Annotated in this window: 48 protein-coding genes, 1 tRNA gene and 2 pseudogenes (2 of these 51 running past the window's edge); 25 read left to right on the top strand and 26 right to left on the bottom strand. The window is 46.2% G+C overall.

What is annotated here, in order from left to right; genetic code table 11:
- The 6 genes from accC to mfd form a co-directional block, all read right to left on the bottom strand.
- A protein-coding gene (accC, locus tag C510_RS0106610) for an acetyl-CoA carboxylase biotin carboxylase subunit (protein ID WP_018710553.1) crosses the window boundary here: on the bottom strand, positions 1 to 271 show its 5' portion. It extends 1,241 nt beyond the left edge of the window; 271 of the gene's 1,512 nt are visible here — the first part of the coding sequence; it begins with the start codon at positions 269 to 271; its stop codon lies beyond the left edge, outside the window.
- A gap of 352 nt (positions 272 to 623) precedes the next feature.
- A complete protein-coding gene (locus C510_RS0106620) occupies positions 624 to 1,565 on the bottom strand; it encodes a metallophosphoesterase (RefSeq protein ID WP_051086625.1) in 942 nt (313 codons plus the stop codon).
- A gap of 353 nt (positions 1,566 to 1,918) precedes the next feature.
- Entirely contained in the window at positions 1,919 to 3,301 is a 1,383-nt protein-coding gene (locus C510_RS0106625; RefSeq protein WP_018710556.1) for a hypothetical protein, read from the bottom strand.
- 173 nt (positions 3,302 to 3,474) lie between these two features.
- Positions 3,475 to 6,126, bottom strand: coding sequence for a TonB-dependent receptor (locus C510_RS0106630; protein WP_025892428.1), 2,652 nt, complete (start codon positions 6,124 to 6,126; stop codon positions 3,475 to 3,477).
- A gap of 157 nt (positions 6,127 to 6,283) precedes the next feature.
- Positions 6,284 to 7,576, bottom strand: a complete 1,293-nt coding sequence (locus C510_RS0106635) for a histidine phosphatase family protein (RefSeq protein ID WP_025892427.1) — start codon at positions 7,574 to 7,576, stop codon at positions 6,284 to 6,286.
- A gap of 161 nt (positions 7,577 to 7,737) precedes the next feature.
- Positions 7,738 to 11,097, bottom strand: coding sequence for a transcription-repair coupling factor (gene mfd, locus C510_RS0106640; protein ID WP_018710559.1), 3,360 nt, complete (start codon positions 11,095 to 11,097; stop codon positions 7,738 to 7,740).
- A gap of 76 nt (positions 11,098 to 11,173) precedes the next feature.
- On the opposite strand from mfd, the gene C510_RS0106645 reads away from it, so the two are divergent.
- Positions 11,174 to 13,360, top strand: coding sequence for a tetratricopeptide repeat protein (locus C510_RS0106645; protein WP_018710560.1), 2,187 nt, complete (start codon positions 11,174 to 11,176; stop codon positions 13,358 to 13,360).
- A 104-nt stretch (positions 13,361 to 13,464) separates the two neighbouring features.
- On the opposite strand, the gene C510_RS16880 is transcribed toward C510_RS0106645, so the two are convergent.
- Positions 13,465 to 14,379 carry a helix-turn-helix domain-containing protein gene (locus tag C510_RS16880; protein WP_162160984.1) on the bottom strand — a complete coding sequence of 305 codons (915 nt, stop codon included), beginning with the start codon at positions 14,377 to 14,379 and terminating at the stop codon, positions 13,465 to 13,467.
- 241 nt (positions 14,380 to 14,620) lie between these two features.
- Here C510_RS16880 and C510_RS0106655 point away from each other — a divergent pair, with 241 nt between their 5' ends.
- The 5 genes from C510_RS0106655 to C510_RS0106670 all read left to right on the top strand — a co-directional run bounded on the left by C510_RS0106655 (position 14,621) and on the right by C510_RS0106670 (position 22,732).
- Positions 14,621 to 18,043, top strand: a complete 3,423-nt coding sequence (locus tag C510_RS0106655) for a SusC/RagA family TonB-linked outer membrane protein (RefSeq protein ID WP_018710562.1) — start codon at positions 14,621 to 14,623, stop codon at positions 18,041 to 18,043.
- A gap of 43 nt (positions 18,044 to 18,086) precedes the next feature.
- A complete protein-coding gene (locus C510_RS17725; protein ID WP_244870456.1) occupies positions 18,087 to 19,220 on the top strand; it encodes a SusD/RagB family nutrient-binding outer membrane lipoprotein in 1,134 nt (377 codons plus the stop codon).
- A 21-nt stretch (positions 19,221 to 19,241) separates the two neighbouring features.
- Complete coding sequence (locus C510_RS17730; protein WP_018710564.1) at positions 19,242 to 19,979, top strand: SusD/RagB family nutrient-binding outer membrane lipoprotein; 738 nt, start codon at positions 19,242 to 19,244, stop codon at positions 19,977 to 19,979.
- Between the two features lie 519 nt (positions 19,980 to 20,498).
- Positions 20,499 to 20,990 carry a GNAT family N-acetyltransferase gene (locus C510_RS0106665; protein ID WP_018710565.1) on the top strand — a complete coding sequence of 164 codons (492 nt, stop codon included), beginning with the start codon at positions 20,499 to 20,501 and terminating at the stop codon, positions 20,988 to 20,990.
- A 119-nt stretch (positions 20,991 to 21,109) separates the two neighbouring features.
- Entirely contained in the window at positions 21,110 to 22,732 is a 1,623-nt protein-coding gene (locus C510_RS0106670; RefSeq protein WP_018710566.1) for an ABC-F family ATP-binding cassette domain-containing protein, read from the top strand.
- A 10-nt stretch (positions 22,733 to 22,742) separates the two neighbouring features.
- On the opposite strand, the gene cdd is transcribed toward C510_RS0106670, so the two are convergent.
- Entirely contained in the window at positions 22,743 to 23,219 is a 477-nt protein-coding gene (gene cdd / locus C510_RS0106675) for a cytidine deaminase (protein WP_018710567.1), read from the bottom strand.
- A gap of 178 nt (positions 23,220 to 23,397) precedes the next feature.
- Between cdd and C510_RS0106680 the strand changes: the two genes are divergently transcribed.
- A complete protein-coding gene (locus C510_RS0106680; RefSeq protein WP_018710568.1) occupies positions 23,398 to 24,288 on the top strand; it encodes a glucosaminidase domain-containing protein in 891 nt (296 codons plus the stop codon).
- A 27-nt stretch (positions 24,289 to 24,315) separates the two neighbouring features.
- Here C510_RS0106680 and rlmH read toward each other — a convergent pair whose 3' ends face one another.
- On the bottom strand, positions 24,316 to 24,789 hold the full coding sequence (gene rlmH / locus C510_RS0106685) for a 23S rRNA (pseudouridine(1915)-N(3))-methyltransferase RlmH (protein ID WP_018710569.1): 474 nt from the start codon (positions 24,787 to 24,789) through the stop codon (positions 24,316 to 24,318).
- A gap of 109 nt (positions 24,790 to 24,898) precedes the next feature.
- Here rlmH and nadC point away from each other — a divergent pair, with 109 nt between their 5' ends.
- Both nadC and C510_RS0106695 read left to right on the top strand, forming a co-directional pair.
- On the top strand, positions 24,899 to 25,753 hold the full coding sequence (gene nadC, locus C510_RS0106690) for a carboxylating nicotinate-nucleotide diphosphorylase (protein ID WP_018710570.1): 855 nt from the start codon (positions 24,899 to 24,901) through the stop codon (positions 25,751 to 25,753).
- 109 nt (positions 25,754 to 25,862) lie between these two features.
- Complete coding sequence (locus C510_RS0106695; RefSeq protein WP_018710571.1) at positions 25,863 to 26,471, top strand: DUF4923 family protein; 609 nt, start codon at positions 25,863 to 25,865, stop codon at positions 26,469 to 26,471.
- Positions 26,472 to 26,581: 110 nt separating this feature from the next.
- On the opposite strand, the gene clpB is transcribed toward C510_RS0106695, so the two are convergent.
- On the bottom strand, positions 26,582 to 29,170 hold the full coding sequence (gene clpB / locus C510_RS0106700) for an ATP-dependent chaperone ClpB (RefSeq protein WP_018710572.1): 2,589 nt from the start codon (positions 29,168 to 29,170) through the stop codon (positions 26,582 to 26,584).
- A gap of 557 nt (positions 29,171 to 29,727) precedes the next feature.
- Between clpB and C510_RS0106710 the strand changes: the two genes are divergently transcribed.
- The 3 genes from C510_RS0106710 (at position 29,728) to C510_RS0106720 (ending at position 31,545) form a co-directional block, all read left to right on the top strand.
- Positions 29,728 to 30,309: a DUF6621 family protein gene (locus tag C510_RS0106710; RefSeq protein ID WP_018710574.1), complete on the top strand. Its 582-nt coding sequence runs from the start codon at positions 29,728 to 29,730 to the stop codon at positions 30,307 to 30,309.
- A 31-nt stretch (positions 30,310 to 30,340) separates the two neighbouring features.
- Entirely contained in the window at positions 30,341 to 31,228 is an 888-nt protein-coding gene (locus tag C510_RS0106715; RefSeq protein ID WP_018710575.1) for a LysR substrate-binding domain-containing protein, read from the top strand.
- A 243-nt stretch (positions 31,229 to 31,471) separates the two neighbouring features.
- Positions 31,472 to 31,545: transfer RNA gene (locus C510_RS0106720), tRNA-Ala, on the top strand.
- A gap of 89 nt (positions 31,546 to 31,634) precedes the next feature.
- Here C510_RS0106720 and C510_RS0106725 read toward each other — a convergent pair.
- The 3 genes from C510_RS0106725 to C510_RS0106740 form a co-directional block, all read right to left on the bottom strand.
- The gene (locus tag C510_RS0106725) at positions 31,635 to 32,201 is read right to left on the bottom strand and encodes an NUDIX hydrolase (RefSeq protein ID WP_018710576.1); all 567 of its coding nucleotides are present in this window, start codon (positions 32,199 to 32,201) and stop codon (positions 31,635 to 31,637) included.
- Between the two features lie 12 nt (positions 32,202 to 32,213).
- Entirely contained in the window at positions 32,214 to 33,368 is a 1,155-nt protein-coding gene (locus C510_RS0106730) for a serine hydrolase domain-containing protein (RefSeq protein ID WP_018710577.1), read from the bottom strand.
- 261 nt (positions 33,369 to 33,629) lie between these two features.
- Complete coding sequence (locus tag C510_RS0106740; RefSeq protein WP_022339940.1) at positions 33,630 to 34,262, bottom strand: DUF1847 domain-containing protein; 633 nt, start codon at positions 34,260 to 34,262, stop codon at positions 33,630 to 33,632.
- 163 nt (positions 34,263 to 34,425) lie between these two features.
- Here C510_RS0106740 and C510_RS0106745 point away from each other — a divergent pair, with 163 nt between their 5' ends.
- The 8 genes from C510_RS0106745 (at position 34,426) to C510_RS0106780 (ending at position 43,927) form a co-directional block, all read left to right on the top strand.
- Entirely contained in the window at positions 34,426 to 34,845 is a 420-nt protein-coding gene (locus C510_RS0106745; RefSeq protein WP_022339941.1) for a PaaI family thioesterase, read from the top strand.
- The gene (locus tag C510_RS0106750; RefSeq protein WP_018710581.1) at positions 34,842 to 35,960 is read left to right on the top strand and encodes an isochorismate synthase; all 1,119 of its coding nucleotides are present in this window, start codon (positions 34,842 to 34,844) and stop codon (positions 35,958 to 35,960) included. The genes C510_RS0106745 and C510_RS0106750 overlap by 4 nt, the downstream gene beginning before the upstream one ends.
- A 12-nt stretch (positions 35,961 to 35,972) precedes the next feature.
- On the top strand, positions 35,973 to 37,637 hold the full coding sequence (gene menD, locus C510_RS0106755; protein ID WP_026320133.1) for a 2-succinyl-5-enolpyruvyl-6-hydroxy-3-cyclohexene-1-carboxylic-acid synthase: 1,665 nt from the start codon (positions 35,973 to 35,975) through the stop codon (positions 37,635 to 37,637).
- A gap of 5 nt (positions 37,638 to 37,642) precedes the next feature.
- Positions 37,643 to 38,464, top strand: a complete 822-nt coding sequence (gene menB, locus C510_RS0106760) for a 1,4-dihydroxy-2-naphthoyl-CoA synthase (protein WP_018710583.1) — start codon at positions 37,643 to 37,645, stop codon at positions 38,462 to 38,464.
- A 95-nt stretch (positions 38,465 to 38,559) separates the two neighbouring features.
- On the top strand, positions 38,560 to 39,081 hold the full coding sequence (locus C510_RS16220; protein ID WP_040366103.1) for a very short patch repair endonuclease: 522 nt from the start codon (positions 38,560 to 38,562) through the stop codon (positions 39,079 to 39,081).
- A 341-nt stretch (positions 39,082 to 39,422) separates the two neighbouring features.
- Positions 39,423 to 40,481, top strand: coding sequence for an o-succinylbenzoate synthase (gene menC, locus C510_RS0106770; protein WP_018710585.1), 1,059 nt, complete (start codon positions 39,423 to 39,425; stop codon positions 40,479 to 40,481).
- A gap of 10 nt (positions 40,482 to 40,491) precedes the next feature.
- Entirely contained in the window at positions 40,492 to 41,625 is a 1,134-nt protein-coding gene (locus C510_RS16225) for an AMP-binding protein (protein WP_018710586.1), read from the top strand.
- A gap of 163 nt (positions 41,626 to 41,788) precedes the next feature.
- Entirely contained in the window at positions 41,789 to 43,927 is a 2,139-nt protein-coding gene (locus C510_RS0106780) for a cation:proton antiporter (RefSeq protein WP_018710587.1), read from the top strand.
- Here C510_RS0106780 and C510_RS0106785 read toward each other — a convergent pair.
- Positions 43,922 to 44,224, bottom strand: a complete 303-nt coding sequence (locus tag C510_RS0106785) for a GNAT family N-acetyltransferase (RefSeq protein WP_018710588.1) — start codon at positions 44,222 to 44,224, stop codon at positions 43,922 to 43,924. The genes C510_RS0106780 and C510_RS0106785 overlap by 6 nt on opposite strands.
- A gap of 304 nt (positions 44,225 to 44,528) precedes the next feature.
- Here C510_RS0106785 and C510_RS0106790 point away from each other — a divergent pair, with 304 nt between their 5' ends.
- Both C510_RS0106790 and C510_RS0106795 read left to right on the top strand, forming a co-directional pair.
- Positions 44,529 to 45,131, top strand: a complete 603-nt coding sequence (locus tag C510_RS0106790; protein ID WP_162160989.1) for a YiiX/YebB-like N1pC/P60 family cysteine hydrolase — start codon at positions 44,529 to 44,531, stop codon at positions 45,129 to 45,131.
- A gap of 33 nt (positions 45,132 to 45,164) precedes the next feature.
- Positions 45,165 to 45,572, top strand: coding sequence for a DUF4878 domain-containing protein (locus tag C510_RS0106795; protein WP_022339944.1), 408 nt, complete (start codon positions 45,165 to 45,167; stop codon positions 45,570 to 45,572).
- 106 nt (positions 45,573 to 45,678) lie between these two features.
- On the opposite strand, the gene C510_RS0106800 is transcribed toward C510_RS0106795, so the two are convergent.
- The 7 genes from C510_RS0106800 to C510_RS0106830 form a co-directional block, all read right to left on the bottom strand.
- Complete coding sequence (locus C510_RS0106800; RefSeq protein ID WP_025892708.1) at positions 45,679 to 46,674, bottom strand: fimbrillin family protein; 996 nt, start codon at positions 46,672 to 46,674, stop codon at positions 45,679 to 45,681.
- A gap of 32 nt (positions 46,675 to 46,706) precedes the next feature.
- The gene (locus C510_RS17320) at positions 46,707 to 46,865 is read right to left on the bottom strand and encodes a hypothetical protein (RefSeq protein WP_018710592.1); all 159 of its coding nucleotides are present in this window, start codon (positions 46,863 to 46,865) and stop codon (positions 46,707 to 46,709) included.
- A gap of 184 nt (positions 46,866 to 47,049) precedes the next feature.
- Positions 47,050 to 47,259 carry a helix-turn-helix domain-containing protein gene (locus C510_RS0106810; RefSeq protein WP_018710593.1) on the bottom strand — a complete coding sequence of 70 codons (210 nt, stop codon included), beginning with the start codon at positions 47,257 to 47,259 and terminating at the stop codon, positions 47,050 to 47,052.
- Between the two features lie 17 nt (positions 47,260 to 47,276).
- A complete protein-coding gene (locus C510_RS0106815; RefSeq protein WP_018710594.1) occupies positions 47,277 to 47,528 on the bottom strand; it encodes a hypothetical protein in 252 nt (83 codons plus the stop codon).
- A gap of 14 nt (positions 47,529 to 47,542) precedes the next feature.
- A complete protein-coding gene (locus tag C510_RS0106820; RefSeq protein WP_018710595.1) occupies positions 47,543 to 48,196 on the bottom strand; it encodes a DUF2975 domain-containing protein in 654 nt (217 codons plus the stop codon).
- 12 nt (positions 48,197 to 48,208) lie between these two features.
- Positions 48,209 to 49,042, bottom strand: a complete 834-nt coding sequence (locus C510_RS16230; protein ID WP_018710596.1) for a CPBP family intramembrane glutamic endopeptidase — start codon at positions 49,040 to 49,042, stop codon at positions 48,209 to 48,211.
- Positions 49,043 to 49,063: 21 nt separating this feature from the next.
- The gene (locus tag C510_RS0106830; RefSeq protein WP_018710597.1) at positions 49,064 to 49,510 is read right to left on the bottom strand and encodes a DUF3836 domain-containing protein; all 447 of its coding nucleotides are present in this window, start codon (positions 49,508 to 49,510) and stop codon (positions 49,064 to 49,066) included.
- A 311-nt stretch (positions 49,511 to 49,821) separates the two neighbouring features.
- Here C510_RS0106830 and C510_RS0106835 point away from each other — a divergent pair, with 311 nt between their 5' ends.
- Together C510_RS0106835 and dnaK are read left to right on the top strand one after the other, a co-directional pair.
- Positions 49,822 to 50,766: a DUF4476 domain-containing protein gene (locus tag C510_RS0106835; protein ID WP_018710598.1), complete on the top strand. Its 945-nt coding sequence runs from the start codon at positions 49,822 to 49,824 to the stop codon at positions 50,764 to 50,766.
- A 363-nt stretch (positions 50,767 to 51,129) separates the two neighbouring features.
- A complete protein-coding gene (gene dnaK / locus C510_RS0106840) occupies positions 51,130 to 53,046 on the top strand; it encodes a molecular chaperone DnaK (protein WP_018710599.1) in 1,917 nt (638 codons plus the stop codon).
- 321 nt (positions 53,047 to 53,367) lie between these two features.
- Here the strand turns inward: dnaK and C510_RS17050 are convergent.
- Positions 53,368 to 54,024 (bottom strand): annotated as a pseudogene (locus C510_RS17050) (ATP-binding protein); the annotation flags it as partial.
- A gap of 33 nt (positions 54,025 to 54,057) precedes the next feature.
- Positions 54,058 to 54,222 (bottom strand): annotated as a pseudogene (locus tag C510_RS17915) (AAA family ATPase); the annotation flags it as partial.
- Between the two features lie 155 nt (positions 54,223 to 54,377).
- On the opposite strand from C510_RS17915, the gene C510_RS0106855 reads away from it, so the two are divergent.
- Positions 54,378 to 55,412 (top strand): virulence RhuM family protein, encoded by a 1,035-nt coding sequence (locus tag C510_RS0106855; protein WP_018710602.1) that lies wholly within the window; start codon positions 54,378 to 54,380, stop codon positions 55,410 to 55,412.
- 312 nt (positions 55,413 to 55,724) lie between these two features.
- Here C510_RS0106855 and C510_RS16890 read toward each other — a convergent pair whose 3' ends face one another.
- The 3 genes in view from C510_RS16890 to C510_RS17820 are tightly spaced (at most 12 nt apart) and all read right to left on the bottom strand, a layout consistent with a single transcriptional unit that may run on beyond the window.
- A complete protein-coding gene (locus tag C510_RS16890) occupies positions 55,725 to 56,297 on the bottom strand; it encodes a 4'-phosphopantetheinyl transferase family protein (protein ID WP_018710603.1) in 573 nt (190 codons plus the stop codon).
- A gap of 6 nt (positions 56,298 to 56,303) precedes the next feature.
- The gene (locus C510_RS0106865) at positions 56,304 to 57,623 is read right to left on the bottom strand and encodes an MATE family efflux transporter (RefSeq protein WP_018710604.1); all 1,320 of its coding nucleotides are present in this window, start codon (positions 57,621 to 57,623) and stop codon (positions 56,304 to 56,306) included.
- Between the two features lie 12 nt (positions 57,624 to 57,635).
- Positions 57,636 to 57,671, bottom strand: the end of a protein-coding gene (locus tag C510_RS17820; protein WP_261976287.1) for a hypothetical protein. Its footprint extends 99 nt past the window's final position; only the last 36 of its 135 coding nucleotides appear in the window; the start codon falls outside the window, past its right edge; the stop codon is at positions 57,636 to 57,638.

Raw genomic sequence — 57,671 nt, forward strand, 5'->3', positions numbered from 1 at the left:
ACTCAGAATTTTCTGACAAGAAACCATATCCCGGATGGATGGCATCCGCTCCATGACGTTTGGCCGCCATAATGATCTTATCAATGTTCAGGTAACTTTCACGAGAAGCTGCCGGACCTATCAGGCAAGCCTCATCTGCATAAAGTACGTGGCGCGCCGTTCTGTCGGCTTCGGAAAAAACTGCTACGGTACGGATGCCCATCTCACGACAAGAGCGCATTACACGTACAGCTATTTCACCACGGTTAGCGATCAATACTTTCTGTATCATGCTTCATGTATTAATAATTGTCTTCAATTGATTGTCAAGACCCATTATGGGCGGACAAAACGGCTGGAAGAGTCCTTCACGGCTTAGCACATCCAACCTAAAACTGTGCAAAATTAGAAAAAAAAAAAGATAAAACTGTTTTGGATAGTGTTTTTTTAGGTTGCATAGCATGTTTTTCCGATAAACAAAGAGAAAAAGGCCAATTCCTGCAAAAAAGTAATGTCCAGTTGGCAAAATACAGAAAAACGCCCTTTTCCAGGCTTGTCCGTAAACCTCAAAAGGTATCTACCCGTGCCTGAGCACAGACAGATACCTTTTTCAGAAAGGCCCCGGAACAACCGGAGCAGCTGTTTTATTTTGTTCTTTTTACCGTATAAAGTACCTTACCGTCCTTGTTGATAAGATGCAGGTTCAATACCTGCTTGTCGGCCGTAATCAGTGAGAAGCCGGTCTCACTGCTGCAGAACTGGGTTCCTTCTATCGGCTTCACCTTGCGGCTCAACGAACCGGAAGTATTCACCACATAATCCAGGTGACTGCCCGGCACGCGGATGTGCTGGAAATTATGGATGTGTCCGCACAGGTACATATCGACATTGGCATGCTTGCGCAGGATGGTATCCACCCGTTTCTGCAAATCCAGCCGTTCGGAATCTTCTTTCGAAGTCTCGGCATAGATGGGGTGATGGCCTACTACGAGTACCCAGTCTTCCTTGGCCGAAGTCAGCACCGAATCCATCCAGGCCAACTGTTTGTTGATGTCCTGCTTGCAGGCATCGGGATATTTCTCCGTATCTTCCCGGTATTTGTCCATCAGTGGGGAGGTATCAATCATGACCAGACGGACAGTTACACCATCGTTCTCCACCACCTTCGTGTAATAACGGTCGGGCATGTTCCAACGGGCACTCACCTGCGTATAGTCAATCGGTGCCTGCGTATTGCCCCGGTATTCATGGTTACCCAGGATGGCATACCACGGCAACATCAGTTCCGGATGTTTGTAAATCAATTCGTAGTTGGTCATCCAAAGTGGGTCGTTCACACTCCGCACCCCTTCGAAATGGTGAACATCGCCGGCGGCTACCACACATTCTATCCCAACCTCCTCGGCCAAATTACCCATCAGTTCGGCTATCGGCTTCTGGTCGTAATATCCGTTGCGGCCCAAATCGTTTGCCAACAGGAAGTTCAACGGCTTCTCCAGGGTTTTCCATACTTCCGGTTGGGCAAAAGCCACCATCGACACCCCAACCAGACAAAGAGTCATTACTACTTTTCTCATTGAAATCATAAGTCTTCAAATTTTAATGTTATATTTCTGTCTGAATCATCATTCACCGGGACCTTGACCGCATCCGTGCCAAGACGTCCGTTCGTTCCGGATAAAACATGCGCACGTTTGATGCAAAACGTCCGTTCGTTTTCAGGAAAACGCGAGCACGTTTCGAAGGAAACGTCCGTTCGTTTTTTCTGATGCAAAATTGATATACAAAACTGAAAAAAATCCAAAAAACAGACATCCGATACAATTTTTTTATTCTCTGACGGTCCGTAAACTAAAAAGGTCCGATATTGAATCACTTCGATACCGGACCCCAAAAGGAATGTATATAAAATGTATATTAGGGAGCTTGTTTATCCCAATCAGTTGGCTCCATAAGCACCGAAATGTCCCTGGATGGCCGGTGATTCATAAGACTGTCCGTTTACAGTCAGACCTCCAGCAAAATAAGGAACGATATCATTGCCCGGATAAGTACCTTCCAGAACCGGTGAGCCAGCCTTTACATGGAAATCCCAGTTTTCATCATACACGTAGTCAGTCAAAGGAACTTCATTAAATCCATAGTTTACGAACATCGGATCTTTTGAATCTGTTTCGGTTGCAATGATACTGTTCTTGTCAACTACACCGGTATAATAATTTTCGTGGTCATAGTTATATCCTTGCCATGCATAAGCCACACCACTCTCTTCTTCGTAAACGATATCACTCTTCTGGCTGCCTGATGCATAATAGTTGTAGTCGATAACTGAAGCAGAAGCATAACCTTCGTCCGGATTGTTAGGAATTGTATAGTTCGGAGTCATAGCACGGAACTTACAGTTCACTACCAGATTGTTGATGACATTTACCAAGGCATTCTTTTCTACATAGATACCTCCTCCTTTTTCACCGTCACGACGCCAGCCGGCATTCAAGATAGTATTGTTATACACTTGAATCTTGGCCTGTCCGCGGTTCTCGCTCTGACCTGAACTGGAAAGTTTCAGACCATTCGTATTCGGGCTGAACATAATGTTTCCGGCTACATCGACTGTACATCCGGCTTTTACATTGACAGCTTCGGCACCGTCATAACCATTGGCAGCAAAAATATTATCGGCAATGATAGCATTACCTCCCATCAGGTAGATACCGTCCGACCATCCGTTACGCAATACAGAATTGGTAATAACATAGCGGCCGTTGATATTATTGGTAGTAATCTGCGGATAAGCGTCGTCACCGGCAGTATATACACCGTTTGTTGCAGCCGGAGAACCTTCTACTACCTGTCCTCCCGTATATTCAATCACGGTATGATCTATCAGCATTTCCTCGCACGATTCTGAAGCAACGATACCTCCCCACAATCCGGCAAAGATATTTTCCTCTACACGGTCTTCTTCAGCTACTGAAAACAGAATCGGGTTTTCGGCTGTACCTTCGCAATAAAGATTGCCATCTACCGTAAATTCAATAGGCACATGGTTCACACCTACTCCGTTATCATCGAAAATAACCTGTACACCCGGTTCGATGGTCAGACTCTTGCCTGCCGGTACTGTGATGTGTCCACCTACCTTGACAATGGAATTGGCAGTCCATACACCTTCTACTTCGCCGGAAACAACCTCTTCCACAGGAGGATTGTCGCCACCTTCGCTATTTCCACCGTTGTCTTTCACCGGTTCGTCATCACTACAAGCGACAAATGTCATCGACATCAAAGTCGCACCTACTAAAAATGCATTGAATTTCATACCTTAAAAAATACTTGTTAAAACGTTCGTTTGCTATAGTTAAATTTCTAATCAAATAATCCCTCTTACATTTATTTCCAATCGGAATAAATCCCGGCCTTAGTTTTGAACCGGCGGTTTTTCTTTTTGTTACCTTTTTTCTATTGGCTGTCCAAAAGAAAAGTAAAAATCAATCACAATCTGTACCGGATTCCCAACATGAAGGACTGTCCGTGCCATTCCTTACGCTCGATGACATTACCATCCTTACGTTCCGAATCCACATCGGCTGTATGCGGCCCCTTCTGAATGAATCGGAGCAAAGGAATATCAAGCAGGTTCGAAGCTTTGGCAAAAACACTGATACCGTTCTTCCAACTCTTTTCTACAGAAGCGTCCAGTTGGAAATATCCGTCTTCCCAAATGTCATCGTCATACCAGTTAGAAATATCACTCAGACGTTTGCCGGTATAGCTTCCAGCCAACTGTCCTTCCCAACCATGCTTAGTGTCCTTGAACAGAAACGAGAGGTTAGCCACATGAGCAGCCTGTCCGAACAACGGACGTGACTGACGCTTGGAGGTCACTTCCGAACCGTCCATCACCCGTTTGTCTGTCGTTACCTTCGAATGGGTATAGGTATAATTGGCTTTGATACCAAACCAGTTGAAATATTTCATTACATCGATTTCCGCACCCAGGTTACGGGCCGTACCAAAGTTCATCGGTTTATAATAAGTATCCTGTCCTTCATTAATCAGCCCGTATTCTATCGGATTATCCAGTTTCTTATAGAACACTCCCACCATAAACTGTTCCGAAGAGCGTGGGAAAAATTCATAACGCACATCGACGTTGTCGGCTACCGTATGTTTCAAATCGGGATTTCCTTTTTCCTTGTAGTCCTCATTGATGATGCTGTAAGGAACAATTTCGAAGAAACTGGGCCGATTGATGGAACGTGCATAAGAAAAACGCAGGTTCGCATTCTCGTGTACATTGTATTTGGTGTGAAAACTCGGCAAGATATCAGTATATTTCTGGTTGCCTTCAGGGTCTACATCACGGGCAAATTTCAGTACATATCCCTGATTGGTATGTTCCATACGCACCCCGGCAATGAATTCCCATTTACCATACGTATACTTCACCATCCCATAAGCCGCCCCGATGCGTTCGGTCGCATCGTAGTTCAGCGGATCACCTATGTTTCCATACGGACGCGGTGTAAGAAGTATTTCATCGAAATTATTCCAGTCTTCACCCAAGTACTGAGGATCCTTACTTCCGGTAGCCGAATTAAAAGTATATTCATTGAAGAAACTGTCACGTTTCTTATCGCGATACATACCACCGACCGAGAAATCGAATGTCCCGTTTGCGGCATTCTGTAATTTATATGAAAGATTCACGTAAGCAGCCTTGTCCTGATCGGAATTATGCTCCCAACGGCGTACGGCAGCTCCTGAAGTCTGTACATGTGTACCTTGCAGATAAATTTCAGCATTGTCCGGAGTTTCGCTGAATGCCTTCGACCATACAGCCGACCAGTCCAGTTTCAGTTTACCGTTTTCCAGGAACAGATGTTCTCCTTTCAGCGTAGAATTGAAGATGTACTGATGGTTCCATTTCATACGTACCTGACGTTCCTTGTCGTCCTGTCCGTCACGCACTTCGGCCTCGCTCATATCCATATAACCGTTATACCAGGTCAGCTTGTGATTATCATTAATGGTGTAGTCCAATTTGGCATGCACTCCTGCACGAGTCTGTTGTGACGAATAGTTCCGATAGTCGATACCATAATGCGTGGTACCCGGCTGATAATAAATCTGGCTTTCTTTTCCTCGGTAGGTATTCAGGAAACTTCCTGCCAGCATGACTCCCAATTTATTATTGAAGAAACGGTCACCATAAGAAATACCAGCCGTCAGGTCCGGTAACGGCTTCTTCCAGTCCATCCGCAAATTGGACATACGAAAATTATCCATGGTCACCTTATAATCTTCCGGTTTTCCCATTGCTTCATAAGGCGACTGCTTGGCAATATCCCCATAATTGAACGACTGGAAGTCACGATCGAAATACATCGCATTGTAACCGGTAGAAAGATTAGCTGTAAACTGGCGTTCAGAAGGAGCATCTTTCATGACCAGATTCACCGCTCCTCCAATACCATCACCCTCCATATCGGCCGTCAACGACTTGGTTACTTCCAGGCGGTCCAACATCTCGGACGGGAAAATATCCAACGGCACAAAACGGTTCTTATTATCCGGACTCGGAATCTTCACTCCATTAATCAACGTATAGTTATAACGCTTGTCCATTCCACGTAAAATGGCATATTGTCCTTCACCACTACTGTTGCGTTCCACAGTCACACCCGACATTCGCTGAATAACATTCGCCACTGTGATGTCCGGAGAAAGTTCCATGGCTTTGGCACTCATGACGTTCACCACATTCATCGCCTGTTTTTCGATCCCCCGGGCACCGGCCTCGGTCCGTCCCGGATTGCTGGCAATCACCGTAATGCCCTCCAACAGCACATCGTCACTCTTCAGCGGAATTTCGATTTCCGACTTGCTGCCGTCTACCACAACTTCGTACTTCTGGTAGCCTACATAGGAACAGACCAATGTATATTTTTTTCTACCAACGGAAAGATTGAACGAACCATCCAGACCAGTCACCGCACCCTGAGTAGGTTCTTCCTTCACGACCACCGATGCACCGATAATTTCCTCCCCTGTCTGCGCATCCCTGATTTTACCTTTCAAATCCCATGCCTGTGCATTTACTGACGCCAGCAGGCAGGCTCCTAATATCCATTTCGATTTCATGTCCTTTTTTTTAACTGCGGCAAAAGTACTGGAGGCGATTTTCATGGTCGTTTCAAGTATATTTCAATCCTGTGACATCTTTTTACAAAAAAGATACAAAAAAGGCCATCCGGATTTTTACACCCGGACAGCCCGTTCTATATATCCCAACCCTAACCTATTCTTCTGTCGGTTGCGGCAACTGGATGCCGTCTACCACATTCTTCCAATACTTCCGCAAGTCTTTCCAATGGTAATAAGGAGCTACATCGGTAGGTATCGGCAACGTCACCTCGCGTTCGTTCAAGAGAGGTTTCACCAGAATGTCTTCGCTGCCCTTCTTCCGATAAAATACCAACTGGATATTCCCACACATCGGGATGATGCGGTACGTACGATAAGTATCTGCTATCTGCTGCCAGTCTTTTGTAGCAACCGTCAGACTGTCCATTCCCATCAGTGCAGCCAGAGGAGCCAGATTGGTATCGTGTCCGTAACGTAGAGTAACAGCCGGTTTACCGGAAGCAATGACCGTATCGGCCGTCTCCACAAAATTATTCAACAGGTTCCGCTCCAACCGATACATACAGGCACCGCTCAACGGTGAAGCACCTTTTTCATAATACCATTCAAAGTTATTGCGCTGCCACATATCATACAATTCCTGCTCATTGAACAGAAAAGCCAAGTCTGGCTGATTGTCACTGCTCTGGCTGATGCCATGCAGTTCGAATAAATCGGCCATCAGCTTCGCAGGCTCCGAAATGTTCCGGCTGACATAAGCAGCATCGGTAAACAACTGTTTCATCAGACGCTGAGGATGAATATAGACTGAATCGGCAGCCTGGTATACCGAATCCATGTTTGCCAGATGCAATTCTTCATATTTCGGATTCTTATACTTGATGTAATAGGCATCGGCTTCACTGGTATTCGTCGTGATGTCCAGTTCAGGATTAAGTCCTTTCAACTCCACGCATCCGGCTGCCATGGAAAGAAAAGCACGGGTCTTGTACGTAGAACGGGCATCTACATGAACACCGTCCTGAAATACCTGCGGATACCGGGCATACATGCGGTCCACCAGTTCACGGTGCTGACGGGCTCCCTTCGGAGTCAGTTCTCCGTATCTGTTCTTGGCCTCAGCCGCCAATCGGGATACGACCTGCAACGTCCGTTTCCCGTCGGCTGTCAGGACACCGGCCTTATCGGCCGCCTGCAGGACTGCCAACGGTTCGGCATATTTCTTCTCCTTGGTCAGATAACGCGAACCGTGACGGGAAAAAGCAGAAATATAAAAGGGTTCATATCCCTCGGGAGCCGGTGTAAGCACAACGTCCGGAGCCTGGTATGCGTAATACTTTCCTGCCGCCAAAGCAGGATTCTGTCGGATTTCCTCACGGGCACTCTGCGCAACCGCCATTGTGGCAAAGCCGCACAGACAGACCATAAACAATGCTTTCTTTTTCATCTTCTGAACAATCTTCTTTTAAAAGTGGGAACAAAAGTAGGACTTCATCGTCAGATGAAGCCTCACTTCACTCTCTAAAACAGTTGACTTTCCTCAAAAGAAACAGGAATGTAATACTTTTGTCACAGAAACCCGAAAAAGCAAGACGGTTTACACTTCTGTTACATACTGGTAATTTCCTGTAGAACCTTGACCGCAGAAGCCACATCGGTAATCTGCGCCACCACCATACTACGCTTTCCGTTCTGTTCGCGCAGGTTACAGTAACGCGGATTCTTGGCCATGTAATCGATGAACTTGCCGAAAGCCTGACTCTGGTAATACGGACTCTCCAGGTTGCTGACAAAATACAGAATCATCTTGCCTGCCTTGAGCATGACCTTCTCTACTCCCAGCCGTTTGGCCAACCGCCTCAACGGTACAATCCGGATAAGCTCCTCGCCTTCGGGTGGAATCTTTCCGAAACGGTCGACAAGCCGTGCCTTGAACGCCTCCACATCCTGGTCGAGCACCAGTTTATCCAACTCCCGGTACAACAACATCCGTTCGCTGCTGCTCGGAATGTACTCGTTCGGGAAAAGCAGTTCCAAATCACTTTCCACCTGACATTCGTCCACAAACTCTTCGCCCGAGAACTTCTCTTCTCCGGCCTTGATTTCATCGGCATACAAATCGGCAAACTCGTCATTCTTCAGCTCGGTCACAGCCTCTGCCAGAATCTTCTGATAGGTTTCGTAACCCAAATCGGCAATGAAACCGCTCTGTTCGGCTCCCAGCATGTTTCCGGCTCCACGGATGTCCAAATCCTGCATGGCAATGTGAATACCGCTTCCCAAATCACTGAAGTTCTCGATAGCCTGCAGACGACGCTTGGCTTCGGGGGTAAGGGACGACAGCGGAGGGGCCAACAGGTAACAGAACGCCTTCTTGTTTCCACGTCCTACCCGTCCGCGCATCTGATGCAAATCGCTCAATCCGAAATTCTGCGCCTGATTGATGATGATGGTGTTGGCATTCGGAATATCGATACCGCTCTCGATGATGGTCGTTGCCAGCAGGACATCGTAATCATAGTTCACAAAATCGAAGACGACCTTTTCCAGTTCCTCCGGTTGCATCTGTCCGTGTCCGATACAAATCCGGCAATCCGGGATATTCCGCTGTATCATCGCCTTCAGTTCCGGCAGATTCTGGATGCGGTTGTTCACGAAGAACACCTGTCCGTTACGGCTCATCTCAAAATTGATGGCCTCGGTAATGATCTCCTCGTTGAACGTATGTACTTCCGTCTGGATAGGATAACGGTTGGGTGGAGGAGTCTGGATAACCGACAAATCACGCGCTCCCATCAGCGAGAACTGCAGGGTACGCGGAATAGGTGTAGCCGTCATGGTCAAGGTATCGACATTCACCTTCAACTGACGGAGCTTTTCCTTCACACTCACTCCGAATTTCTGTTCCTCATCGATAATCAGCAATCCCAAATCCTTGAACTTGACACTCTTGCCGATAATCTTATGCGTACCGATCAGGATGTTCAGATTTCCTTCGGCCAGGTCTTTCAGAATCTGATGGGTATCTTTGGTCGTACGGGCACGGCTCAGGTAGTCCACCTTGCAAGGCATTCCTTCCAAACGCTTCTTGAACGTCTGGTAATGCTGGAAAGCCAGTACCGTGGTAGGTACCAGTACCGCCACCTGCTTGTTGTCGGCCACCGCCTTGAACGCGGCACGTATCGCCACCTCTGTCTTACCGAAGCCCACATCGCCGCACACCAGACGGTCCATCGGCCGGTCACTCTCCATATCGGCTTTCACCTCCTGGGTAGCCTTCAACTGGTCGGGGGTATCTTCGTAAAGGAAGCTCGCCTCCAGTTCATGTTGCAGGAAGCTGTCCGGACTGTAGCGGAAACCCTTTTCCTGTTTACGCTGCGAATAAAGCCGAATCAAATCGCGGGCAATGTCCTTGATTTTCGTTTTGGTACGTTCCTTGATTTTCTCCCAGGCTCCGGTACCCAGCTTGCTGATGCGGGGAGGTTCCCCTTCCTTCCCCTTGTATTTCGAAATCTTATGCAAGGAATGAATGGAAACGAACACTACATCGTCATTCTGATAGACCAGTTTGATGACTTCCTGTGTAGTATTTCCGTTCGGAATCCGCACCAGACCGGCAAAACGTCCGATACCGTGGTCGATATGGACCACATAATCGCCCGGCTGGAACATATTCAGCTCCTTCAACGAAAGAGCCACCTTTCCGCTGCGGGCTTTGTCGCTGCGAAGGTTGTATTTATGGAAACGGTCGAAAATCTGATGGTCGGTAAAGATACAGCAGCGCAAGGTATGGTCAATGAATCCCTCGTGCAAAGTATGGTCTACCGGTTCGAACTTGATGCGGTCTCCCCGTTCCTGAAAAATATCCTTCAGACGGTCGGTCTGCTTCACACTGTCCGAACAAATGAACAGACGGTAACCCCGCTGCAGATAGTCGGTCAACGAGCTGGCGACCAAATCGAAATTCTTATGGAAAACAGGCTGTACAGAAGTCTCGAACTTCAACGTGGCCTGCGGTGTACTCATAGCCTTGCTTCCAAAATCAATCCTGCGGAAATCGAGTGCCCGGTGCATGAACGAAGCCCCGTCAATCAGCCTTTTCTTCAAATCGGGAACCCCGGCTTCATCTCCTTCGTAAGCCATCTGCGCCTGTGGTGAAAGCACTTCTTCATACACGGTCTGAATACGCTCACGTACCCACATCAGGTCCTTCACCCACAACAACGTGTCTGCAGGAATAAAATCAAGAAACGAAATATCCGATTCGGATGTATCGGAAAGTTCGGGTACAATCTGTATGGACTCCTTCTTCTCTTTCGACAATTGGGTCTCCACTTCGAATGTACGGATACTGTCTATCTCCTCGCCGAAGAAATCAATACGGTAAGGATATTCCGAAGCAAATGAATAGACATCGAGAATACTGCCTCGCATAGCAAACTGACCGGGCTCGTACACATAATCTACATGTTCAAAACCGAAGTCCACCAATTGTCCGGTAATGGCTTCCGTCTCTATCTGTTGTCCCACCTTCAGATTCAATGTACGTTCGCCCAACTCCTTCAGCGAAACCACTTTTTCTGCCAACGCGTCTGCGTAGGTCACCACTGTCACCGGCTCCTTTTTCTCCAATCGGCTCAATACTTCGGTACGAAGGATTTCATTGGCAGCATCCTTCTGTCCGTACTTGATGGCCCGTCTGTAGGAAGAGGGAAAGAACAGGACCTGTGCATCGCCATTGACCTGCACCAAATCATGATAAAAATACCCTGCCTCCTCCTGGTCGTCGAGGATAAAGACACTGACTGCCGGATTCTGCCGGATAAAAGCAGAGGCAAAAAGCGAAGGACAAGACGCATGAAACCCTTCGAGGAATATGGTATGAATCTCTTTTTTAGCGACCAAAGCTGCCAGTCCCGACAGATTGGGATGCTTGGCATAAATCTGTTGAAGTTCTGTAATACCCATTGTTATGCGAATAGATGCTGCAAAATTACAAAATAATTGCTACATTTGTTGCAATAAACAGACAATCTAATTTTCTATGTATAACGACGTCATCCAATTACTAGACCAACATAGGCTGAAAGAGGCTTTTACCCAACTGATAGCCTTAGTAGAGAAGACCGAAAACTGGGAGTTGAAACCGGCTGTAGAGTCTTTACAGACTACCTATAATTATATGGTGCAATATGCGGCACAAGGTATGGAAGACCCCGGAAGAGAAAATCTCTATGCCCAAATACATCGGGGTATCTACGAACTAGCAGACCGGGTAGAATTTATCGGAAAGCTGAAAAACGGATATGGACACAAATCAGACACATACCGGAAATTCAAACGATTCGCCACCGAAACCTATGGCCAATTGAAAACGTCCCTGGAGTCGGCCACCGAAGACCTGGAAGTCTCCAACCTGATGTACACCGACGCACAGCAACTGCAGGCCAAACAGCGCGAACTGTACCAACAGCAGGAAAGGATGACCGACCAACTGTTCGACAAGACCTGGATATCCGATTGCTGGACAGAGGAAGAAGCCAAGGAAGCCAATGAATTGCTTGTTTCCGTACTCGTTCCGGCTCATGTCCTGGCTGTTTTTGTCAGCGCAGTAACACTGAATCTGATGGCCTTGTTTGACCCCCGTAAATTCCAGTTTCTCCTGAACGCTTACCGGCAACGTACCGAACTGGTCATCAACCAACGGGCCTTGGTTGGCCTGGCACTGGCTGTATATTATCAGGAAAAACGTTTGGCCCAGTATCCGGAACTGACAGCTGCCCTCTCATTGTGGACCGAAGACCCACAAGTCATCGAACAGCTGCACAGCATCCAGCTCTTGCTGCTTATCTCGCGTGAAACGGAAAAAATAGACCGGAGAATGCGTGAAGAAATCATTCCACAAATGATGCATAATTCCCAACTGCTGGAAAAGGATTTGAATATTGAAGAAATCGATATTGAAGAACTGGAAGACAAGAATCCGGAATGGGAAAAGAACATGAAAAAAATCAGTGAAAACATCCGTGAACTGGGTGAACTCCAAATGGAAGGTGCCGACACCTACATGGGAACCTTCGCCCAGCTGAAGAGCTATCCGTTCTTCCACCAGGCTGCCCACTGGTTCTATCCGTTCAACCGTCAGACACCGGCAATAGCGGATTTGTTTGCCACCGATGAAATCAAGGAAAAGTCTTTCCTGAACATCATGCTGCAATCTCCGACTTTCTGTAACTCAGACAAGTACTCCTTCTGCCTGACACTTAACTCGCTTCCACATTCGCAACGGAACATGTTGACCGAAGATTTGGGAGAACACAATGAAATGATGCAGGAAACGTTCGACAAAATGCAATCTGACGAAATGAATCAGGAAAAAGCCAACACGGTTGCCCGACAATACATGCACGACCTGTACCGTTTCTTCAAATTGTGGATGTTCCGGAACGAACAGCACGACATGTTCACAGACGAACTGGCTCTGTGGAAATGTACCGCTCTCCGCCCGCTCATTCTGGCCGGTACTTACCAAAAACAAATAGCCGATTTCCTGTTTTCAAAGGAATACCTGCCCGAAGCCGCCGAGCTCTACATCCAACTGTCCATTACGCAAAGCAATGACCCGGATATCTGGCAAAAATTAGGTTTTGTCTATCAAAAACAAAAGAAATATGACGAAGCCATTCAGGCATACATTCAGGCAGATCTGTTAAAACCGGATCATATCTGGACACTGAAGCACCTGGCCCAATGCTACAAGCGCTCCGGAAATTACCCAAAAGCATTGGAGTATTTCCAACGGGTAGAACAGTCACAACCGGAAAACCTGAATCTCCTGTTGCAAATCGGTCAGTGCCTGGCTATCCTGCGAGAATACGACAAAGCCTTGGCTTATTTCTTCAAAGTGGAATACCTGGAAAAGACACCAGCCAACGCACAACGGGCCATCGGATGGTGCTATTTCATGACAGGAAAATACCCGGAAGCACACCGCTTCTATGAAAAATTATTGGAAAGTGAAGAACCTCAAACTTCTGACTGGCTGAACAACGGACACGTCTACGCGGCCGAAAAGAATATCCCGAAAGCTTTGGAGTGCTACAGGGAAGTAATGAAAAGCTGCAAGACACACGATGATTTTCTGAAAATCTATCTGGCCGACAAAGAGGTACTTCTGGAGCAGGGTATCTCGGAAACAACCATTTATCTGATTCCAGATTTGCTATCTTAGTCAAAAAAACATACGACGGGACTGTCTCCGGATAGGTCCCGTCATTTCAATTATACACCCTAGTGACAACTGTCCCCGGATGGGGACACATACCACAGACTGCATCATCTTCTCCCGGATTGTGCCAACAACCTGTCAGAAAACAGTTCCTTCCGGTATTTGAGTGGAGACACACCTTTGTATCGCTTGAAGAATCGGGTCAAAGTGGCTTGCTCGGAAAAAGACAGTTCTTCAGCAATCTGCTGAACCGTCATGTCTGTTTCGGCCAACCGTTTCTCGATTTCACGAATCAAAGCTTCATTGATCCATGCATGAACCGTTTTACCGGACAAATTCTTAACGACCCTCCGAAGATACTGTGGGGTAACACACAGAGCCGACGCATAAAACTCAACGGAATGTTCCTGAAGAATATAGGCAGACAACATCTGAGTGAACCGGAGATACAGCTCCCTCTGCCGGGCGGTATATAAAAGTTCCTTATCCTCCTCTTGCTTCCCTTTTGAGAAATAATCACTCACCCGTGCGAGAAAAATCCAAATCTGGTATCTCAAAATGGTCGATACAAACAGGTTGTCTTTATCAGTAAACACATGTTTGATATTCAGCAATGCTTCCAGAAAAGGTCCAGCATGATTCAGCTCTACCGAAATAACCGGACTGTTCCTTACCTTTAATATGTAATCTATTGTAGTAGGAATCCCTCCGCGGATAAGCCTGTCCATGTATTCTTTTGTCATCACCAACAGATAAGCATGGAGATTATCAGAAGCGGCTAACAACGTACATGTCTGTTCATACAGAATATCGACCAATGTATAGCGCTCCAGACTTTGCCTTTTCCCCTGGATATCCGTTTCCAGCTCCCCATCGATTATAAATAAAATGGCATGGAGCCCTGTAATAACCGGCTTCCTTTCTTCCCGATTGATGAGATCCGGTTCCAGTTTCCAAAAAGCAACCCCTTCGCTTTCACATAGCAATACTTCATAATGCTTGATAAAATCTTGAAAGTCCATAATTGTTAAAAAGTTGTTTTCTACAGCCTTAAACATACAAATAACCTCAGGCAATAAAATACACGTTTCGACAAACAGCCGTATTTTATCGACTAATCTGACAAAGTATCTTTTGAGGTTCCCAAACCGTCAAGTTATAGTCACGAATCGCCAAAGCGGTTATAAAACTTATTGATTTAATTTGCCATAAATTATTTAATCAAATTAAAAACCTAACAGGTCTAACTAAAAACCTATACTTATGTTTAAGAAAGCTGATTCAATTTATTGCTTGCTATTCCTGTTGAGCAGTTCTCCCGGAATAGTCAACGCAGCAACGGTCGATGCCGTTAATGAAGTCCGCTCAATACGGCAAGACGAGAAATGTACAGGTATTATCAAGGATGCAACCGGAGAGGCAGTCATCGGCGCATCAGTAGTAGTAAAAGGAACTACCAACGGAACCATCACGGGACTAGACGGTGACTTTATCTTGGATAAAGTGAAAAAAGGAGATATCATCTCCGTTTCATTTGTCGGCTACGTTACCCAGGAAATCAAATGGAACGGACAACCGATCACCATTACATTGGTTGAAGATTCTCAAACCCTGGATGAAGTGGTGGTTACAGCTTTGGGAATGAAACGAGATGCCAAAGCCTTGGGATACGCCATGAAAGAATTAAAAGGCGATGAGCTTAACTCAAACGTCATCAATCCCGTGTCTGCGCTGCAAGGAAAAGTGGCCGGTGTGGATATCAGTCAGTCAGATGGTGGTTTGTTCGGTAGCAACAAGATTCTGATTCGTGGTGCATCTACCCTGAATTCAAACAACCAACCTATCTATGTAGTGGATGGTGTCATCCTGGATAATAGCGTATACGAAGGAGACGCGGACTACTCTACCAGTTCCAGCGACTACGGTAACGAACTGAAGAACCTGAACCCGGATGATTTCGAAACCGTGTCCGTATTGAAAGGAGCTGCGGCAACCGCACTTTACGGTTCCCGAGGACTAAACGGAGCTGTGGTCATTACAACTAAATCCGGTAAAGGTAAAAAAGGTATCGGCGTCAATTTCAGTCAGACCTTTGGTGTCGATGTCCTGACTTCCAGTCCCAACTTCCAGAACACATACGGAGAAGGCTATTTGCCTGGATACGTTTCGTATGGAGAGAAAGACGAAAACGGAGACTTCTATATCTACAACACCAACCAGTTTTATACCAATGCGAACGGTGACCATACATTGATCAACCATCCGGGAGGTTTGGGATGGGGCCCTGCATACGACGGTACTCCCATCGAATATTATGACGGGACTATGCGTCCTTATGTCGCTTATAAAAACAACTATAAAGATGCATACCAGGCAGGTTTCAACTCGAATACAAACTTCTCTATCAGTGGTGGAAACGACCGGACAACCTTCTACACCTCCGTATCTTATAAATATGCAGAAGGTACAACTCCCAACAACACGTTCAACCGTATTTCCCTCTTAGGAAAAGCATCTCATAAGCTGACTGATAAAGTGGAATTGGAAGGAAGCATCTCCTTTGCCAACTCCACCCCACGAAATGCCCAAAAGAACATCGGAGAATATTTCATCGACGGAACATTTACACGTTCCTACGATTCCAATGACAGGATGCACTACAAAGGTCCTCACGGTGGTTTGGCCAGCAGTAGCTATGGTGATGAGTATGGATATATGCCGGGTACCAGCCTGTGGTGGTCCATCTATGAAAATGAGTACAAACAAAAAGAAACCTCCGTACGTCCATCATTGAAACTGAATATAGATCTGTTGGATTGGTTGAAATTCTCAGCCGAAGGAAACTACAATTATTACTATACCCGCTATGAAGACAAACAAGCCGGTAGCGGTTATGCCAACGAAGGCGGTTACTACGGTATCGGAAACACGACCAAGGAACAGACCAACCTGAACGCTACATTCAATGCCAACAAGTCATTCGGTGATTTTGAAGTCCATGGCTTCCTGCGTGGTGAATATTATCATTCCTTCACACAAACTCAAAGCATGAATACGGATGGAGGACTTATTGCCCACAATCAATACTTCATCAACAACTCCATGAATGATATCAAGTATTCCGCAGCAATTGAAGGAGAAAAGACGATGCTGTCTATCGCAGGACAGGTAGGCGCCAGCTGGAAAGACCAACTGTTCCTGGACATCACTGGCCGTAACGACTGGTCATCCTCTTTGGTATACCGCGACGGACACGGTACTTACTCTTACTTCTATCCCTCTGTCTCCGGTTCATGGCTCATCAGTACAACCTTCCGTGACAAACTGCCTTCGTGGATTTCCTTTGCCAAGGTACGCGGTTCATGGGCACAGGTAGGTAACGATACCGACCCTTATATCATCAATACAGCCTACACCCTGAATACCTCAACCGTAAACAGCAATAAAGTATATGCTACTTCGTTGAGCAATACAACCTACAGCAATAATCTGAAACCGGAACGGAAGAATTCATGGGAAGTGGGATTAGACTGGCGATTCATCAACAACCGAATTGGTATTGACTTTACCTACTACAAGGAAAATACCTACGACCAAATCATGAAAATCGAAGTGCCTTCGGTATCAGGTCAGTCATACCAATACGTCAATGCCGGTAACATCCAGAATGCCGGTGTGGAATTGGCTATCAACACGACACCGATAGAAACAAAGGACTGGCAATGGGACTTGAACTTTACCTATACCAAGAACAATTCCAAAATCATCGCCTTGCATGAAAATGTAGCCGATTATATCATATTGGCCGGTGATCCGCAATATGGTAACTACCGTATCGGTTCCGTAGCGAAAGTAGGAGGTGAATATGGATTGTTGATTACTGACTCAGCCATTAAATATGACAGTGAAACAGGTCTGCCTGTCCTTTCCTACAATACTAGTACCAATAGTGCCTACTATACCCGTTCAGGAGAGATTACAGAAATCGGCTCCATCAATCCCGATTTTTTAGGTTCATTATCAACTTCACTGAGATATAAGAACTGGAGCCTGAGTGTTTCATTGGATGCACGTTTCGGAGGCTATGTAGCCTCATACGGTAGCCGCTATGGTACCGCATACGGATTTACCGCAAGTTCACTGCAATATCGTGACACTGAAAACGGAGGAACGACTTATACTTCCATGTGGGACGGACTGACATATTCGGACGGAGTCATTCCTGAAGGTATTTTCCTGACAGGAACTTCCATACCTCAACCAGATGGTAGCAGCTATACAGTAGGTACAGGTGCCGCATCTACAGGCGAGACATTCAGAGAATTGATGGATAAAGGTGTTATCGAGCCGACACATGCCAGTGCATGGCATTATAGAAACAATCAATGGACCAACCCATCGTATGATTATGGTGTTGTCAATGATACCTGGTTTACAAAACTGAATTACATAGCCTTACGTGAAATATCTCTATCATACCGATTCCCTCAAAGAATGGCTGAAAAAATAAAATCCAAAGGATTGACCTTGACGGCTACCGGCCGTAATCTGGGCTATCTGCTGAATTCCATGCCGAACGGTGAAAATCCGGAATCAGTACGTGGTACATCTGCTGGAGAATTCCGTATACGAAGCTTCGATGGAGTAACTTCCAGTTTCACTCTGACTATCAATGCCAGTTTCTAATCCGTCGTAACTCAAATTTTCTCATCTTTAAAGAGTTTATAACATGAAAAGAATAAATTATCATAAATCTATCCTATCGGCTACACTCATAGGAGCAGCCCTATGTATTGGCGGCTGTAACGATGACTTCACGGAAACCAATCAATCGAAAGATTCCGTCGTTACCGCAGACCCGACATACTTGTTTGCTCAAGCCGTTTTGGAATTCGAGCCATCCTCTTACATGCTATGGTTTGCCAATGCGCCCGGTTTTTATTATACCCTACAAACAGCTGTTCCTTCCGGAAGTATCACTGACAATGTCATCGAAGGGTCAGAAAGACAGGATATCCAAAGCATTTCGGTATTGAATTATGTAAATGCATTAAAATACGAACGTTCACAAATGACTGAAGAGAAAAGTGCCCAATACGAAGGAGTAGCGGCAGCAATGGATGTGTTATCTGTTTACCTGGGAATCTACGATACGGATATCTGTGGAGACATTCCATTTACAGAAGCAGCCAATGCACGCTACGGAGGAACGTTGACTCCCAAATACGACCGTGTAAAGGATCTATACGATTTATGGCTGACGATGCTGGATAATGCTATCCAAACATTCACCAACTCCAGTAACCAAATAGACTTGGGTACACAAGACGTCATATACAATGGCGATTGGAGCAAATGGGCCAAACTAGCCAATTCCATGAAACTGAAAATTGCAGCCCGACTGATTTTCCAGGACTATTCACATGCCGAATCCATTGTGCAGGAAGTGGTTTCGGCCTCTTGCGGCATACTGGATGGAGAAGAGGATGACTTCCTTTTCCACAAAGCCGATGCAAACAACAGTTCAAACGATTATGTATTCCATTGGAATAATACGACTCTATGGTACAGCGGAACTCACGCCTCACAACCGCTCATCAATTTCATGCTGGAGAATCAAGACCCAAGAGTACGTTTCATCTATGAAAAGAATGACTGGAACTCCAAGGTCATCGATTATTTCCTTGCCAATGACCGTAAAAGCGATATTCCTTCCTTTATTCTCGAAAATGTAGAAACAGAGACAGTCGATGGAGTTGAGACATTCAAAGCCTGGAAAGGATTGGGAGAACCCTGGGTACGCTATTATGGATTACCGGTTGCCTACAATGCACAAGCCTATGCTTCATTGTATGGAGAATGATTCAACTACAGTACCAATACCTTGGCAGAAGGAAAGACCTTCCGTCCTTATTCACGCTACCAGGAAGAAATGCTTCGTGGACGTAATGATTTCACCTTGCCCACTCCACCCGACGGACCTGTCATCGAGGATACCAATGACCAACCTTGGTACGGTATGTACATGACCACTGCCGAAGTCAACCTCTATCTGGCAGAATTTGCCACCTATGGAGTGAACGGTTTACAAGACGCTTCCACTTATTTCAACAAAGCCGTTAAAGCTTCAGTAGAAGAATACGACAGACTGGCCAGACTGAACAAAATACCTTACTATGGTACGACTTACGATTATGACAGCCACGAAAAAGCCATCGACCTGCAAAGTGGAGAAATAGAAACCATGATGTCGCATGAAGATTATCAGTTGACAGGAAACAAAGAACTTGACTTGGAAAAAATCTTCATCCAGCAACTGTTGCACTTCACCTTCCAACCGGTAGACCAATTTGCAACGGGAAGACGTTCCGGGGTTCCTAAATTCAACTCCACAATCTGGCCACGCGAGGATTATTCCAGCAACAACATGCCTGCGGAATATTATCCACGTAGAACATCGGTAACAGACCCGTCTCCAACGGATTTGATGTATGACCAAATTATCCAATCTTACGAAAACCAAGGTTTCTCAACAACCATGGGTAAAGGCATCTTGAATTCTGAAAGAATCTGGCAGGACGAAGGTGCTCCACAATGGGGAGAAGGACCTAAAATACCATAAAAACACACCCTGAAACATAAAACCGGAACCGGAAGACTTGCCTACTGCATGCCTTCCGGTTTTTATTATACCTATACCCAAAGCCATGAATTCGACCAATTCCCGCTTTTCATCGACCAATCAGAAAATGCCGAATTTTCTGTTTCCGAACCGTCAAGATATGGTTTTAAAACGATAAGGCGTCTCTACCGGAAAATGCGTTACTTTGCAACAGAAGAATCAAACAGAGAAAAGCAATCGCCTGTCAGATTTTTCATACATGATTAGGGGATTGAATGTAATACTCCGTATACTATATAAGTAAAATAGTGCAATTTAAGGCAACATAATAATAAAGAGAGGTTTTAACATAGTTGATTTATTTTAAGTTAGAGAATAAATCAGGGCCGGGAGACATGCTGGGAAGCAAGTCTCCCGGTTTCCCTTTCACCGTACCCACTCAGAAATTCAGCGAAAGTACGTCTATGCAACCGGAAGATTCATTACTTTTGTCGCAATTTCAAAAATACTTCAACCTATATGATTACCCTCATCCGAAAAGCAATACCTACAGATTTGGACCGTCTCATGGAGATATTCTCCATCGCCCGTCGGTTCATGCAGACTACCGGCAATCCGAACCAATGGATCAACGGTTATCCGCAACGGGAGCTGATAGCTCAGGAAATTGAAGCAGACCATTGTTATGCCGTAGAAAACGAATCAGGCATCATCATTGCCACTTTCTGTTTCATTCAAGGACCGGACCCTACCTATGCCTACATAGAAGACGGTCAATGGCCCAACGACCGTCCGTATTACGTCATTCATCGGTTAGCATCCGACGGTACCTGCCCGGGCATCGGAAAGTACTGTTTTGACTGGTGTTTCCAGCAGTTCCCCTGCCTGCGGGCGGACACCCATGCTGATAACAAAGTCATGCAGCATGTGCTTACAAAGAATGGCTTTACACGTTGCGGCATCATTTACGTATCCAACGGTACCCCCCGTATTGCCTATCAGAAAGACTGAACATTCAGCGTATTTTGACAGAATGCCGGGTTTTATGCCTGGCGTTTCGGCTTTTCCCGGTAATTTTTTGTATCTTTGCCACGCAATTCAGCATAACAAACTAAAATAGGTATAAGTACATGATTACAGTTTCGAATGTAGCCGTACAATTCGGTAAAAGAGTATTGTACAACGATGTGAACCTGAAGTTCACAAACGGAAATATTTATGGTGTCATCGGTGCGAACGGCGCCGGTAAATCTACTTTCTTGAAAGTGATTTCAGGAGAGCTGGAACCTACCAAAGGAAGTGTAACCCTCGGACCGGGCGAACGCTTGTCTGTCTTGAACCAGGACCACTTTAAATATGATGAACATACGGTATTGGACACCGTACTGATGGGACATACCGTCCTGTGGGACATCATGAAGCAGCGGGAAGCGTTGTACGCCAAAGAAGAATTTACCGATGAAGACGGTATCAAGGCTGCGGAACTGGAAGAAAAATTCGCCGAGCTGGAAGGATGGAATGCTGAAAGCGATGCGGCTATCCTGCTGAGCGGACTAGGCATCAAAGATGACAAGCACTATTCACTAATGGGAGACCTGAGCGGTAAGGAGAAAGTACGTGTCATGCTGGCACAAGCCTTGTTCGGTAATCCGGATAACCTGTTGCTGGATGAGCCTACCAACGACCTGGATATGGAAACAGTAACCTGGCTGGAAGAATACCTGTCCAACTTCGAACACACCGTATTGGTAGTCAGCCACGACCGTCACTTCCTGGATGCTGTATGTACACATACCATCGATATCGACTTCGGTAAAATCAACATGTTTGCCGGTAACTACAGTTTCTGGTACGAATCCAGCCAGTTGGCTTTGCGTCAGCAGCAGAACCAGAAGGCCAAAGCTGAAGAAAAACGTAAGGAACTGGAAGAGTTCATCCGTCGTTTCTCTGCCAACGTAGCCAAATCCAAGCAGACTACCAGCCGCAAGAAGATGTTGGAGAAACTGAATGTAGACGAAATCAAACCTTCTTCACGTAAATATCCGGGTATCATCTTCACCATGGAGCGCGAACCGGGTAACCAGATTCTGGAAGTTTCAGGACTGAAAGCCACTACCGAAGAAGGTACCGTACTGTTCAATGATGTGAACTTTACCGTAGAAAAGGGAGACAAGATTGTATTCCTGAGCCGTGACCCGCGTGCCATGACCGCTTTCTTCGAAATCATCAACGGCAACCGTAAGGCACAGGCCGGACATTACAACTGGGGAGTAACCATCACGACCGCATACCTGCCTCTGGACAATACCAGCTTCTTCGAAAGCGACCTGAATCTGGTAGACTGGTTGAGCCAGTACGGCGAAGGTAACGAAGTCTACATGAAAGGTTTCCTGGGCCGTATGCTGTTCTCCGGCGAAGAAGTATTGAAGAAAGTGAATGTACTTTCCGGAGGTGAGAAGATGCGTTGTATGATTGCCCGCATGCAGTTACGCAATGCCAACTGCCTGATTCTGGATACACCGACCAACCACCTGGACTTGGAATCCATCCAGGCATTCAACAACAACCTGAAGACCTACAAAGGAAATGTACTTTTCGCTTCGCATGACCATGAATTCATCGAAACTGTTGCCAACCGTATCATCGAGCTGACACCGAACGGTATCATCGACAAGATGATGGAATACGACGAATACATCACTTCCGACCACATCAAGGAGATGCGTGCCCGTATGTACGGCGACAACAAGTAATGATATTTTATCAAAGAAATTCACTACCGAACGATAAGGGGAGCAAGTCTTTTGTTCCCCTTATTTCGTAAATGTCATGCAGGCTGTAAAGCAGAATCCGCATCGGACGCTTGAAACGTTCCTCGGTTTCCAGCATCACTTGTCGGCAGGCACCACAGGGAGGAATGGGTGACTCCAGAAAACCTTGTTCATTTTTTGCGGCAATAGCCAACGTTTCTACCGCCTCCTCCGGATAACGGGAGTTGGCATAAAACAACGTGGTACGTTCGGCACAAAGCCCCGATGGATAGGCCGCATTTTCCTGATTGGAACCCGTCACTATCGTTCCACTCTGTAAACAGACCGCGGCTCCAACAGAAAATTTGGAATATGGAGAATAACTGCGGCGGGTTGCATCAATGGCTGCATCCATCAGTTCACGGTCTGCTTCGTTCAGTTCTTCATACCGATAAGCCCGGATACGGATATTCAGTTCTATTTCTTTCATAAAAAGTCAAACAATTGGTTCATGAACAAATCTACTGAAAAAATCAGAAACATCCTATCTCCTACCCACCGAACTTCTGCCGTTTTCCTGCAAAAAGCTATAATTTTAAAGTTCTTTTACCCTTTCCATCAATGAATCTTTTTATCTTTGTCGGATATTGTAAGTCTATAGAAAGAAAATGAAACGATACCTCATCTTATTTGGAATACTCTGCCTGCTAGGAAACATACTGACTGTTTCCGCCCAACGAAGGAACCAGGCATACGAAGAATACATCCACAAATATCGGGAACTGGCCATCCATGAAATGAAGCGTTACCGGATTCCAGCCAGTATCACCCTTGCCCAGGGGTTGTTGGAGTCGGGCGCCGGAAAAAGTACATTGGCCCGCAAATCGAACAATCATTTCGGCATCAAATGCGGAAGTGGCTGGAATGGAAAGAGAGCCTATCACACCGACGACGCTCCGAATGAATGTTTCCGTGCCTACAAGCACCCGAAAGATTCTTACGAAGACCACTCCAAATTTCTGCGTACCAAAACCCGCTACGCCTTTCTGTTCGAACTGAAAGTAACTGACTACAAAGGCTGGGCACGCGGACTGAAAAAAGCCGGATATGCTACTGACCCCAGATATGCCAACCGACTGATTGACATCATCGAACTGTACGATCTGTATGAATACGACCAGAAAGGGAAGAAAGACTGGATGAAAGGAGTCACTAATCCGCATCAACCCTACCTGGCCAATGACTTGCTGTACATCATTGCCCGCGAGGGAGATACCTTCAAATCCATCGCCAAAGAATTCGACCTCAGCAAGAAAAAGGTACGTACCTTCAACGAGCTGCCCAAAGACTACGAGTTCTCCGGTGGTGAAGTGGTTTACCTGGAAGAAAAGCACAAACATGCCACGAACGGATTCATCAGCTGCAAGGTTTATCCGGGAGATTCCATGTATACCATTGCCCAACGATATGGTGTAAAACTGAAATACCTGTACCGGTTGAACGATATGAAACCGGAAGACGGAGTACCTCCGGTAGGATCCATTATTTGGTTGCAATAAACCGGAAGAATCCGATAGCGGCCCTTGTCACTCGTGGTGGTAAGGGCCGTTGTTCAATATGGTAAAAGCCCGATACAACTGCTCCACGAAAATCAGCCGTACCATCTGATGCGAGAAAGTCATCTTGGACAGTGAGATCTTATCCTGCGCAGCGGCATACACAGCCGGAGCAAAACCGTAAGGTCCGCCGATAACAAATACCAGCCGCTTGTTGACGGTATGCATCTTCCGCTCTATCCAGTCGGCAAACTCAACCGAACGGAATTCTTTTCCGTGCTCATCCAGCAAGACCACCACATCACCCGGCTGGAGCGCCTTCAGAATCAGTTCTCCTTCCTTTTCCTTCTGCTGGTCCATGCTGAGACTTTTGGTATTCTTCAGTTCCGGTATTACTTCCATGTCGAAAGACGTATAATGTTTGGTACGCTCCACATAGTCATTGATGGCTGTAATGTAATGTTTCTCAACGGTCCGTCCTACGACGAGTAATGTAAATTTCATGCTTCTTTTTCGTTTGTTTTAACAACGGTTCTTTTTGCAAAGATACGAATAATCCTTACCTTTGTTGCATATTCATGAATGGAATCAAACTAATTTATCATACAGGAAAATGGACGAAAAAGTTGTTAAAGATTTAATTGATCGCCTGATTGACCTTTCTTTTGCTGAAGATATAGGCGATGGCGACCATACTACGTTGTCTTGCATCCCTGCCGATGCCATGGGCAAGTCAAAACTGCTGATTAAGGAAGAAGGTATTCTGGCTGGAATCGAAGTGGCCAAAGAAGTCTTCCGCCGTTTCGACCCGGGAATGAAGGTCACAGTCTACATCAACGACGGCGCACACGTTAAACCGGGCGATGTAGCCATGGTAGTAGAAGGTAAAATCCAGTCTCTGCTGCAGACTGAACGTCTGATGCTGAACATCATGCAGCGTATGAGCGGTATCGCTACCATGACCAACCGCTATGTAAAGCGTCTGGAAGGAACCCGTACCCGTGTACTCGATACCCGCAAGACTACTCCGGGCATGCGTATTCTGGAAAAGATGGCTGTAAAGATCGGTGGCGGTGTCAATCACCGTATCGGCCTGTTCGACATGATTCTGCTGAAAGACAACCACGTGGATTTCGCCGGCGGTATTGACAAGGCTATCCTCCGTGCCAAAGAATACTGTAAGGAAAAAGGCAAGGACCTGAAGATTGAAATCGAAGTCCGTAACTTCGACGAACTGCAGCAGGTACTCGACCTGGGTGGCGTAGACCGCATCATGCTCGACAACTTCACTCCGGAAAATACCCGCAAGGCCGTTGAAATGGTTGGTGGACGCTACGAAATCGAGTCTTCCGGAGGTATCACCTACGATACACTGCGCGACTATGCCGAATGCGGCGTAGACTTCATTTCTGTAGGAGCTCTGACCCACTCTGTCAAAGGACTGGATATGAGTTTCAAGGCTTGCTGATAATCATTGAGTGATCCTCATATAACCATATAAAGCGCACGGGTTCCGTAAAGTGATATCATTTTGGGATACCGTGCGTTTTTTCAAATCAACAGAAAGGTAAAAGGAAATGTTTGTAAAAAGATTAGGCAAGGCAGGGTTGGTAGCCTGCATATTGTGTGCCGGAGCTACTTCAGCCCAGGCACAGGATTGGAAATCGATTCTTTCAGGAATCGCAAATACAGTGACAGAAAAAGTAACCGGAGTAAGCACCTTTTCTCTGGAAGGAACCTGGACGTATGCCGGTCCGGACTGTAAATTCGAAAGTGATAATGTGCTGGCCAAAGTAGGTAGCGAAATTGCCGCACAGAAAGTGGAGACAGAAATAACAAATATCCTGTCGAAAATCGGATTCAAGGAAGGAGTCACCTACACGTTCAATGCGGACGGCACCTATAGCTCTACCGTCAACGGACGTACCACACAAGGTACCTATACCTACGATTCGGAGACCAATGAACTGGCCTTAAAGACAAAATTAGGCTATACATTCAATGCGACCGTATCCAAGTCCATCGAAAATTCCAACAAGATAAGTCTGCTGTTCAATGCCGACAAACTGATGTCGCTGGCACAGACAGTTTCCAGCGCATTGAAAAGCTCAGCCACCAGTACCCTCTCCACTATCCTGGGGCAGTATGACGGAATGAAAATCGGATTCGAGTTGACCAAACAATGATAATTGACAATTAACAGTTAACAGCCAGTACCTGGTCAACAACCTTATAAAACAAAACGGAGCCTCATCCCTTGCGGGAGAGACTCCGTTTCTATTTGTAGCAATTGTGGTTAGTTTCTGAATTGCAGAACTCCATTCTGGCAATCTACGATAATCGGTTTGCTGCGTTCTACTTCCTGTGCCAACAACTTCTTCGACAAGTCATTCAGCAAGTAACGCTGGATGGCACGTTTTACCGGACGGGCACCGAATTCCGGATCGTAACCGGCTGTTGCCAAAAAGTCGTATGCACTGTCAGTCAGCTGCAAGGTAACACCGTTATCGGCCAACATCCGCTGGATGCCGTTGATTTGCAGACGGACAATCTGATTAATCTGTTCCTTATCCAACGGCAGGAACATGATCGTTTCATCGATACGGTTCAAGAACTCCGGACGGATGGTCTTCTTCAGCATGTTCATCACTTCATTCTTGGTTTCTTCCACGATTGCATCGTGATTAGAGTCTGTCATCTTTTCAAACTGACTCTGGATGTAAGCGCTACCCAAGTTAGACGTCATGATGATGATGGTATTCTTGAAGTTGACCGTACGTCCCTTGTTATCCGTCAACCGGCCGTCGTCCAGTACCTGCAACAAGATGTTGAATACATCCGGGTGCGCCTTCTCGATTTCATCGAAAAGCACTACTGAATACGGTTTCCGTCTGACGGCTTCGGTCAGCTGTCCACCTTCATCGTAACCGACGTATCCCGGAGGGGCACCAATCAGTCGGGAAACGGTATGTTTCTCCTGGTACTCACTCATATCGATACGGGTCATCAATGTTTCATCATCAAACAGGTATTCAGCCAAGGCCTTGGCCAACTCGGTCTTACCGACACCGGTCGTACCCAGGAAGATGAATGAACCGATCGGACGTTTCGGATCCTGCAGACCGGCACGGCTCCGACGTACGGCATCTGCCACAGCCTGAATGGCCTCGTCCTGACCGATGACACGCAGGTGAAGTTCGTCTTCCAGATGAAGCAGCTTGTCACGTTCGCTCTGCAGCATCTTGCTTACCGGAATACCGGTCCAACGTGATACCACATCGGCGATGTCTTCAGCCGTCACTTCCTCCTTAATCATGGCACTGTCGCCCTGTTTCTGTTTCAGGTCGGCCTGGATATCCTTGATTTCGTTCTCCAAAGCCTGCAGTCTGCCGTAACGGATTTCAGCCACCTTGCCATAGTCACCCTCACGTTCAGCCTTGTCGGCTTCAAACTTCAGGTGTTCTATTTCCTGCTTGTTCTGCTGAATCTTGTTCACCAGTTCCTTCTCACTCTGCCATTTGGCCTTGTAGGAAGTTTCCTGTTCCTTCAGTTCGGCAATCTCCTTGTTCAGCTTGTCCAGCTTTTCTTCATCTTTCTCACGCTTGATAGCCTCGCGTTCGATTTCCAACTGTTTCAGCCGTCTTTCGATTTCATCCAGCTCTTCCGGCAAAGAGTCACGTTCCATACGCAGTTTGGCAGCCGCTTCATCCATCAGGTCGATGGCCTTATCCGGCAAGAAACGTTCGGTAATGTAACGGTTACTCAATTCCACAGCCGCGATGATGGCCTCATCCTTGATACGTACCTGATGATGGTTCTCGTACCGTTCCTTCAGACCACGCAGGATAGAGATAGAGCTTAACGTATCCGGTTCGTTGACCATGACCGTCTGGAACCGACGTTCCAATGCCTTATCCTTCTCGAAGTATTTCTGATACTCGTCCAGGGTAGTGGCACCGATACTTCTCAGTTCACCACGGGCCAAAGCCGGTTTCAGGATATTGGCGGCATCCATGGCTCCTTCGCCTTTTCCGGCACCTACCAGGGTGTGGATTTCATCGATGAACAGGATAATGTTTCCGTCCGATTGAGTCACCTCGTTGATGACCGATTTCAGACGTTCCTCGAATTCACCTTTGTATTTGGCTCCGGCTACCAAGGCACCCATATCCAAAGAATACAGCTGCTTGTTCTTCAGATTCTCCGGTACATCGCCCCGAAGGATACGCTGTGCCAGCCCTTCTACAATGGCAGTCTTACCGGTACCCGGCTCACCGATCAGAATCGGATTGTTCTTGGTACGACGGCTCAGAATCTGCAAGACCCGACGGATTTCTTCGTCACGGCCGATAACCGGGTCGAGCTTTCCGTTACGGGCAGCTTCAATCAGGTTGATGGCATACTTGTTCAGTGACTGATAAGTATCTTCACTGGACTGTGAAGTGACCTTCTGTCCCTGACGTAACTCGTTGATGGCAGCATGCAATCCCTTGTCCGTCATACCGGCATCCTTCAGGATGGTAGATACGGTAGATTTCACGTTCAGTAAGGCCAAGAGAATGGCTTCCAGTGAAACATACTCGTCGCCCAGCTCCTTCGAATAATCGACAGCTTTCTGCAAGACCTCATTGGCCTCCCGGCTCAGATACGGTTCACCGCCTGAAACCTTCGGCAACGAAGCGATCTGCTTGTCGAGCACTGTCGCAATCTGTTGTCCGTTCAGGCAGAGCTTCTGGAAGATGAAGTTGGTTACGTTTTCACCGACCTTCAGCACACTTGCCAACAGATGTTCCGGCTCGATAGCCTGTTGTCCCTGGCGTTGTACCAAGTTGACAGCCTCTTGAACCGCTTCCTGCGATTTGATTGTAAAGTTGTTGAAATTCATATAATGTCTCCTTTCTTATTTACGTTTTTAGGGGGAAGCCTGCTTCCCGATTCTCCGTGTTCCGGGGAGAGAAGCAAACTCGACTAATAGTTATCAAATACTTTGCCAGAGTCAAAACAAATTATTTATATGTCTAATTGTCAGTAAGTTATCTTTACCCCATGAAATTTTGTCCGGATAAGGAACAAAATGGCAGTTTACGCGAATCTTTCCTTCTGCGGATGGGTATTCTTACTTTTTCTTTTGGACGGCCAAAAGAAAAAACTAACAAAAAGAAAAACCGCCGCCTCAAAACTAAGGCCGGATTCTTTATCAACTGACCAGGAACTCAAACACAGGTTCCTCAATTAACTCCAATTACCAAACACATGAAACAAAGAACCGACCTTGTAGGGGCGAGGTCTGCTCGCCCGAATACACACAGTCCAGTCAAATTAGTAAACTAGACACTAGATACTACAAATCTGTTTTAACTTTTAATTTTTAACTTTTAATGATTCCAGTATTTGGGGAGGAAAAGTTTAGTTTGTATCTTTACAACCTCAAACAGAATAGATATGGAAAAGAAGATACCTTTCGCTCCCCAAGTGATGCTGATAGACGCATCCTACCTGGACCGGGTCGGCACAGATTTGGCCGCTCATTTTGCTCCCATCGTGAAGCGTGAACTCCCCAAGGCCGATTTGGCAAACTTACTGGAATGTCTGGCACTGGATGCCGGCATGCAACCGGGTAACAACGAAATTCAGGTTATCTTTATCTATGAGCCGAAAGAAGAGGTCATGAAATTCTGTACTCCTTCGCACCTGGAAAAGGAACTCCACAATGTAGGTTTCCAGAGCCAGTTAGGAGAGTTTTCCCTGTACGCTTTCCAGCCCTCGGGAATGGCTACCCGCGAAGACCTGTTCCGCGAGTCACTTATGCTGATGACCGAATCAAAGGACATCCTTAAAGCCGTGCTGGTACCCGATGAGGATGCGTATGGCAGTTCGTTGGAGAAACTGATTCCTTCGATGAAACATCCCTCAGAAGTTACTGTTTTCGGCATGAATCCACCGGAAAAGGAAGAAGTCTACCGTTTTGAACTGCTGGGCTTCTCTATCCTACAGGCACTGGGAGTCCACTCCGAAGAACTTTGATGTTTCCTCCTTCTACCTTATTCTTATTACTGTGTCCGATTTCCGTCTGAAAGCCTTTTACAGCGTAGCCAAGAACCTGAGCTTTACGAAAGCCTCTCAGGAACTCTTTGTGAGCCAGCCCGCCATCACCAAACACATCCGCGAGCTGGAAAGCCTGTACCAAGTACGTCTGTTCAACCGGATGGGCAACAAGATTTCGCTGACAGAGGCGGGTACAGTTCTGCTGGAACATTGCGAACGGATTCTGACCGAATATCGCCGGTTGGAATACGACATGCATCTATTGAACAAGGAGTATGCCGGCGAACTCCGGCTGGGAGCCAGTACGACGATTGCCCAATACGTACTCCCCCCCGTCCTGGCTCGTTTTACCGAGAAATACCCCAAAATTACAGTCTCACTGATCGACACCAACTCACGGAACATTGAAACTGCCCTCCAGCAACATACCATCGATTTGGGTATGGTAGAAGGGGTATTCCGTCTACCGAACCTGAAATACGAACCTTTCCTGTGCGACGAACTGGTTCCGGTAGTAGCCTCCGATTGTCCCATCGGACAGTCGGGTGAAATCTCACTGGAAGAATTCAAGCAAGTACCGCTGGTACTCCGTGAACGTGGCTCCGGCACCCTGGATGCCATCGAACTGGCACTGGCGGAACAACACCTGAAACTTTCGTCGCTGAATGTACGGATGTATCTGGGCAGTACGGAAAGCATCAAATCTTTCCTGCGCTTTAGTCACAGCATGGGTATTGTATCCATTGCTGCCCTATCCAGGGAGTTGAAGGAAGGTAGTTTCCGCATAGTGGACATCGACGGTCTACAGTTCAAACGCCACTTCTGTTTCGTCTCTGCCCAAGGTCAGGAAGCGGAAACGGTGGTCCACTTCATGCGGTTCCTTCAGCAACAGGTGTAATCTTTCTCCCTTCATTTCTCCAGTTCCAAACCACCTTCTGAAAACGAACGTTCGTTTTATTCCAAACATGAGCATGTTTCATCTAAAATGTCTAGACGTTTTAAGTAAAACACGAGCATGTTTTGATGCAAACGTCCAAACGATTTTCTTCTTTCATTTTTCAGCTGTTTTTCGACATTTTTTCATCCGAACGCTTGCGAATTCAAAATCTTGTCGTACCTTTGCAGACGTAAACATCACATCGGGGTATTAGCTCATCTGGCTAGAGCGCGACACTGGCAGTGTCGAGGTGAGCGGTTCGAGTCCGCTATGCTCCACGAAAAACGTCCTTAGATAGCAATTATCCAAGGACGTTTTTTTATATTCATCTATCCAGAAAATTGGAAAAATTATTCCTCCTCATTCTTTATAGCAAGTGATGCTCAGCAAAATACTTCCAGAGCGGAGCCGCCATCAACGACTGCCGAATCTGGTCGTTCACCAGTAACTCGCGGACTTCCTCCCGAGAAAGCAGATGAATGGAAATATCCTCTGTCGCTTCCTGATGCGGGTCAGACAAACGCTCCACACCGGTCGCCACAAAACAATGGGTCAGATTTGTCACTGTACTGGTATTGCTCGAAATGGTCATGTGCGGAGTCCATTCTCCTCCACCGAATCCCGTTTCTTCCAGCAGTTCACGTTTTGCCGCTTCGAGCGGAGTCTCCCCTTTCTCACACACGCCGGCACAGATTTCATAACCTATCCATTGCAACCCGTGACGATACTGACGCTCCATCAGATATTTCCCTTCAGTGGTGATAGCTATCACATTCACCCACTCTGGATATTCCAATACATAGTATTCATCCATCACTACCCCACTCGGTAAACGGACCTTGTCCTTTCGGGCTGTCAACCAAGGACGACGAATGAGGTATTCACTGTTCAATACCTCCCATTTCTTATCTTCATCAGAAAATTCGTTTTTCATACTACTGTTTGATTATTTCTGTTCCAAAATCTTCATCGCTATATCCATGTAACGGATAATATCAGTCGTGAGTTCGCGCACATATACATCCGAACGTTTGTGCCCCAAACGAACCACAATGGCATTCTGGCTGGGGATAGCAATGATATATTGCCCCAACATCCCCCGCATGTACGGATTCACCTGGTCACGGTAATGCATCACCCACGTCTGAAAGCCGTAATAATTCAGGCCGTCTTTTCCCCACTGGTCTTTCAGGTAGGAAGCGGGCGACATGGCTTCCTCCATGTAACGCTCCGATACCAGTTGCCTGCCGTTCCAGTCACCTTTCCGGAGCATCAGCCGGGCAAAACGGGCAGCATCGCGGGCCGTGGTATGGAAACAACAGAACGCTTTCTCGTCTCCCTGTTCCTTATCAAGCAACCAGAAAGCATCCTGTCCGGCCAGCATCGGTTGCCACAACTTCTGCTCGGCATAGTCGCTCAGCGTAGTACCGGTAGCCGCCTCCAGCACAAACGCCAAGAGTTGGGTCTCGCCACTCCGGTAAGAATACTGCACTCCCGGTTCATCCACCACATCCAGGTTCATCACCAGGTCATACAAATCGTTCCCATAATAGCCGTGGGTAGTGACCGAAAAAAGCGAAGCATACGCTTCATCCCAATCCATACCGCCGCTCATGGTCAACAGGTCACGGATGGTCACATCACGTTGTCTGCCTTTCGTGTACGCCGGCAGGTAATCGCACACGTTGTCATCTACACTCCGGATAAGTCCTTCATCGATGGCTACTCCAACCAGTAGACCGACAATGGTCTTAGTACAAGAATACAGGTTAGAAGTCAACGAATCGTCCCATCCCCCGAAGTAGCGCTCATACAAGATGCTGTCATTCCGGATAACCAGAAACGAAACGGTTTTCAGTTCTGCCAGATAAGCCGAGTCCTCCGGTTCCATTCGATACGTATTGTAGCAATCGGATTGATACCAATCCCAACAGGAATCCGGAGCATGAACGGTATGCCGATGGAAAAGCGTCAGGTCATCAATGGTTGGATAGAGATGTATCAATGCCTGACGGGCGTAGTAAGGCAGGCAGCAGAATGTGATTCCTGCCACTGCCAATACAATGACGATTCCGGTTAGTATCCAACGTTTCTGTTTCATTTATCTAAAAGAAAATTCTGATAACTTTTACTTTTTCTTTTGGACGGCCAAAAGAAAAAGATAACAAAAAGAAAAACCGCCGGCTTCCGTTTTGAAGCGGCTACGAAACGTTTCCCGTCGGAAGCGCAGGAACTCGCTTCGCTCAAACAGCCTGCGCTTCTATTCGCCGGGCTCCGCTTCTCCGCTTTATCGCTTCAAAACTAAGGCCGGAAAATTTCACTATAACTGAAATCCTTTACCCAAAATCCTTCAAACAAAGTCTTACCCTTTGAAGAATTTCTTCTTGTAATAAGATTCTGCCGTATAGAGTGCCGCTACCGGATTGTTCCCCGTCACCCGGTCCTTCGTAACCAATGTCGTGACATACGCATCGGAATACTTGTAAAACAAACTGTCATGCCCTACACAAAGCCCAATCACCACATTCAAATCGGTATGTGCCTCGTTCAGCAACCGTGCCTGCAGGATAGGATTGCACATGGCTGCCCCTATCTGCTCACATTTCTGAGGAATGCCCATCGAACTCTTGGCCTGACCGGCCACCTTACAGGTGACAGCATACGCTTCGAAACCGTTCGCCTGAAGAATGCGGGCAAACATACGGGCTTCCCGAATCAATCCGATGCAATTGGCAATTCCTATCCGCTTGGCTTGAATCTTCCGGGCGAACTCCATGATTTCCTGTACCCGTGTCCATTGACAGTATCCTTCAAACTCCACTTCCGCACTGGCTATCATGATTTCACGGTTCCGGCCTTCGTCATAACGTTCCAAAGCCCATGCCCTATCCTCTTCTTTCAAGTGAGTAGTCGGACAAAACTCCGGATAAGTACGCGTCTTGAACTTGCAATTCTGCGTTCCGCAGTCCACACAACTATGTAGTACTTTTTCCATTTCAGTATCTGTTTAAATCACTCCAACAAAAGTACATTTTTTCCAAGAGAATCTCCCTCCTTTTCCGGCAAGGATTCGCCAAATGTATACAAAATCCGAATAACACATCCCGTATTATCAAAGGAATTGCTTACTTTTGCAAATAGATAGAAAATGACAAGCCATGCAAACGAGCGAGCAAACGACACCTGAACTGCCTGATTTATCTCATTCCATGGGAGAGAATCTAGGTGTTGAATTCTTAGAAATGAAGGAAGGATTCGTGAAAGCGACCATGCCTGTAGACCACCGTACCTGCCAACCTTTCGGCATCCTGAATGGCGGAGCATCACTGGCACTGGCAGAAATAGTAGCCGGACATGGTTCCGTTCCGTTGTGTCCTCCTGAACAAATTCCCTGTGGCATCCAGGTAAGTGCCAACCATCTGCGGATGGTCCCTGTAGGAAGTTACGTCACCGCTACCGGTACCCTCATTCACCGGGGACGTACAACACATATCTGGAATGTTGACATCACCGACCCGAACGGGAGACTGGTGTCAACAGCCCGAATCGTCAACCAATTAGTAAAGAAACGCTCATGACTATACCCGAAAAAACGCTTCAAGCACAAATTCATGAACTGACACTGAGCCGTTGCAGTTTTGCCATCTACCGCCTGCCATGGACGGACGAACCGATTCTAGTCATGCAACAGGAAGGAGAAGCACAAACGCTGCAACAACTTACCGAACTGAACGGGAAAAAGGGATTCGTACTGGCACCGTTCCAAGTGACTCCCCAACACCCCATCGTTCTTATCCGACCGGACATTGTGGCCAAAGAATGGCCGGCCATCGGTACAGCCTTGAAAGACTTACCCCAATTCCCGGCTGCCGACAATACCTGTCCATCGGAACCCGTACAGACAGAAACCACTTTGAAGGAACGGTATGAAGCCGCTTTCGACCGTTTCATAACTCCTTTGAAGGAAAAGAAATTCCAGAAACTGGTACTCTCACGCCATTATACGACCGACCTGAAAGAAGATTTCAGACCGCTCGACACCTTCATCCAGGCATGCAACAGCTATCCACGCATGATGATTTCCCTGTGCCATACCCCACAGACCGGGACATGGATAGGAAGTACACCGGAAATTATCCTGAGCGGACAAGAGGAACAATGGCATACCGTAGCGCTGGCAGGTACCATGCCCATGCAAGGCGATGTCATGCCGACCGAATGGAGCCAAAAGAACCAGGAGGAACAAGCATACGTGGGCGACTATATCCGCAAGACCATCAAGAAATTCGGAAGCAAACTCACCGAAAAAGGACCTTATACAGCCCGAGCCGGCCAATTGGTTCACCTGAAAACGGATTTTCATTTCATGCTGAAAGAAACCGGCCACCTGGGAGACATCCTGCATGAACTGCATCCAACTCCCGCAGTATGCGGACTGCCCAAAGAACAAGCCTATGAGTTCATTACAGCCAATGAAGGCGGTGACCGCTGCTACTATTCAGGCATCATCGGTTGGCTGGACCCGACCGGACACACCAGCCTGTATGTAAACCTGCGTTGCATGCACATCACCGGCCATCAAGCTACCCTCTATGCGGGAGGAGGCATTCTGGCCTCATCCACCGCAGATACAGAATGGGAAGAGACTCAACAGAAGATGAATACCATGCGTAACATCCTATCACTTAACTAGAACATGCTGCCTATGTACACAGACAAGAAAAGCATTCTGCAACTAGCTGTGCTCCTGAAAGCACATGGTGTACGGAAAATCGTGCTCTGCCCGGGAAGCCGTGACATTCCGATTATCCAGACACTGGCAAATATCCCTGATTTCACCTGCTACCCCGTCACCGATGAACGGAGCGCAGGATTCTTTGCTATCGGACTGGCTCTCCACGGAGGAAGTCCTGCCGCCGTATGCTGCACCTCGGGTACAGCTTTACTGAACCTGCACCCCGCCGTAGCCGAAGCCTTCTATCAACAAATTCCGCTGGTCGTAATCTCAGCCGACCGTCCGGGAGCCTGGATTGGCCAAATGGACGGACAGACTTTACCACAGCCCGGTGTATTCGGCCCACTGGTAAAGCGTTCCGTCAATCTGCCGGAAGTCGTTACCGAGGAAGACGAGTGGTATTGCAACCGGCTATTGAACGAAGCCCTGTTGGAACTGAATCATCATGGACGAGGCCCAATCCACATCAACGTACCTATCAGCGACCCGTTCTTCAAACTTCCGGTCACGGAACTCCCCGAAGCCCGCGTCATCACCCGTTACCAGGGACTCAGCGTATACGATAAAGACTATCAACCTCTCATCGACCGCTTGAACCGGTATCAGCGCCGCATGGTCATCGTGGGACAAATGAACCTGATTTACCTGTTCGACAAGAAATACACAAAAATGCTGTACAAGCACTTTGCCTGGTTTACCGAGAATATCAGTAACCGGACCATTCCGGGACAGGCTATCCGAAACATCGAACCGTTGCTCTGCTCCATGAACTTCGAAGCTCAGGAAAAGATGCGGCCGGAGCTGGTCATCACCTACGGAGGTCATGTCATCTCCAAACGATTGAAAAACTTCCTGCGCAGACATCCGCCTAAAGAACACTGGCACGTATCGCCCGATGGCGAAGTGATGGATTTATACGGCTCACTGACCACAGTCATCGAAATGGATCCGTTCGAGTTTCTGGAAAAGATTGCCCCGATGATGGAAAACCGTACCCCGGATTATCCACGCCAGTGGGAAGCATTATCGAAAGCAATCCCTCAAGCCGAATTCACCTACTCCGAGATGAGCGCCATCGGTAAAGTAATCCGTAACCTGCCGACTCCTTGTTCCCTGCATCTGGCCAACAGTTCTACGGTACGTTATGCCCAACTGTTTGATGTACCAGAAGAGGTAGAGATTCTTTCAAACCGTGGAACCAACGGCATCGAAGGCTCCCTCTCTACAGCCATCGGTTATGCGGCCGTCTCAGAAAAGCTGAACTTCATCCTGATCGGTGACTTGAGCTTCTTCTATGACATGAATGCACTCTGGAACGCAAACTACGGTTCCAATATCCGTATCCTGCTTTTGAATAACAGTGGAGGAGAAATTTTCCATGCCTTGCCCGGACTGGAACTGCACGAAAACGCCCGCCGTTTCGTCACTGCCACCCATCAGACATCTGCCAAGGCCTGGGCGGAAGACCGCGGATTCGAATACCTGTCGGCTCACAATGAAGGAGAACTGGATACCGCCGTGGCTCATTTCGTACAGCCTTCCATCACTAACCGTCCGATGTTATTCGAAGTATTTACCGACAAGGCACAGGATGTAGAGAAACTGAAAGAATATTATCATAACCTCAAACATTAACGCTTATGGCACAAAGAGAATGGAAAACCATCAAAGAATACCAGGATATTCTGTTTGATTTTTACAACGGAATCGCCAAGATAACCATCAACCGTCCGCGTTACCGCAACGCATTTACCCCTACCACCACTTCCGAAATCAGCGATGCCTTGCTTTATTGCCGGGAGTGTCAGGACATCAATGTCATCGTACTGACCGGAGCCGGCGACAAGGCTTTCTGCTCGGGTGGCGATATGCATGTGAAAGGACATGGAGGCTATGTAGGAACGGACGGTGTACCCAGACTGAATGTACTGGATGTACAGAAACAGATTCGTTCGATTCCGAAGCCGGTCATTGCCATGGTAAACGGTTATGCTATCGGAGGAGGTCATGTACTTCATGTAGTATGCGACCTGACCATCGCTTCTGAAAACGCTATCTTCGGACAGACCGGTCCGCGCGTAGGTAGTTTCGACGCTGGTTTCGGTTCATCTTACCTGGCCCGGATTGTCGGCCAGAAGAAAGCCCGCGAAATCTGGTTCCTCTGCCGTCAGTATTCGGCCCAGGAAGCCCTCGATATGGGTCTGGTGAACAAAGTGGTCCCCTTCGACAAACTGGAAGACGAAGTCGTGGAATGGGCAGAAACCATGATGCAGCACAGCCCGTTGGCACTGCGCATGATTAAAGCGGGACTGAATGCCGAACTGGACGGACAAGCCGGTATCCAGGAATTGGCCGGAGACGCTACCATGCTGTATTACATGACAGAAGAAGCCCAGGAAGGCGGTAAGGCATTTCTGGAGAAACGCAAGCCAGACTGGTCGAAATATCCGAAATTTCCCTAATCGTTGACAGAGGAGCAGAAGAATAACCGTGGCTATCGCAGCCAATTATCCTTCTGCTCCTCCATCATAAAATTCTTCAATTTCGTTTTGAACCCATGCCCGACAAACTGACGAAAGAACAACGGCACTTGTGCATGTCGCACATCCGTGGAAAGAATACACGACCGGAACTGATAGTCCGGAAATATCTCTTCGCCCACGGATTCCGTTTTCGCGTCAATGTCAAGAAATTGCCGGGAACTCCCGACATTGTGCTACGGAAATATCACACGGTCATTTTCGTGAACGGATGCTTCTGGCACGGCCACGAAGGATGCCCCTATTTTGTACTGCCTAAGTCGAATGTCGAATTCTGGAACAACAAGATAACCCGTAACCGGGAAAGGGATTTGAAAAACCGTATCAAACTCCGGGACATGGGATGGCACGTCATCCAATTGTGGGAATGCCAACTGAAACCCAAAGTCCGGGAACAAAACCTGGAAGGACTGGTCTATACACTAAACAAAATGATGCTGTTGAACTATCAGGTGAAGTTATACGATACTGCCCCGGAAACCAGCAAAAATTTACCGGTTGCGGCAGAAGAAACAACGGATTATTCTATCAAGACCTAGCAGAATCGAAAACTACCTGCTCTGCTTCCTTATTCGGTGTGAAACTTTCCTTATTTCACCGTGAAGCATCATCATTCACCACAACTCACTATTTATCAACTTTTTGCATTCGCATGAAAGCGTGAAAGCAACATGCAAAACTTTCTGATAGCGAAACATCTTATCACCCCTTACAGTTCACCTAAACAAAACCATCGTGGTTCCTAAATTGTGAACGATACTTACCCTACACAATTCAGCATCGAATTTAAATTTCATTACAAACGAAAAAAACTTGCGACATATCGGCTATTCTCAGAAAAATGCAGTAGGTTTGCATATCTTTTAATGAATCATTACATATGTATCAAATCGAAATCCTCCCGCGTACCCTGCACTTCAAACAACCGGCAGGAACTTCGCGCGGCATCTATACCACCCGTCAGGTATGGTACCTGAAAGTGACCGACCCACAGAGCGGACGGACAGGAATCGGCGAATGTGCTCCTCTACCCGCATTGAGTTGCGATGACTTGCCTGATTATGAAGCCATCCTGGCAAGCCATTGTCAGGAAGTGGCACAGACCGGCCAGATTAATCTAGACAAACTCCGCCCTTATCCGTCCATGCTTTTCGGATTGGAAACAGCTCTCCGACACCTGAAATCCGGAAGCGTCAGATTGTGGGATACTCCTTTTTCACAAGGGAAAGTTGGGATTCCCATCAACGGATTGATCTGGATGGGAAATTTCGAGGAAATGTATCACCGCATCGAAGAAAAGATGAAGGCCGGCTTCCGCTGCATCAAAGTCAAGATAGGGGCCATCGATTTCCAGAAGGAACTGGAATTGCTCGGTCACATCCGCAACCATTTCTCACCCGAACAAATTGAACTCCGCGTCGATGCCAACGGAGCTTTTGCACCCGAAGAAGCTCTGACCCGACTGGAAGCTCTGCATCAATTCCACCTGCATTCCATCGAACAACCCATCCGTGCCGGACAATGGCAGGAGATGAAACGCCTGTGTAGTGAAACTCCTTTCCCGATAGCCCTTGATGAAGAACTTATCGGAGTAAACGATACCAAACAGAAAATCGAACTGTTGGAAACCATCCGGCCGCAATACATCATTCTCAAGCCTTCGTTGCACGGAGGACTTGCCGGTTCAGCCGAATGGATCCGGCTGGCCGAAGAACGGAATATCGGCTATTGGATTACTTCGGCCCTGGAATCGAACATCGGTCTGAATGCCATAGCCCAATGGTGTGCGACCTTGAATCCGGTACTTCCACAAGGATTGGGTACCGGACTGTTGTTCACAGACAACATCGATTATCCGTTCGCCATTGAAGGAGACTGCCTCCGGTTCCATCCGGAACAGCCCGAACCGGATTTCGAAACCTTTTTAGCAAACGAATGAACAATCATCTATGGAACAGATAACCATCTTGGGAAAAACCTATACTGCGGAAGAAGCCTCTGCTCCCTTTGATGAGAAAAGTAATCAAGCCTGTGGCCTCAGCCGGTTACAACTCGAGTTCCGGGAGAAATATGGGTCAGAAAGCTTTGAAGCTTCTTTAGCCGACTTCCTGGCCGAATGGTTTAATCCACTGCCTGTTCTGAAAGTACAGACCTCCGGCTCTACCGGTACTCCCAAAGAACTGTGGGTAGAAAAAGAACGGATGCGAAACAGTGCCCGACTGACCGTAGCTTTTCTGGGACTTCAAGCCGGTGATAGTGCCCTAATCTGTATGCCCCTGAAATACATCGGCGGAAAAATGGTGATAGTCCGTGCCCTCATAGCCGGACTGAACCTGATACCGGTCACCCCCAGCGGACACCCGATGGCAACTCTGGAGACGGCTCCTGTATTCGCAGCCATGACTCCGATGCAGGTATTCAATTCCATACAAATAGCCACAGAAAAAGAACGGCTGGAACAGATTCAGCATCTGATTATCGGTGGAGGAGCCATCGATAACGAATTGGCACAGGTGTTGAAAAAGTTCCCCAAAGCAGTTTGGAGCACCTACGGAATGACGGAAACCCTGTCACATATTGCCTTGCGCCGACTCAGCGGTCCGGAAGCTTCTGAATGGTATACCCCGTTCAGTCAGGTAAGTCTGAGTCTTTCCGCCGAAGGTACTTTGATTATACAAGCCCCTACCGTCAACCCGGAAACGCTGGTTACAAACGATCTGGTAACATTCAATTCCGAAGGGCAATTCCGTATCATCGGACGCAAAGACAACGTCATCAATACCGGAGGAGTCAAAGTCCAGATAGAACAGGTAGAAACTCTGTTGAAACCACGATTGACGTTCGATATCCAGATAACCGGTGTACCCGACCCCAAATTCGGTGAACGTATCGTCCTGTTGGCTGAAACCGGAGAAAATCTGAATGACAGGCAACGCAACCTACTGGAAGAAGCCTTCAACAGTCTTCCTCCTTATTGGCGCCCTAAAGAAACCATTCCTGTACCGTCGCTGCCGAAGACCGGATCTGGAAAGCCCGACCGGGCTACCGCCCGACGGATAGCACGAACCTACGTCAAGCGCTGATTATTCCCGTTATCATTCTGTCACCTCCCCTTACCTTTATGCAGACACGCACATCGTGCTAAAGGTAAGGGGATATTTTTGTTGTATGGATGCAAACAACTAAAAGTTATTTTTTGTTTATATCATATAACTGAACTAAACATAACGACACTAATCATCCTTTATGACAGAATTTACTTTTCTTCCACCGCTCTTGCTGACTATCGGTGGACTGATTATCGGTGCATTACTGAAATCATTGCTCAGGCACACCCGGATTCCGTATACAGTAGGACTTTTTGCGGTAGGCCTGTTATTAGGGTTAATAAACCGCTACGGATTCTTCGATTTTCTCCCGTCGCTATCGGACGCTGTCCGGTCAGTAGCCGACATCAATCCGGACCTGATTCTTTACCTGTTTCTCCCCATTCTGATATTCGATGCCGCCTATGAACTCAATCTGCACATTTTCAGGAAAACACTGGCCAATGCCACCCTACTGGCTGTTCCAGGTCTGGTAATCTGCATGTTTCTGACTGCCGCTCTGCTGATGGGTATCGGAACGGTATTTCCAGCATATAGCAGTTGGACCTGGACCTGTGCCCTGATGTTCGGAGCGCTTATCAGTGCTACAGACCCAGTCGCAGTTGTCGCTTTACTGCATGAACTGAAAACCAGCAAACGTTTTTCTACCTTGGTAGATGCGGAATCGCTGCTGAATGACGGAACAGGCATCGTCTGTTTCATGCTTTTCTTTGGAGCCCTGACCTCGCCGGAATATCACAACACCTCCCCCCTATTGGAATTTATCAAAGTCATCAGCCTGAGTTCCGTCATCGGATTCATCATGGCCAGACTGGTTATCTGGTTCATCACCCGGGTCAATTCACAGGAGATGATTCAGAACAGCGTCATCATCCTATCGGCTTACGCCACCTTCATTCATGCACAGTATTACCTGGGAGTATCGGGCGTCATTGCACTGGTAGTTTTCGGGCTGACCATTACCTATACCGGAAAACCTCGTTTCAAGCCACAGGTCAACGAGTTCATGGAACAATTCTGGGAGCTCCTTACCTACATCGCCAATACCCTCATATTCATCATTGTAGGAATAGTCATTGCTGAGAAAGTAAATGTAACCTGGAAAACCATCGGTATTCTGATGCTACTTTATCTGGGACTTAACCTTATCCGCTTCGTGATGATTATGCTGCTTTATCCGGTGCTGAAACGTATCGGTTACGGACTGACACGAAGAGAATCGGTCATTCTTACCTGGGGGGGACTCCGTGGAGCTTTGGGTATGGTACTGGCACTTATCGTATCGTATACACCGGAAATTCCTGAAGATATCCGTCACCAGACACTTTTCTTCACAGCCGGTATCGTGACACTGACTCTCACCATCAACGCTACTACCATGCGTTGGCTATTGACCAGACTGGGTCTTGTCCACACCTCTTCCGCCCGGCAACAGCTGGAGTACCGCATTCATCATTCACTATATAAAGAGTTGGAGGCCTACTATCATTCACTGCAGAACCTAAACGCCCTGCAAGGAAGCAACTGGAAGAAAGTACACACCTACCTGATTGATGACGAAGCGGAGCCGGAAAGTCATCCGAAAGAACCGGCTATGGTAACCGAACTGCGCCTACGGGTACTGGACCGCGAAAAAAGTACCTGCAACGCCCTCTATAACGATGGAATCATCTCCGAAAGTGCTTTCCGCAGGCTGATGAATTCATTGGATGAACTCTATGACCACGACGGTTCCTACCCATTGGATGAACGGAATTCCATCTTTCATTTCTGCGAGCAGGTGAATGTGCTTCACCACATGCGCGGATTCACGATTATCCAGCATTGGATAAGTTATTATTTTAAAGAACGTATTACGGTAATTTACGATTTGGGACGAGGATTTATTCTGTTACAACGGACCAACCTGGATTTATTGGACGAAATTTCCCAATCCGGCCTGGTTTCAGAAAAACAGACTGCTGTATTCTATATCCTGCGGAAAGAAATACATCACAATATCCAGCGGATGGAAGAATTTCTGGAACAGCTCGCAACAGATTTTCCACGGGCATACCGACACGCTTTGACCTTAAAAGCCATCCGAATGGTGTTGAGCCATGAAAAAATAACCGTACAGAATATGGCCGACAACGGCATTCTGACAGAGAAAGAGGCAGAAAGCCTGATACAAAATATCACGGACCGTGCGGATGAAGTCAACTCGTTCAGCCACACTATTCCTGCCTCTATCCTGCGCTGGATGTTCTTTTTCCACAAGCGGAAAGAGTGGTTATAAGGCACAAGTACCGTCTCCTCCATAGTCTGAACTGATATCTCCCTCATACTCCGGATGCCGTTTCAGCCAAGTCACGGCATACGAACAGGTAGCTATCGGTTTCAGCCCATGACAGGCGGCATAATCATAGGCTGTCTTTACCAGGGCAGAAGCAATGCCCCGACCTCCGATTTCTTCGGGTACAATGGTATGACGGATGTCCAGTCCACCGTCGTGGATGTCATAAGCCACATAGGCTGTATACCCGTCTACCTCTACCCGAAACTTTTTCTTTGCTTCATCATGCTGTATGTCCATAATCATTCATTTTATTAGATAGGTTATCCGGAAGCAAGATAAGAATTTTTTCAATGATTACTTTCATTTCTTCAAGTAAAATGTATGAGATATGCACAAATTAAAAAAGAGATATCGCCCAATCCCTTTAAGGACACAAATATCTATCAGCTGAAGAATTACCGATGCATCTTATCTATTAAATTTACTCATAGACAATCAAAATTCAATATTAATTGTAGTATTTTCTCTGAATATTTCTTAAATTCGCAAAAACAGATTACTACATTTCATGCTGATATTCTACAAGCCCATACGATTGACCATGGGACTGTTATTCTCAGGAATATCATTCTCTTCCTGTACTACAGTCTCTTCTTCCGAACAACAGGCAACGGAAGTCCTACAGACTATCCGCTTTCAGGAAGGCGATATCGTATTCCGTGAAGGAAGAGGATGGGAAAGTCGGATTATCCAGATGATGAACCCGCATGGTAAATATACCCATGCAGGTATTGTAACAGACAGCGGAAGTACATGGATGGTCATTCATGCTGTACCAAACGAACCTGATTATGAAGGAGATGTCGACCGGGTAAAAATGGAACCTGTCACAGCATTCTTTGACCAATCAAGAGCGATACACGGTGAGGTAAAACGGATAGACGATACCGACAAAGCCCAAAAGGCTGCAAGTGTCGCATTCCGGCTCTATCGGCAACACACTCCGTTCGACCATGCCTACGATGATACCGACTCTACCCGTATGTATTGCACAGAACTGGTAGACTTCGCTTTCAGAAAAGCAGGAATCAACCTCACTGACAAGCAGGACAGAAGAAATGGATTTACCGGATTCACAGGAAATTACCTGTTTCCTTCAGACTTATGTGAAAGTCCGTATCTGACAAGTATCTTCAAGTTTTAATTCCTTTAATAATAACCCTAAAAACAAAAGACTATGAAAAAACTCGCAGGATTTATTACCATGTTGTTAGGAGCCCTGTTTATGGCAGCCTGTTCATCATCCAGTCCTTCGGATGTAGCCAAGAAAGCCTATGGCTATATTCAAGACGAAAATTATGAAGATTTTGTTGATTTGCTGTATATTGCTCCAGGAGAAGATGCTGAAAAAGCAAAGCAGGATAAAGAAAGCCTGGTACTGTTGATGGCAGGTTTAAGCAAACAAAACTCTGAGAAAAAAGACAAGGTGAAAAGTTACGAAGTCATCTCGGAAGAGATTGATGAAAATGGTGAAAAAGCCGTCGTTACAATGAAAGTGGTATACGAAGACGGAAAAGAAAAAGAAGAGACAACTAATCTGCAAAAAGACGAAGACGGAAATTGGAAGATAAAGCTAAGCAAATGATTATCAATCCAGAAGCAGTACATCTTCACACATAGAATAAGGAAAGAGCCATATCGGGCATTATGACGATATGGCTCTTTTATCGTTGTAAAGGGATATGGCAGAATCAGACGAAAGGAATGATAATTTCTGTTCCTTCTTCCCATCCGGCAGTTTCTACACCTACGGTCAAGCCTGTAAGTGTCTTATTCACATTAAAAATACAATATGCTCCCGGTGTAAATTTCTTCAGGGATTCACTGGCACTTAGAGGAAGTTCCGTCACCAGCTCCTCTCCGTCACTCATAGTTAATTTGATGACCAAAGGTGTATGACTGAAATCATCAGTCGGCAAAACAGGTAAATAAGCCTTATGCATCTCACCGGACGGCAAAGGAAATCCGTTTCCTACAAACCCCAATAAAACCGAAGAAACAGGATCGCCTGTTACAGCAACCGATTCCTGAGTCTGTGGATTAAAGGAAGCTGTCGCATAAAAAACCGGAGTTCCATCCATTGTGGCCAACTGAATATTTCTGACACAATATTCCTGATCCGTAAGATTCGTCATCTTAAAGATAACCAGACTTGTAAGATGTCTGAACATGACTCCGGTTAGCTGCGAAGAACATTCATCTCTTTCCACCGGAGCGGTGTACATGGCTCTATATGCTCCCAAATGCCGGGAATCATCCAAATCTGCCTGCTGAATGGTTCCATCTATAGGGACACACAAGTGGACATACCCCTCCTTATCAAAATCCAATGAAGGATATATCCCATAGTAATAATAAGGGTCAACCTTATCGCCTTCGTATTCAAAGACAGCTGAACCGATAGAAGATTCCCCCTGCAATACAAACTCACACGGAACGACATTGTCGGCATCCGTTCCAATCATCATTTTTATCTTGTCGGACTTATCCCATCTGACAGGCAAACGGCTACCGACTTCTATCTGATTTTCATCAACTGAAGCCCTAGTCTCAGAGTCAGAAACCGCCATGGTCATTTTCCATTTTTCTGTATCAGGATTTGTATTCTCAATATATTCATCAGAAGAACTTTGGCATGAAACCAAAGCCAACATACCCATAATTCCCCAAAAGAAAACTTTTTTCATCTTTTCACAAAATACTTTATCATCCAATTAATTTACCATTCACCTCCAAAATTATCACCTACAGTATCAAAAGGATTCATTTCATTATAAGTAGATGCACACAACATCCCCTCCATATCCATTTCTATGCATTCACATACTGGAGCTACATAAATTTCTTTTTTGTCAGTCAATTCAACGTTATTTTTCATAAAATCAATTGTTTCAACATAGATTTTCTATCTTTCTCAGTACCGTCAACGACAAAACAACCCATTTTAGATATTTGTTTGCGGATACAAACAAAAAAATCACCGAGACTTGATTTTCATGATTTAAATCAAGCCACGATGATTTTTTATGACACAGATGATTTTAAAAAAGATACAAACCGCTTCATTCATCCGGCCTGTACTCCAGGATATCGCCCGGCTGACAGTCGAGTTCCTTACAGATGGCTCCCAAGGTAGAAAAGCGTATCGCCTTGGCTTTTCCTGTTTTCAGGATGGAAAGGTTAGCCGGTGTAAGGTCAATCCTCTCAGCAAGCTCTCCCAGCGAAATCTTCCGTTTCGCCATCATCACATCTAGATTTACGATAATCGGCATAATGATTCAGTTTAGTTTTAGTTTTCGTTTTCTTTCTTATTTTCTTCCCACACATTCCACCAGCAGGTATAACGCCTGATCAGCAGATGATGCAGATACATTCCACCATAAATCATCCCCATCATAACCAGTATCCGGTTAAAGCTTGTCTCTATCTGCGGCTCGACAAACAGCCAGTAGATGATGGTCAACAGCATCAAAGTAAGCATCGTGGTCAGGATAATACCGACTGCCGCCTTCCATTTAGCACATCGTTTCATAGCTTTCATTCTTACATCCAAATTTAAATAGTCAGATCATTTTCTTCCTTCAATCTCAAGCCAAGAGCAAACACCTCCGCTGCCAATAAGGCAATAAATCCTAAGATAAAGGTTGGATCGGAAAACGCCAACAGAAGATTAAATTCCGTCCCTTTCAATGCAACTACCTGAGAAAGCTGATAATTGGTTATCCATACACTGACGAAAGCACAAAAGAAAATGGCTATCAGTCCCCATCCTATCCGACGAAGATATTTCACATTGGTCCAATCAAACACAATGTTCCGGTTAATCTGAACAATCAGTTTACAGAAATAGACGGTTGTATAAATGAATCCCACGATAACTACCAAGGCAGCCATAGCTTCCCACAGTGCAGCAGCAGAACTTGTCGGCATAGATGGACATTCTACCAAAGAGACCAACGGTTTAATAGCCAACTGGCTTCCATCCTTCAGGTTAGTGACCGTACCGGTAACCTCCGTCAAATCGGTAGGCATCGTATGTATCTGTTTATAGGCAGGAAGAACGGGCATTTCACCGCCTTCCTCAGCAGCCTTCATGCCTATCTCAAATCCATTGATAAATATCCGGACTATCATCTGGACATTTCCGGAAACGGAAAGTAGAAAGGCCGCAATGACACACAGGCACAATAAATTCAATTTCTTTTTCATACGAACAAGGAGTTAGAGGTTAGACTTATCCTGTTGATTCTCCACCGCCTCAGCCTCATGCCACACTGCCGGTTGAGTAACCAGCTTCTTCTGGAACAGGTAGACACAGAGTACAGTGACTACAGCTCCTGCCACCGCCATCCAGGCAGCGCCTTGCGGACCGTATTCAGAAACCATGGTGGCCTCCGGATTGTCGGTAATCAGAAAACCGAGCACCGCTGTACCGTTATTGACAAAGTGCATCAGGATACCAGGAAGCAGACTGCCGGTACGGTAATACATCCATCCCAATGCCAGTCCGATAACGAAGGCGAAAGGAGCCTGCACCCAGTTTCCGTGTACGAGCCCGAAAACCAGTGACGAAAAGACGATGGCGCCTGCCGGATGCTTCCATTTACGGAGCAGATATCCCTCGATGGCTCCGCGGAACAGAAGCTCTTCTACAATCGGTGCCATGATGACAATGGCAATGATTCCCAACGGATGACGCATCATCATTTCAAAAGTTTCCTGCATACTGTTGGGCAAATCGGCCAGTTCACTCAAATAATTGGTCCATAAACCCAAGGCCAGAATAAAAACGACTGAAGCAATCAGCACTTTCGGTGAACTGCAATAACTCCAGGTCTTCCGGTCGAGCGGTACATACTTCCCGACCAGCAGATGGATACCCATAGCTGCCGTAGAAAGCACCTGTGCCAACAGAATGAGTGAAGTATACGTACTGTCAGGTGTCTGCGGCACTTCGAAAACACCCTTGTGAATCATATATCCACAAATGAATACTCCCATGAAAGCCAACTGGTAGGCAAAGAAATACAATAATAGTTTAATGGTGCGTCCCATAATCGTTTACATGTTTAATGGTTAGAATAACTGGTTATCTGTCATCTCCTGGAGTGTTGAAGTTGTATGCCACGTCAGCAACGTATGGTCACTGCCGATGCAATAGATACTCTGCCGACGGTTCCGTCCGAAACTGCGACGTGTCTCATCCCATTCGGCATAATCCATGATGTGGAGAGAATCTTCCGAAGTCATTGTCAGCAGATAAGCGGGTTTCCATGTCCGGCTATCCATCTGCCACCGGTATGCCTTTTTCCCGGTCATGTTTCCCAAACTGTCATACTGATATTCATATTTCCATTTGGGAGTCAGCGTTTTGCCGTCTTCGTTCAAGGTCGATACCGTCAAAGTATCCTGGTTTTCTCCGTAAACGAATGTTTCTTTTGCATTTGCACTTGCGGCTGTCAATGTCATCAATGCGGCAGCGATACCTGCCACGAATGTTCTTGTAAGGAATGTCTTTTTCATAAGGCTTTGTGTTTGATGTTTTATTACTCGTGTTTGCTTTCGATAAATATTTATCGTTTTTCGATATGCAAATATAGGCATTAAATTCGAACTTCCAAAGAAAAACAGAAATAATTTATCGTTTTTCGATATATTTTTATCCAATAACAGGATTATCGCTGAAAAAACGGGTATTTATACAGGATTCTTGCAGTCTGATAAGGAAAACCCTATCCGAAATAGGAATCTCCATACTTCACCATAGGGGTTTACCGTCTTTCGGGGCGTTTTTATTGTATATTTTTGTCCTACAACCAAAAACCAAAATTCTTATGAAGAACCTGATACAGACAACAGCATTGGCAGTCCTGTTATCCACCCTAACCGGCTGCGGACTCTATGACACTGCCAACCAACGTTCCCAACTGATGGGAAACCTTCATGAGGGGATGACCCGAAAAGAAGTGATCGCAACATTAGGAAAACCGGAATTCCGCCGTTTCAATAACGGAATCGAACAATGGGAATACCACAAGACACACTGGGGAGGCGAAAAGACCGTCATCACCCTGGATTTCCAGGACGACAAAGTCATCGCACTCGATTCTTACGACGGTACTTTTCCTCCGGTAACCGCCTACCCCCCGATAGGCACCTATCCTCCCTACCCCGAAAGCCAAGGCTACCCACAGCGTCCACAAAGCTGGTTCGATCTCCTTTACTGGCAAGTGAAGGAGAAACCGTTCAAAGACGACCGCTTGAAACTTCTGCAGGACGCAGCTTGCCGGTACCGCTTTACCTGCAGCGAAGTAGCCGAGCTGTTGAAACTATTCAACTTCGACGACGAACGCCTGGAAGCGCTGGAGATTCTGCAACCAGCCATATCCGATTATCGGAACAGCGACAGCATCATAGACAGCATGACATTCATCTCGGGAGAGAAGAAAGCAAAAGAAATATTGGCCCGAAGGTATCAGCCTCAACGCTCTTCGACAGATAAAGAGATAGATGTTATATATAATAAGGTAAAGAAAGCGTTTCCTTCCTCCGAACAACTGGCTACCCTGCGAAGAGAGGTTCAGAACAAACGGCTGACCTGCAACCAATGCGTCCGGCTGATGTCCATCTGTGACTTCGACAAGGAGCGCCTGGAATTTCTCAAAATTCTAGCTCCACATATCAAAGACTACTATCAGCAACAGGTCATCATCGACGCATTCACCTTCTCTTCAGGGAAAAAGGATGCTCAGAAAATACTGGATCAATACCTTCCCTGAAAACGAACGTTCGTTTCAAACAAAGCAGGCGTTCGTTCTACTCATTTCGAACGTTCGTTTTACTAAAAATAAACGTTCGTTTTATAGTACCTCTGTAAATACCTCTCCACCCGAACTCATGGATTACGTCTGACCCTCCTTTTTACAGCCAGGATTATGTCTGAAAAACATCGGAAACGCACATTCTGGCGGGGAAACAGGAAAGTACGGCAAAACTTGTCAGCATCCAAGGTCAAAATGTCAGTCTCCTCCACAAAAATCAGGGTTGAATCTTTTGGCACGCCATTTGCTTAAGATAAGACGTAATGCTTCGGCACTACAGAATAAACTAATCAGATAATAAAAATAAAAAAAGATACAATTATGGGAAAGATTATTGGTATTGACTTAGGAACTACAAACTCATGTGTTGCCGTATTCGAAGGTAACGAACCAGTGGTAATCGCTAACAGCGAAGGTAAACGTACTACTCCTTCTGTGGTAGGTTTCGTTGACGGTGGCGAACGTAAGGTAGGTGACCCGGCTAAGCGTCAGGCTATCACTAACCCGAAACGTACAGTATACTCTATCAAACGTTTCATGGGTGAAACTTACGATCAAGTTCAGAAAGAAATCTCTCGTGTACCGTATTCAGTTGTAAGAGGTGACAACAATACTCCGCGTGTAGACATCGACGGCCGTCTGTACACTCCGCAGGAAATTTCAGCCATGATTCTTCAGAAAATGAAGAAGACAGCCGAAGACTACCTGGGTCAGGAAGTGACAGAAGCAGTCATCACAGTTCCGGCATACTTCTCAGACTCACAGCGTCAGGCTACCAAAGAAGCCGGTCAGATTGCGGGTCTGGATGTAAAACGTATCGTAAACGAACCGACTGCCGCTGCTTTGGCTTACGGTGTGGATAAGGCAAACAAGGATATGAAGATTGCCGTATTCGACCTCGGTGGTGGTACATTTGATATCTCAATCCTGGAATTCGGTGGCGGTGTATTCGAAGTATTGTCAACCAACGGTGATACTCACCTGGGTGGTGATGACTTCGACCAGGTAATCATCGACTGGCTGGTACAGGAATTCAAGAACGACGAAGGTGCAGACCTTACTACTGACCCGATGGCTATGCAGCGTCTGAAAGAAGCAGCAGAAAAGGCTAAGATTGAATTGTCTTCTTCTACTTCAACCGAAATCAACCTGCCGTATATCATGCCGGTAGCCGGTGTTCCTAAACACTTGGTTAAGACTTTGAGCCGTGCCAAATTCGAACAGTTGGCTCACAACTTGATTCAGGCTTGTCTGGAACCTTGTAAGAAAGCCATGAGCGACGCAGGTCTGAACAACGCCGACATCGACGAAGTAATCCTGGTAGGTGGTTCTTCACGTATTCCGGCCGTTCAGAAACTGGTAGAAGATTTCTTCGGTAAAGCTCCGTCAAAAGGTGTAAACCCGGACGAAGTAGTAGCCGTAGGTGCTTGTATCCAGGGTGCCGTATTGAACAAGGAGGCTGGTGTAGGTGACATCGTATTGCTGGATGTAACTCCGTTGACACTGGGTATCGAAACCATGGGTGGTGTGATGACCAAGCTGATTGAAGCTAACACGACTATTCCTTGCAAGAAGAGCGAAATCTTCTCTACTGCAGCCGACAACCAGACTGAAGTTACTATCCACGTACTGCAGGGTGAACGTCCGATGGCCGCTCAGAACAAATCAATCGGTCAGTTCAACTTGACTGGTATTGCTCCTGCCCGTCGTGGTGTACCTCAGATTGAAGTAACTTTCGATATCGATGCCAACGGTATCTTGAAGGTATCTGCCAAGGATAAGGCTACCGGTAAGGAACAGGCTATCCGTATCGAAGCTTCATCTGGCTTGAGCAAGGAAGAAATCGACCGTATGAAAGCTGAAGCAGAAGCCAATGCAGAAGCCGACAAGAAGGAAAAGGAACGTATCGACAAACTGAACCAGGCCGACAGCTTGATCTTCACTACTGAAAATCAGTTGAAGGACCTTGGCGATAAGATTCCGGCTGACAAGAAGGCTCCGATTGAAGCAGCTCTCCAGAAACTGAAAGACGCTCACAAGGCTCAGGATTTGGCTGGTATCGATGCTGCAAGCGCTGAACTCCAGACTGCATTCCAGGCAGCCAGCGCTGAAATGTATGCTCAGACAGGTGCTCAGGGCGGTGCACAGGCTGGTCCTAACGCTGGTCAGGCAAACAACAACCAGAATGCTGGCAAGAACGATAACGTTCAGGATGCTGACTTTGAGGAAGTTAAATGATTCCGATAAGTAAACAAATAATAAACAATAAGCAAAAGCGTGCAGCTCAACGAGTTGCACGCTTTTTGCGTTTATAGGGTTCATGCTTTCTATGTGTTTTCTATGGGCTTTTTTATCTCTTATTTGCGACATATTTGCGACAAGACAAAAAAGTAGATAATGTGGAACTAAATCAGTATCATAAACGTTGCACCCATATACATTGTTCTGGATTTAATTTTCTAACTTATTGGGGCTATACCAAGCAATAAGGATATTGCTAAGAAAGCCATAAGTAAGGTAAAAACTAATATGAATATTGCCATGTGATTCTATTGTTGTTTATGGTTTGATAATAATGCGCCAATAGCCAGTTTTATCAGATTCTTCATGGATGAGAATACCTCTGTCCTTAAGATTCTTTATCTGTTTCTTGACACCTTGCAAAGAGATACCCAATCCATTTGCCATTTTTTCACGGGTTATCATTGGGTTTGATATAACCATATCAATGATACGTTGAGCCGTCCTACCAACAGGTTTATTGAGATTCTGTTTTACAGGGTACCTTTCGAGGGTACTTTTTTCGTTTACAGGGTACTTTTTCACCGAACTTTCTTCGTTTACAGGGTACTTTTCGAGGCTACTATTTACTCTGTTGGCGACTTCCTCTATAGGTATCCTTCCGTTCTCTCCCCAATTCAAATTATAGAATGTGGTATAGAAAGAAATTGCTTACGTTTGATATTGTGGTTCTTTGCCTGGTAAGAAATTAGGCAGTTTCTCCGTAAGTTCCCGCATTTTCCTTAAGCCCGAACCACGTTTCTCCATACGGTCCAACTGAGTAAACATATCCGCAATAACTGGATTACGGCGCATGGACGGCACTTTGTATATGTCTCGGTCTTGGATTTGCGTGCCATCAAGCATTGCGCCGGGTGATACCAATTCTACCCGGTCATCATAGATGTCAATATGTACTTCACCACCCATTACTGTGTTTATTCCATAGAACAAACTGCCACCGCCTATATTAGCAAAAGCCGACACAGATTTAAGCCATGACTTTACTTTCTTACGTTCCAGCATTTCCTTAAAATCGTAAGACGAGCATTCCGCTATAAGTATGTTATCGTGTATTTGCATGATTTTCTTGCTGTTGTATGGGCACAATACTCCAATTTCAATTACAAACATACATAAAAAAGCTCATTTCCCTTCCAGCTCGAATGAGAAAACCGGATTAGGGAGAAGAAATCTACGTAAAATCTATTCCTGAATATAATTTTGTAATAGATTTCTGAGTATTTTCCATACCTTTGTATATGTGATAATTAATAACCAAAGGAATCGTGGCAAAGAATTTTGAAATACGGAATAGTACGGCAGAGTTTCTTACCTTTATTGCCGAGGGTAAGGAGAATGGCATACAAGTGTTATATAAGGATGAAACAATTTGGGCAACCCAAAAAGCAATGGCTGAATTGTTTGGCGTTGACAGAACGGTTATAACAAAACATCTAAAAAACATTTTTGACAGTTTAGAATTAGAGCAAGAATCAGTATGTGCAAAATTTGCACATACTGCCGAGGACGGTAAAACATACAATACCGCATTTTACAACCTTGACGCCATAATTTCCGTTGGCTACCGCGTTAATTCTATCCGAGCCACACAATTCCGCCAATGGTGTACATACGTTCTACGCCAGTTTGCCATCCGTGGGTATGTCATAGATAAAAAGCGGATGGAAAACGGCTCATTCATCGGGGAGGATTATTTTGAGCATCTGCTTGCCGAAATTCGCGAGATACGTCTGAGTGAACGGCGCTTTTACCAGAAACTTACAGATATATACGCTACGGCCATAGATTATAGCAAGAGTGCGCCCACAACACGTCTGTTTTACAAAAAGGTGCAGAACAAAATGCATTATGCGGTACATGGACATACGGCAGCGGAACTGATTGTTGACCGTGCAGATGCACAGAAAGAGCACATGGGCTTGACCACATGGGAGAAGGCTCCGGACGGAAAAATAGTAAAACCGGATGTAAGTGTTGCCAAGAATTACCTTAAAGAAAATGAACTGGAGGCAATGGGACGTATCGTCAACAGTTTTCTTGATATAGCGGAAGATATGGCGAAACGCCATATTCCGATGACGATGGAGGATTGGGCGAAACGTATTGACAAATTTCTGGATATAACGGACAGATCTATTCTTTCCGATGCAGGAAAGGTCACGGCTGAATACGCCAAAGAGTTTGCCGAAACGGAGTTTGAAAAGTATCGTGTCATTCAAGACCGCCTGTTTAAGTCCGACTTTGATAAATTGGATGACAAAGATTTGCCCTCACTTGATTTTACACCAGACAACCCATAACCAAGTCATGAAGAAATCGCAACTGTTACTGAAAAAAGACTTAGTGATGCAGTTTTTGTTGTCATTTAACATTGATATTCTCTGCGTTTTCCTTTCGTTATTTTCGGTAGAAAATCGTACTTTTGCAGTAAAGAGCTGTGGTTGCTTATGGATGCTTATTTTTGGGTTTCCGCTATATTTGCAACACGTTCATGCAAGTCGCTGATAGATATAATGTATTGATTTTGAGGAAGTCAAATGATTCCGATAAGTAAACAAATAATAAACAATAAGCAAAAGCGTACAGCTCAACGAGTTGCACGCTTTTTGCGTTTATAGATTACAATCAGCTCTACAGATACTATACACGTAATGCAGGTTCCGGCTGATAAAGGTTTCAACAGGTAAAGGATGAGCTGTCAATACCTCTTTCACGTTGTCTGAAAGGCCGAAACCAGACTGCTTCAATACAGCTTCCTTTCTTGTCCACAAGCAGGCAAATTCGACATCCGGCCGCGAAGACGATTTTATCTGTCTCAGTTCTTCCTGATTCATGGCATAGCGCGCTACCTGTTCATCGAAACTACTGACCAGTTCAATATCCACACCGACCGGATTATCGTCAAGCACACAAATGACAGCTTCCGGACAATGGCTGATGCTGAAATGAATATCCGGATAACCTACCAGCATCGGTTTGCCATATTTTCCGAACTCAAACAGTGGCACAGAAGTGATACCATATCCTTTACGTAACCCTTCGCAAAGCAGAAGATACGCCCTGACACACAAACGTCTGTCCAACTCAGTCCTGTACTTTAAAGCATATTCCCGACGCTGCCCGGAAATTTCCTGCCAGGCAGCATCGAGATTAAAACTCCAGATATCTTCTGTCAACAATACCATATCATTCTACAGGCTCAGCCTGGCATGTGTCAGCTTATGCAGGACAAAAATGGCTAAAATCTCCAACAGATAGGCTACCAGATAGCTATACCAAAGGTACTGCGGAGCATAATGGAAAAACAACAGAAGTACCGGAATGACGGTAAGCGAGAGCGCAAAGGATATGAAAAGGGCCATGCAGTCCTGCTTATACAGTTTATACACAATCATGATGAGATAGATGTAACAGAACGGTATGAAACTGACGGCAAAAATCCGGAACACATGATTGCACTCGGCTATCACTTCCGGACTGTCTGCCCCGAAAGCCCGGGAAATCACTCCCGGGAAAAGACAGATAAGCAGACAGGTCACTGCCATAGAAACCGTAATAAAGAGGAAAGACTTCCTCAGAATCAAGTTGAAAGCATGATCATCGTTCTTTCCTATCTGAACAGCCCCCAATGACTGGAGTGTCCGGCAGGTTCCCGAAATATACATGTTGTATATCTGCAAAAGATTCATACATACGGCAAACACAAAGATGCCGTTCTGTCCCTTGGCAGAAAGAAAGACATGATTGGCCGAAACCAATAACAACGTCAGACATACCGAAGCAATGGCCAAAGGCGCTCCCTGCAGGACAATATTGAGGAATTCGGGCTTATCATGAGTCAATGAGAAAGTCAAGCTGTTCCCTTTTCCCTTGAAATGACGAAGCATAATAAGGATTCCTACCAGATGTCCTACCACAGTTGCGGCAGCAGAACCGGCTATTCCCCATCCGACATATTCGATGAAGACAATATCCAAGCACAGGTTGACCAGATTATCTACAATGATGGCCAAAGAAGCCAGACGCGGACTACCGTCCACGCCTATCACCGCCGATATTTCCCAAAGCATCATGAAAGATGGAGCACCTATCAGAATCACTTTCAGGTAATCATGAGTATATGTGAACAAATAGTCATCATGACAGAATGCCCGGGTAATGCTGTCGCTGAAATAAAATCCGGCACCCGTAAACAGCACTCCAACCAACAGACTCGCCACCATGGAAAGCGTAAAGATGTAACGGACACGTCTGCCGTCTTTTTGCCCCAAGGCAAAACCAATCAGCATACCTGCCCCCGAAGCCACCACCAGACTGATGGTAAACAGCAGCTGTATCATCGGAGAAGAAAGATTGACAGCACTGACTCCGTCTTCCCCGATCAGGTTACCCACAATAATTCCATCTACAACGGTTCCTACACTTGCAGATAAAGATATGAGGATAGATGACCACAGGTATCGCCAGAATACCACGGACAATTCCCGGTCTTTTTCGTTTGTTTCTTTCATCAATTACTCATTTTATAGATATACGTCAAAAGCATCCAGATTCAGTTC

This window comes from Phocaeicola barnesiae DSM 18169 = JCM 13652 (assembly GCF_000374585.1).
GTDB lineage: Bacteria > Bacteroidota > Bacteroidia > Bacteroidales > Bacteroidaceae > Phocaeicola > Phocaeicola barnesiae.

Bases quoted from the DNA above. Each gene is read 5' to 3' on its own strand.
- C510_RS16220 (WP_040366103.1), top strand. From the start codon at position 38,560: ATGCCCGACAAACTGACGAAAGAACAACGGCACTTGTGCATGTCGCAC.
- C510_RS0106655 (WP_018710562.1), top strand. From the start codon at position 14,621: ATGTTTAAGAAAGCTGATTCAATTTATTGCTTGCTATTCCTGTTGAGC.
- C510_RS16890 (WP_018710603.1), bottom strand. From the start codon at position 56,297: ATGGTATTGTTGACAGAAGATATCTGGAGTTTTAATCTCGATGCTGCC.
- mfd (WP_018710559.1), bottom strand. From the start codon at position 11,097: ATGGGTATTACAGAACTTCAACAGATTTATGCCAAGCATCCCAATCTG.
- C510_RS0106635 (WP_025892427.1), bottom strand. From the start codon at position 7,576: ATGAAAAAGAAAGCATTGTTTATGGTCTGTCTGTGCGGCTTTGCCACA.
- C510_RS16230 (WP_018710596.1), bottom strand. From the start codon at position 49,042: ATGGGACGCACCATTAAACTATTATTGTATTTCTTTGCCTACCAGTTG.
- C510_RS0106785 (WP_018710588.1), bottom strand. From the start codon at position 44,224: ATGGACATACAGCATGATGAAGCAAAGAAAAAGTTTCGGGTAGAGGTA.
- C510_RS0106780 (WP_018710587.1), top strand. From the start codon at position 41,789: ATGACAGAATTTACTTTTCTTCCACCGCTCTTGCTGACTATCGGTGGA.
- C510_RS17320 (WP_018710592.1), bottom strand. From the start codon at position 46,865: ATGAAAAATAACGTTGAATTGACTGACAAAAAAGAAATTTATGTAGCT.
- C510_RS0106750 (WP_018710581.1), top strand. From the start codon at position 34,842: ATGACTATACCCGAAAAAACGCTTCAAGCACAAATTCATGAACTGACA.
- C510_RS0106725 (WP_018710576.1), bottom strand. From the start codon at position 32,201: ATGAAAAACGAATTTTCTGATGAAGATAAGAAATGGGAGGTATTGAAC.
- C510_RS0106810 (WP_018710593.1), bottom strand. From the start codon at position 47,259: ATGCCGATTATCGTAAATCTAGATGTGATGATGGCGAAACGGAAGATT.
- C510_RS0106865 (WP_018710604.1), bottom strand. From the start codon at position 57,623: ATGAAAGAAACAAACGAAAAAGACCGGGAATTGTCCGTGGTATTCTGG.
- cdd (WP_018710567.1), bottom strand. From the start codon at position 23,219: ATGAAAGAAATAGAACTGAATATCCGTATCCGGGCTTATCGGTATGAA.
- C510_RS0106820 (WP_018710595.1), bottom strand. From the start codon at position 48,196: ATGAAAAAGAAATTGAATTTATTGTGCCTGTGTGTCATTGCGGCCTTT.
- C510_RS0106645 (WP_018710560.1), top strand. From the start codon at position 11,174: ATGTATAACGACGTCATCCAATTACTAGACCAACATAGGCTGAAAGAG.
- C510_RS0106800 (WP_025892708.1), bottom strand. From the start codon at position 46,674: ATGAAAAAAGTTTTCTTTTGGGGAATTATGGGTATGTTGGCTTTGGTT.
- C510_RS0106745 (WP_022339941.1), top strand. From the start codon at position 34,426: ATGCAAACGAGCGAGCAAACGACACCTGAACTGCCTGATTTATCTCAT.
- dnaK (WP_018710599.1), top strand. From the start codon at position 51,130: ATGGGAAAGATTATTGGTATTGACTTAGGAACTACAAACTCATGTGTT.
- C510_RS0106835 (WP_018710598.1), top strand. From the start codon at position 49,822: ATGAAGAACCTGATACAGACAACAGCATTGGCAGTCCTGTTATCCACC.
- C510_RS0106620 (WP_051086625.1), bottom strand. From the start codon at position 1,565: ATGATTTCAATGAGAAAAGTAGTAATGACTCTTTGTCTGGTTGGGGTG.
- C510_RS17725 (WP_244870456.1), top strand. From the start codon at position 18,087: ATGAAAAGAATAAATTATCATAAATCTATCCTATCGGCTACACTCATA.
- C510_RS0106695 (WP_018710571.1), top strand. From the start codon at position 25,863: ATGTTTGTAAAAAGATTAGGCAAGGCAGGGTTGGTAGCCTGCATATTG.
- C510_RS16880 (WP_162160984.1), bottom strand. From the start codon at position 14,379: ATGGACTTTCAAGATTTTATCAAGCATTATGAAGTATTGCTATGTGAA.
- menB (WP_018710583.1), top strand. From the start codon at position 37,643: ATGGCACAAAGAGAATGGAAAACCATCAAAGAATACCAGGATATTCTG.
- clpB (WP_018710572.1), bottom strand. From the start codon at position 29,170: ATGAATTTCAACAACTTTACAATCAAATCGCAGGAAGCGGTTCAAGAG.
- menD (WP_026320133.1), top strand. From the start codon at position 35,973: ATGTACACAGACAAGAAAAGCATTCTGCAACTAGCTGTGCTCCTGAAA.
- C510_RS0106665 (WP_018710565.1), top strand. From the start codon at position 20,499: ATGATTACCCTCATCCGAAAAGCAATACCTACAGATTTGGACCGTCTC.
- menC (WP_018710585.1), top strand. From the start codon at position 39,423: ATGTATCAAATCGAAATCCTCCCGCGTACCCTGCACTTCAAACAACCG.
- C510_RS0106795 (WP_022339944.1), top strand. From the start codon at position 45,165: ATGAAAAAACTCGCAGGATTTATTACCATGTTGTTAGGAGCCCTGTTT.
- C510_RS0106710 (WP_018710574.1), top strand. From the start codon at position 29,728: ATGGAAAAGAAGATACCTTTCGCTCCCCAAGTGATGCTGATAGACGCA.
- C510_RS0106630 (WP_025892428.1), bottom strand. From the start codon at position 6,126: ATGAAATCGAAATGGATATTAGGAGCCTGCCTGCTGGCGTCAGTAAAT.
- nadC (WP_018710570.1), top strand. From the start codon at position 24,899: ATGGACGAAAAAGTTGTTAAAGATTTAATTGATCGCCTGATTGACCTT.
- C510_RS0106730 (WP_018710577.1), bottom strand. From the start codon at position 33,368: ATGAAACAGAAACGTTGGATACTAACCGGAATCGTCATTGTATTGGCA.
- rlmH (WP_018710569.1), bottom strand. From the start codon at position 24,789: ATGAAATTTACATTACTCGTCGTAGGACGGACCGTTGAGAAACATTAC.
- C510_RS0106815 (WP_018710594.1), bottom strand. From the start codon at position 47,528: ATGAAAGCTATGAAACGATGTGCTAAATGGAAGGCGGCAGTCGGTATT.
- C510_RS0106740 (WP_022339940.1), bottom strand. From the start codon at position 34,262: ATGGAAAAAGTACTACATAGTTGTGTGGACTGCGGAACGCAGAATTGC.
- C510_RS0106830 (WP_018710597.1), bottom strand. From the start codon at position 49,510: ATGAAAAAGACATTCCTTACAAGAACATTCGTGGCAGGTATCGCTGCC.
- C510_RS0106680 (WP_018710568.1), top strand. From the start codon at position 23,398: ATGAAACGATACCTCATCTTATTTGGAATACTCTGCCTGCTAGGAAAC.
- C510_RS0106625 (WP_018710556.1), bottom strand. From the start codon at position 3,301: ATGAAATTCAATGCATTTTTAGTAGGTGCGACTTTGATGTCGATGACA.
- C510_RS0106790 (WP_162160989.1), top strand. From the start codon at position 44,529: ATGGGACTGTTATTCTCAGGAATATCATTCTCTTCCTGTACTACAGTC.
- C510_RS16225 (WP_018710586.1), top strand. From the start codon at position 40,492: ATGGAACAGATAACCATCTTGGGAAAAACCTATACTGCGGAAGAAGCC.
- C510_RS0106670 (WP_018710566.1), top strand. From the start codon at position 21,110: ATGATTACAGTTTCGAATGTAGCCGTACAATTCGGTAAAAGAGTATTG.